Origin of the sequence: Caballeronia ptereochthonis (genome assembly GCF_001545075.1) — a bacterium.
Taxonomy (GTDB): domain Bacteria; phylum Pseudomonadota; class Gammaproteobacteria; order Burkholderiales; family Burkholderiaceae; genus Caballeronia; species Caballeronia ptereochthonis.
Map to the genome: position 1 here is coordinate 1 of NZ_FCOB02000033.1, position 54004 is coordinate 54004.

Sequence of the window (54004 nt, forward strand, 5' to 3'; positions counted from 1 at the left end):
TCGGCCTCCAACGTCCCGTTTCCAGACGTTAGATTACAAAATCGCCGGTCGCCATCCACGGAATTCTGCGAAGAACCTTTTTTATTCGGCCGCTTCCGCCGCCTTCTTCTTGTCGCCAATGCGGCTTTCCTTGCCCGCCAGCAGCTTCGAGATATTGGCGCGATGCCGCCAGATGAGGAGCAGGCTCATCGCCAGCACGGCGAGCGAAATGCGGCTCGGCCCGAACAGGAACACCTGATAGAACGGCGCGAACACCGCCGCGACGAGCGCCGCCAGCGACGAATAGCGGAAAAAGAACGCGATGATGAGCCAGGTCAGCAGTGTGGCGAGGCCGAGCGCCGGATGGATCGCGAGCAGCACGCCGGCCGCGGTCGCCACGCCCTTGCCGCCCTGGAACCTGAAGAACACCGGGTACAGGTGCCCGAGAAACACGGCGATGGCCGCGAGCGCGGTCGCCGTGTTGATCCCCGCCTGATCCCAGCCGAAGCTCGCGCCGAAATGCGCGACGGCCCAGACCGGCAGCCAGCCCTTGAACGCGTCGCCGATCAGCGTGAGGATCGCGGCCTTCTTGTTGCCCGTGCGCAGCACGTTGGTCGCGCCGGGATTGCCCGAGCCGTAGGAGCGTGGATCGGCGAGCCCCATCGCGTGGCTCACGACGACGGCGAATGAAATCGAGCCGATCAGATAGGACACGACGGCGACGATCAGATGAATCATGTTGTCTTTTCAGTTGTAGCGAGAGCGGAGTGCATTCTAATCGACGCTCGCGCACTGGACGGGCTTCGCATTCAGCAACCCGGTCAGCACCTTCGGATCGATGCTGATCAGATAGCCCCGCCGCCCGCCGTTCAGATAGATCATGTCGAGATCGAGAACGCTCGATTCGACGTACACCGGCATCGCCTTCCTGGTGCCGAACGGCGACGTGCCGCCCACCAGAAAGCCCGAATGCCGGTTCGCCACTTCCGGCTTGCACGGCTCGACGCGCTTCGCCCCGGTCTGCCGCGCGAGGTTCTTGGTGGACACGGTGCGGTCGCCGTGCATGAGGACGATGAGCGGCTTGGCGTGCTCGTCCTCCATCACGAGCGTCTTGATGACGCAATGCTCGTCCACGCCGAGCTGCCGCGCGGATTCTTCCGTGCCGCCGTGCTCGACATAATCGTAGGGATGCTCGCCGAACTCGACCCTGTGGCGGCGCAGGAATTGCGTCGCGGGCGTTTCGGAGACGTGTTTGTTTTTCGACATGGACGCATTGTAGCGGCGCGTTATCCGCCTCACCATTAGCCATTCGGCCGAGTGTGCGAAGGTGCGCGGCCGTGGCACGATCGTTCGCGAACGAAAGGAGATTCACAATGATCCGCGACGCCGAAATCCAGACCCTGCTCGAAGACACCATCCGCCGTTTCGTGCGCGAGCAGCTCGTGCCGCGCGAAAGTGAAGTCGACGAAACCGACGCCATCCCCCACGACCTGATCGACGCGATGCGCGAAATCGGCATGTTCGGCCTCACGATTCCGGAGGCCTACGGCGGCCTCGGCCTCACGATGGAAGAGGAAGTGCGTATCGCCGTCGAGCTCGGGCAGACCTCGCCCGCGTTTCGCTCGGTCATCGGCACGAACAACGGCATCGGCTCGATCGGCATTCTGCTCGACGGCACCGAGGCGCAGAAATCGCGCTATCTGCCGAAGCTCGCGGCGGGCGAGCTGATCGGCTCGTTCTGCCTGACGGAGCCGGACGCGGGCTCGGACGCAGCCTCGCTCAAAACGAGCGCGAAGAAGGACGGCGCCTTCTACGTGCTCAACGGCACCAAGCGCTTCATCACCAACGCGCCCGAGGCGGGCATCTACACCGTCATGGCGCGCACGAGCGAAGAGAAAGGCGCTAGCGGCATCTCGGCGTTCATCGTCGAGCGCGGCACGCCGGGGCTTTCCATCGGCAAGCCCGACCGCAAGATGGGCCAGCGCGGCGCGCATACGAGCGACGTGATCTTCGAGAACTGCCGCGTGCCGGCGAGCCAGCTGATCGGCGGCGTGGAAGGCGTCGGCTTCAGGACGGCCATGAAAACGCTCGACAAGGGCCGCATCCATATCGCGGCGATCGCCGTGGGCGCGGCCAAACGCATGCTGCGCGACGCGCTCGCCTACGCGAAGGAGCGCCGCCAGTTCGGCCAGCCGATCGCCGAATTCCAGCTCGTGCAGGCCATGCTCGCCGACAGCAAGGCCGAGCTCTACGCCGCGGAATGCATGGTGCTCGACGTGGCGCGCCGACGCGACGAAGGGCGCGACGTGTCGGTGGAAGCGTCGTGCGCGAAGTACTTCGCCACCGAAATGTGCGGGCGCGTCGCGGACCGCGCGGTGCAGGTGCACGGCGGCGCGGGCTATATCGCGGAGTACGGCATCGAGCGCTTCTATCGCGACGTGCGGCTGTTCAGGCTGTACGAAGGCACGTCGCAGATTCAGCAGGTGATCATCGCGCGCGGGCTGATGCGCGGCGCGGAGATATAGCCGGCGGCTTTTTCCGCATTCATCCGCGCGGATGATGCTCGCGATGCAGCTTCTGCAGGCGCTCGCGCGCGACGTGCGTGTAGATCTGCGTGGTCGAGATGTCCGAGTGGCCGAGCAGCAATTGCACGACGCGCAGGTCCGCGCCGTGGTTGAGCAGGTGCGTCGCGAACGCGTGACGCAGCGTGTGCGGCGAAAGGGGTGCGTGCACGCCGCCGTTCAGCGCATGACGCTTGATGATGTTCCAGAACTGCTGGCGAGTCATGCCTTCGCCGCGCGAGGTGACGAAGAGCGCATCGGCGGAACGCGCGCCGAGCAGCACCGGGCGCGATTCGCGCAGATAGCGTTCGAGCCAGTCGTGCGCCGTCTCGCCGAAGGGAATCAGGCGCTCCTTGGAGCCCTTGCCCATCACCCGCACGACGCCTTCGTTCAGGCCGAGCTCTACCGTCTTCAGCGTGACGAGCTCGGTCACGCGCAGGCCGCTCGCGTACATCAGCTCGAGCATCGTGCGGTCGCGCAGGCCGAGCGGCGTCTCGATGGCGGGGGCGCCGAGCAGCGCCTCGACCTGCGCCTCGTTGAGCGTGGAAGGAAAGCGCGGCGGCTGCTTGGCCGAGCGCAGCTTGAGCGTCGGATCGGCGGCAACGCGGTGCTCGCGCATGGCCCACGCGTAGTAGCGGCGGAATACCGATAAACGCCGGTTCGCGGACGTCGCCTTGTCGCCGCGGCGCGCGGCCATGTAGCCGTTCATGTCCGCCTCGGCGGCCGCGTCGATCGAGGCGCCGCGCGTCTTGCCGAGCCACTCGGCGAAGAGCTTCAGGTCGCGCCGGTACGCTTCGAGCGAGTTCTTGGCGAGCCCGTGCTCGAGCCAGAGGGCGTCGCAAAACAGATCGATCGAGTCCCGGCTCGCGGCCAGTCCGGGCGTCTGTATTTCGTCGGTCGTTGCGCTCGTCATGCGATCGATACACCTTCATGCGCCAGGAGCCAGCGCTTCACGTTGCGATAAAAGCCCTCGCCGGGATGATGCGCGAAGCCGCCGATCCCGCCCGACGCCACGACGCGATGGCACGGTATCACGATCGGCAGCGGATTGGAGCCGCACGCCTGTCCGACCGCGCGCGGCACGCTGCCGATCTCGAGCGCGAGCTGTCCGTAAGTCCAGACGTGCCCCGGCGCGATGCTTGAGATGCCCTGCCACACGCGCCGCTGAAAGGCCGTCCCGCCGATCGAGAGGGGAAGATCGAAGCGCGTCGACGGGGTGTCGAAGTAGCGGCGGATCTGCGCGGCGGCTTCCCGGGCGAGCGGCGTCCGTGGCTCGACACTTTCGACGTCGTCGGGCAGATAGACGATCTCGCGCACGGATTGCTCGTCGGCGCAAATGCCGACCTTGCCGAACGGCGCGTCGATGACGGCATCGAATGGCTTCATGTCTGTCTTCCTTGCGCAAGCGCCCAATGCACATGCTCGCGCACCAGCGCGGATGGATCGTCCGCACGCGCTTGCAGCGCCTCGACGATCGCCGCGCGCTCGCTCTCGCCGATGGACGCGCGCAACGCATTGCCCATCGCGACCGCGATATTGCGCAGCCATCGCTCATGCCCGATGCGCCGGATCGCGCTGCCCTGCATGCGCGCGTCGAAGTCCTCCGCGCTCCAGCCGAAGAGCTCGACGAGCGTCGCGCGATCCAGCCCGTGCCGCACGTCGAAATCCGCGACGGGCGCGGCCTGCGCGAACTTGTTCCACGGGCAGACGAGCTGGCAATCGTCGCATCCGTAGACGCGGTTGCCGATCAGCGGACGCAAGTCCTCCGGAATGCTGCCGTGCAGTTCGATCGTCAGATACGAGATGCAGCGCCGCGCGTCGACGCGATAAGGCGCGACGATCGCCCCCGTCGGACACGCGCCGATGCAGCGCGCGCACTGTCCGCAATGCGCGCCGTCCTGCTCGGGATGCGGATCGACGGGCAGCGGCACATCGACGAAGATTTCGCCGAGAAAGAAGAGCGATCCCGCGTCGCGATCGAGCAGCAGGGTGTGCTTGCCGCGCCAGCCGTTGCCGGCCTTCTGCGCGAGCGCGACTTCCAGCACCGGCGCGGAATCCGTGAACGCGCGATAGCCGAAAGACCCGATCTCGCCTTCGATGCGCTCCGCCAACTGCTGCAGCCGGTTGCGCATCACCTTGTGATAATCGCGGCCGCGCGCGTAGATGGAGACCATCGCTTGCGAAGGCTTCGCCAGCCGCGACCATTCGATCGCGCGCCAGTCGTTCTTCTGACCATCGGCTGTCGCGACACTTTCAGCGCCCTTTTTCGCGAGCGTTTCGGCGGGCAGATAGGCCATGCGCGCGGTGATGACCCGTCGCGTTCCGGCCACAAGCTCGGCCGGTCTCGCGCGTTTCATCCCATGTTTGGCCATATAATCCATTTCGCCGTGATAGCCTGCTTCGAGCCAATCAGCAAGGCCTTTCTCGGCATCCGTCAGGTCGATATCGCTGATGCCGACCGCACCGAATCCCAGCTCGCGCCCCCACGCCTTGATGCGTTGCGCGAGTTCCGCCAGCGCAGCCTCCTCTCCGTGAGTGAAGGCGCGAGACTCTGAGACGGACTCAGCGGCAGCGTCGCTGGACGCTGTCGTGATTTCAACGGAATGTTCCGGCAATCGGTTCATCACGACATTTTACGAGCAATGCCCGAAAGCCCCGCACGCACGACGCCCGATCTTCCTCCCGCGCTTCTCGAACGTCGTTTCGATCTGCGCGACGAAGCGGCGACGCTCGCTTTCGGGGAACGCTTCGCGCGCGCCATCGAGGCGACGCGAGCACACGCATCGTCTGAACGATTCGCGGGCTTGCAAGTCCAGTTGATCGGGGACCTGGGCGCGGGCAAGACCGCGCTCGTGCGCGCCACGTTGCGCGCGCTCGGCCACGAAGGCCGCGTGAAGAGCCCGACCTATACGCTCGTCGAGCCGTATTCGCTCGAGACCGCAAGCGGCCCGCTCGACGTTTACCACTTCGATCTCTATCGCTTCGTCGATCCGGCCGAATGGGCCGATGCCGGCTTTCGCGAATATTTCGACCGGGGCGCGGTGTGCCTCGTCGAGTGGCCGCAGCAAGCGGGCGGACTGCTCGGCGTGCCCGACCTCGTGTTCCAGCTATCGCTGCCGAACGGGCATGGCTCGCCAGGCGATTCGAACAAAGAAGAAGGCCGCGTGCTGACCGCGCGGGCGTTTAGCGAAACAGGAAAGTCATGTCTCGAAAGATGTTGATCAAGCCATTCCACTCGATCGAATCGGCTGCCCTCGCACCGCACAACTGGCGCCGCCGCCAGGTGCTGCGCGCCGGCGCCTCGACGCTGGTGCTCGCGCTCGTCGCGCCGAAGCTCGCGCATGCGAGCAGCGTGCTCGGCGTGCGCGTATGGCCCGCGCGCGATTACACCCGCGTGACGATCGAATCCGACCAGCCGCTTCAGAACACCAATCAGCTGCTGCAGGGGCCGGACCGGCTCGTCGTCGATCTCAACGGCATCGATCTCGATCAGGCGCTGAGGGATCTCGTCTCCAAGATCACGCCGAACGATCCGCAGATTCAGGCCGTGCGCATCGGGCAGTATCAGCCGCACGTCGTGCGCATGGTGTTCGATCTGAAAGGCACGGTGAAGCCGCAGGTGTTCACCTTGGGTCCCATCGGCAGCTACAAGTACCGGCTCGTGTTCGACCTGTACCCCGCCGTCGCGCCCGATCCGCTGATGGAGCTGCTCGCGCAAACCGAGCGCAAGCAGGAAGCGCTCGACCGCGCGAACCCGACTCCGTCGGCGCCGCCGCCCGCCACGCTTTCCGGCCCGACGACCGCCCAGAAGGGCACGTCCGATTCGACCGACGAGTTCTTCCAGAAGTACGCGCAGAACGACGCCCAGGCCGAAAGCGCTCCGGCCGCGCCGGCGCCGAAGCCTGCCGCGAAACCGCGCGTGCCGCCCCCGCCGCCGGTCATCGCCAAAAAGGACGACGACGATCAATACACGTTCTCCACGCCCAAGCAAGGCGCGGGCACGACACGCCTGCTCACCGTCGCGATCGATCCGGGCCACGGCGGCGAAGACCCCGGTGCGATCGGCGGCGCGGGCACATACGAGAAGCACATCGCGCTCGACATCGCGAAGAAGCTGCGCGCGAAGATCGACGCCCAGCCCAACATGCGCGCGATGATGACCCGTGACGCCGACTTCTTCGTGCCGCTCAACGTGCGCGTGCAGAAGGCGCAGCGCGTGGGCGCGGACCTGTTCGTGTCGATTCACGCGGATGCCTTCACCACGCCCGACGCGCGCGGCTCGTCGGTGTTCGCGCTTTCGGAGCATGGCGCGTCGAGCGCGGCCGCGCGCTGGATGGCGAACAAGGAGAACGCGTCGGACCAGATCGGCGGCATCAATGTGAAGTCGCAGGACGCGAGCGTGAGCCGCGCGCTGTTCGACATGTCGACGACCGCGCAGATCCGCGATTCGATGCGTTACGGCAGCTTCGTGCTCAACGAGATCGGCGGCATCAACAAGCTGCACAAGGGCTCGGTCGAGCAGGCCGGCTTCGCCGTGCTGAAGGCGCCGGACATTCCGTCGATCCTCGTGGAGACCGCGTTCATCAGCAACCCGGACGAGGAAGCGCGCCTGAACGACGAGGCCTATCGCGACAAGATGGCCAACGCGATCATGAAGGGCATCAAGCGCTACTTCGCGGCCAATCCGCCGCTCGCGAAGAGCCGCATGACGTAAGCAGGACGAACGCCTCGTTCAGCGCGCCGTCGGCAGAAGGCGCTGAACGAGGCGTCCGCCGAACACGTTCACTACGAGTCCCGCCATCACGAGCGCCGCGCCGGCGATTTGCGCGGAGCTCAGCCCCTCGCCGAGAAACACGGCCGCTGACACGAGCCCGATCACCGGGACGAGCAGCGAAAACGGCGCGACGCTCCCCGCCGGATAACGCGCGAGCAGCTTGCCCCACAGGCTGTAGCCGACGATCGTCGCGACGAACGCGAGATAGCAGACCGCGAGCACGGAGACGAGCGGAATGGCCGCGAGACTCGATTCGATGCGCGCCGGGCCCTCGAAGATCAGCGAGAGCGCGAGGAACGGCAGCGGCGGAATCAGGCTTCCCCACACGACGAGCGACAGCAGATCGACCTTGCCCATGCGCTTCGTGACGACATTGCCGAGCGCCCACATCGCGGAGGCCGCGAGTGTGAACAGAAAGCCGGTGACGGTCATCGCCTGGCCGCCCTGCATGCCGATCAGCGCGAGTCCCGCCGCGGCGATCAGGAGCCCGGCGACGTTCGCCGCGCGGATGCGTTCGCCGAGGAACATCGCCGCGAAGATGAGCGTGAAGAACGCCTGAGCCTGCAAAACGAGCGATGCGAGCCCGGCCGGCATGCCGACATACATGCCATAGAAGAGCAGCGCGAATTGCCCGAGGGAAATGGTGAGGCCGTAGGCGAAGAGCCAGCGCAGCGGGATCTGCGGCCGCCTGACGAAGAACGCCGGCACGGCGGCGAGCGCGAAGCGCAGCGCGCCGAGCAGCATCGGCGGCACGCCGTGCAGCCCCAGCTTGATGACGACGAAGTTCACGCCCCAGGCGAAAATGACCACCGTTGCGATCAGCAAATCCTTTGGCGACATCGCCCTTCCCCTCGTTCGTGCGCGTTATCGGTGAGGCAAGGAGTGTAACGGAGAGGGGCACGGCGGCCCCGTCAAAACGAGGACGCAAAAAGCGCCCGCGCCCGGGGGAACGGCGCGAGCGCCTTCTCACGCGTAAAACCGGCGCTTACTTGCTCTGTCCCGACTCCGCTGCCGGGTTATTGCCCGTTTCCGCCTCAGGCGTCTTCTTGCCCGCCGACGGATGCGCGGTGTGCTTTCTCGGCTTCTTGTGCTTCGTGGTGCCGGAAGACGTGCCGTCCTGCATCGGCGACGCGCTCGGCGCGTTGCCCGAGGTGTCCTGCGCGAACGCGCCCGTCGCCGCGGCGGCGGTGAACAGGCCCGCGGTGACGGCGACCAACAGCTTGTTCTTGCTCATTTTTCCAATCTCCTATCAAGGTTGCGTGGATTGCGCGAACCGGCGCGTAGGCTGAAAACGCGGCGGCACAAAACAAAGGGGCGTGGCAGTGCATCTGCGTCCTGCGGAATCGGCCGGTAGAATCGACGGTTCCAGGAGCGCCATTCCGGCGCCCGATCTGCCTTCGGGAACCCGCCATGCCCTCGACGATCCGCGCCCTGCTCAAGCCTCACGAACACGACGTCGGCGGCCTCATGGTGCGGCGGGTGCTGCCCGCGCTCGCCGCGCGCACCGTCGGACCCTTCATTTTTTTCGACCACATCGGTCCCGCAACGCTCGTGCCCGGCAAGGGGCTCGACGTGCGCCCGCATCCGCATATCGGGCTCGCAACCGTCACCTATCTGTTCGAAGGCGCGATCATGCATCGCGACAGCGTCGGCTCGGTGCAGAAGATCGTCCCGGGCGACGTCAACTGGATGACCGCCGGGCGCGGCATCGTCCATTCGGAGCGCACGCCCGATGAGGAGCGCGCGTCCGGCCAGGCGATACACGGCATCCAGACCTGGGTGGCGCTGCCGGTGGCGAGCGAGGACATCGAGCCCGCGTTCGAGCATCATGCGGCGGCCGCCTTGCCGCAGATCGGGCGTGACGGCGTCACGCTGCGCGTGATCGCGGGCACGGCGTTCGGCGCCAGGGCCCCGACGCGCACGTTTTCGCCGACGCTCTACGTCGCCGCGCAGTTCGCGGCCGGCGGCGAGATCACGCTCGACACCGAGCACGAGGAACGCGGCGTCTATCTCGTGAGCGGCGACCTGAGCATCGACGGCGAGCCCCTGCCCGAACAGCAGATGGCCGTGCTCACGTCCGGCGCCGACGTGCGGCTGGCGAGCGCGAACGGCGCCGTCGCGATGCTGCTGGGCGGCGCGCCGCTCGACGGCATGCGCTTCATCGAATGGAACTTCGTGTCGAGCTCGCGCGACAAGATCGAGGCGGCCAAGACCGCGTGGAGCGAGCAGCGCATGGGACACGTGCCCGGCGAAACCGAATTCATTCCGCTGCCGCCGCAGCGCCGCTAGACCCGCGCCCGAGGCATGCGTCGTGCCTCGGCGCTTGAGAGTTGCGCGGATCGTCCCCATCTCGTTGGGATAGACCGCAAGCATTAGGAGAGAACGCATGGATACGACCCTCGCCACCTTCGAGAACGACGTCATCAACGCGTCGATGCTCGCGCCCGTCCTGGTCGACTTCTGGGCGCCCTGGTGCGGCCCGTGCAAGACGCTCGGACCGATGCTGGAGAAGCTCGAAGCCGAAGCGGCGGGCAAATGGAAGCTCGTGAAGGTGAACGTCGACGAGAATCAGGAGCTCGCGGCGCATTTTCAGGTGCGCAGCATTCCGCACGTGGTCGCGTTCGCGGACGGCCGCCCGATCGATCAGTTCATCGGCGTGCTGCCGGAAGGCCAGTTGCGCGCGTTTCTCGACCGGCTCGTGCCCGACGGCGCCGAAGCGGAGCGCCGCGCCGCGCAGAACGCGTGGGCCGCGGGCAAGCGCAAGGAGGCGATCGACACGATCAAGGCCGCGCTCGCGCTCGATCCCGGCTACGACGACGCGCGCCTCGACCTGATCGAATGGCTGCTCGCGGAGCGCCGTTACGACGAAGCGAAGGAAGAGGACAAGCTCCTGTCGCCGAAGACGACGCAGGGCATCGACGCGCGCTACAACGCGCTGAAGACGGAGCTCGACGCCGCCGATGCCGTCGCCGACCTGCCGCCCGCCGACGCGCTGATCGAAGCGGTGAACGCGAATCCCGACGACCTCGAGGCGCGCTTCGCGCTCGCCAACCGCCTGATCGCGGGCCGCGATTACGCGGGAGCGCTGGAGCATCTGCTCGCGATCGTCGTGCGCGACCGCGCCTTCATGGACGACGTCGGCCGCAAGACAATGCTCTCCGTCTTCGAGCTCGCCGCGAATCAGCCGGATCTCGTGTCGCAATGGCGGCGCAAGCTGAGCGCGGCGATCAACTGATCATCGCTTCAAATGGAAACGGCCAGCTTCGACAAGCTGGCCGTTTTGCATTCTCAACGACGGAACCTAAGCCGCGCGCTTCGCCAGCGCCCTCAGGACATGCGCGGCCGCCGCGAAGCCGAAGCTCGCCGTCACGCACACGCTCGACCCGAAGCCGGCGCAGTTGAGCCCGACCGGGCCCGAATACCCCGCGCCCGTTTCCAGATGCTCCGCGCCCTCGCTGATATCGCACGCGGGCGCTTCGGGATAGATCAGCGGCTCGTCCGAATACACCGCGCTCACCTTGAAGCGCGCCTTCGGCCCGCGCGGAAAGCCGTGCAGCTTGCGCAACTGGCCGCGCACCTTCGAGAGCAGCGGATCCTGAATGGTCAGCGCGAGATCGTCGATGCGGATGCGCGTCGGGTCGAGCTGCCCGCCCGCGCCGCCGACCGTGATCAGGGCCTGCTTGCGCGCCACGCACCACGCGATGAGCGCGGTCTTGGTGCGCACGCTGTCGATCGCATCGACGATGTAGTCGAAGCCACCGCCCAAGGTCTCGTCGAAGTTGCCGGGCTCGACGAAGTCCTCGATCTGCCGCACGTCGCACGCGGGATCGATCAGGCGGATGCGCTCGGCCATCGCCGTGACTTTCGCCTTGCCATAGTTGCCGTCGAGCGCGTGAATCTGGCGATTCGTGTTGCTTTCGGCGACGTTGTCGAGATCGATCAGCGTCAGCTTGCCGACCGCGCTGCGCGCGAGCGCCTCGGCGACCCACGAGCCCACACCGCCGATACCGATCACCGCGACATGCGCCTTCTCGAATGCGGCGAGCGCGGGTGCGCCATACAGACGCGCGATGCCGCCGAAGCGGCGCTCGCGATCGGCGGCTTCGTCGGCGGGATGCGTGATGGCGGTGTCGGATGAGACGTTCATGTCGTGGGAGGTGCAAGCGTGGAGCGTTGAAAGCAAACTGGAAACCCGGAAAACGCGACAGGCCTTGTGCTGCGTCAATCAACGCTTACAAGCGGCTGTCGGTGTTGCAAACCTGGCTGTCCGATCATGCAAAATGCGGCCGAATTGCGTATTCTGCCTTATCGGAACCCCAGACGTGATAGCCGGCGCCCGTTGGCGCACCTGCTCGCGGAGCGTCTTCGGGTAATCAGGGCAAGATCGTTTCACCTTGGCTATACTGTCGCCACTGTAGCGCTTGCATAAAAATGACGACCCTCGCAGACCTTCGCAAAAATTATTCGCGCGGCGCTCTGGACGCCGCGGACGTCGATCCGAACCCGGTGCGTCAATTCGAGACCTGGTTCGCTCAAGCGGTCGATGCCAGGCTGCCCGAACCGAACGCCATGACCCTTGCGACCGTCGATACGCAGGGGCGTCCATCCGCCCGCATCGTGCTCATCAAGGGCGTCGACGAGCGCGGATTCGTTTTCTTTACCAACTACGAAAGCCGCAAGGGCCGCGAACTGGCCGCCAATTCCGCGGCGAGCCTGCTGTTCCATTGGATCGAGCTCGAGCGCCAGGTGCGCATCGAGGGCCGCGCCGAAAAGACGAGCGCCGAGGAAAGCGACGCGTATTACGCATCGCGTCCGCTCGGCTCGCGCATCGGCGCGTGGGCGTCGGATCAGAGCCAGCCGCTCGAAAGCCGTGAGGCGCTGGAAGCGCGCGAGCGCGAGATGATCGCCAGATACGGCGACGCGCCGCCACGCCCACCGCACTGGGGCGGCTATCGCGTCGTGCCCGATACCATCGAATTCTGGCAGGGACGCCCCTCGCGACTGCACGACCGCATCGTCTATACGCGTGAAAGCGCGGACGGTCCGTGGCGCATCGCGAGGCTCGCGCCGTAAGCCGGGCGCGCGCGTCACGGCAAAGCGACGAAGCGGCAAGCAGCACGAACATGGAGGCGCAAGCCTTCCCTTGATTTCATCTAGCACGGAGAAACAAGCATGTTCTGGGAGAAGAAGCTGACGCAGTGGGTTGAGGAAGTGCGCGACCGGGCCAATCTGCCCGCGCGACTCGTGCTGTGGGACGGACAGCAGCACGATTTCGGCCAGTTCGCGGCCCCTCAGGTGACGCTGCACGTGAAGAGCGCGACCGCGCTGCCCTATCTGCTCGAACCGAGCCTCGACAATCTCGGCGAAGCCTACGTGAAGGGCAAGATCGACATCGAGGGCAAGCTCAGCGACATCATCAACATCGGCTATTCGCTCGCCAAGAGCACGGTGACGAGCGCAAGCAAGCTCGCCCGCGTGCGCCGCTACTTCAATCACTCGAAGGCGTCGGACAAGAAAGCCATTCAGTACCACTATGACGTGTCGAACGAGTTCTATCAGCTCTGGCTCGACAAGAACATGGTGTACTCCTGCGCATATTTCGAGAACGGCGACGAGGACCTCGACACCGCGCAACTCAAGAAGATCGACCACATCCTCACCAAGATCCAGGTGCGGCCGGGCCATCGCCTGCTCGACATCGGCTGCGGCTGGGGCGCCCTCGTGATCCGCGCGGCGCAGAAGTTCGGTGCGAAGTGCGTCGGCGTGACACTCTCCGAAAACCAGTTCAAGCTCGCGACCGAGCGCGTGAAGGCAGCCGGCCTCGAAGATCAGATCGAGATCCGCCTGCAGGACTATCGCGACATTCCGGGGCAGTTCGACCGCATCACGAGCGTCGGCATGTTCGAGCACGTCGGGCGCAAGAATCTGCCGGAGTACTTTGCAAAGATCCGCGATCTGCTCGTCGATGACGGCGTCGCGATGAATCACGGCATCACCTCGTCGGATGCCGACAGCGGCGAGACCTCGTTCGGCGGTGGCGAGTTCATCGACAAGTACGTGTTCCCGGACGGCGAGCTGCCGCACATCAGCCTCGCGCTCGAAAGCATGCAGCGCGGCGGGCTGGAGGCGATCGACGTCGAGAGCCTGCGCCGTCATTACGCGCATACGCTCGACGTCTGGGCCGACAAGTTCGAAGAGCACGCCGAGGAAGCGAAGAAGCTCGTCGACGACGAGCACTTCCGCATCTGGCGCGTGTATCTGGCGGGCTGCGCGTACGCGTTCGAGAACGACGACGTGTCGATCTATCAGGTGATCTGCCGCAAGGCGGGACGCAGCGCGAAAACGCTGCCGTGGTCGCGGCGGTATATCTACGAGAAGGCGCTCTGAGCGATAGATTGATCGGCAGGCAATCAAGCGCGGCGCTCAGAGCGTCGCCGCGCCTGACTTGTAACGGACTACTCCGGCAAAAACTCGCTATCCATGATCTGCTCCATGGACCATGGGCAGATCTCCGGGAATGTTTCCAGACCAGTTTCGTTCGAGGCGGCTACGACCGCTTTCTCCCACACGAAACCGAGCCAATCCGAATCGCTGAATTTGCCTCGCAGGCTCGGCGCCTCGTCCAGCACATAAGCCACGTCCTTACGCTGCACCGCTATCGTGCGTCTCCAGCTGTTGCCGCGCCTTGCCGGCTGGTATTGCCACTTGAGCAAATGCGCCAGCAACACCGTCAGACGGCTCACCAACTCCCGCTGTTCGCTCTTGCCCACGTCCTCGATCTCCTCCGCGATATGCTCGATGTCTATTGCCGAGAGTTGCCCCGAGCGCAGCAACGCCACCTGCTCCTTCGCCCAGAGGACCACGTCCTGTTCGTAGCGCGTTCCCATTGCACACTCCTGTCTGACCCGGAAGCCCCTGTCCGGACACCTGGTTATTCTATCCGCTACACTGCAGCTTCTTCCGGGCGTCGTCGTCCATAGTCGTATCGATTCCTCTGAATTTCTGCTTGCCCTTGATGCACACTTGCAACCGTGTGGCCTTCGAATCCGTGAAGACCTCGTCCGAGGCGCATGACGCCACGCAATCGCGGAACGAAGCTCACGCCGAGCCGGAAGAGCAGTTCGATCTTTTCGGCGAGCCCGCGCCTGCTTCGACCGATGACGCGAAGCCCGTTCCCGCCGCAAAGCCCCCGAAGCAACCCCGACCTCGCGGCGTGCTGCCCGCGCCCTTGCAACCCGAACTCGAAGCCATCGCGAAGCGTCTGCCCGGCACGATCCACCTCGGCACATCGACATGGTCGTTTCCCGGCTGGCGCGGCATCGTCTACGGCGACGATTACTCGAACGCCAAGCTCTCCCGCGACGGGCTCACCGCCTACGGCGCGCATTCGCTTCTGCGCAGCGTGTCGATCGACCGCTCGTTCTACGCGCCGCTCTCGCTCGCGGAATACGCGCGTTACGCGTCGCAGGTGCCGGACCATTTCCGCTTCATCGTCAAGGCGCCCGCCTCGGTCACCGATGCCTTCGTGCGCGGTGAGCACGGTGCGCCGGACGCCGAAAATCCCGCATTCCTGAACGCGCAGATCGCCATCGACGAGTTCGTCACGCCTTGCATCGGCGGACTAGGCGCGAAAGCCGGCGCGCTCGTGTTCCAGTTCTCGCCGCTGCCCGATGCGATGATCGTCGAGCCGGCGCGCTTCATCGAGCGCCTGTCCGCGTTCCTGAACGCGCTGCCGCCGCTCGAAGGCGACGCGTGCTACGCGGTCGAGATACGCGACGCGGTGATGCTCACGCCGCGCTTCATCCGCGCGCTGCGCGAAGCGAACGTGCGTTACTGCATCGGCGTGCACGCGCGCATGCCGGACGTGCGCCGGCAGGCGAAGGCGCTCGCATTGCTGGATGAAGAAGAAATGGGACCGCTCGTCGTGCGCTGGAGCCTGCAAAGCGGCTTTCGCTACGAACAGGCGAAAGCGAAGTACGAGCCGTTCGACAAGATCGTCGACGAGGACCGCGAGACGCGCGAAGCGCTCGCCGAACTGGCCGCGCGTTATGCGATCGCGGGCCAGCCGGTGGTGATCGCGGTGAACAACAAGGCGGAAGGCTCCGCGCCGCTCACGTGCTTCGAGCTCGCGCGCGGCATCGCGGAGGAATGCGAGCGCGCGCGGCGCGGCTAGAACGGCCTGAAGGCGCGTCAGGCCTTCAGCCGATGCACGAACTTCTTGCGGAACTTCGCGACCTTCGGACCCACGACCGCCGCGCAATAGCCCTGGTTCGGATGCTGCGCGAAGTAGTTCTGGTGATACGCCTCGGCGGGATAGTAGTCGCCGGCGAGCGGCGTGACTTCGGTGACGATCTTGCCGCCGTAGACGTCCTCGCGCTGCAATTCGTCGATGACTTCGAGCGCGGTCTTACGCTGCTCGTCCGAATGCGTGAACACGACCGAGCGATACTGCGTGCCGACGTCGTTACCCTGCCGGTTGAGCTGAGTCGGATCGTGCGTCGCAAAGAAAATCTCGAGAATCTCGCGATAGCCGATGACGGACGGATCGAACACGACCTTCACCACTTCCGCGTGGCCGGTGTCGCCTTCGCACACCTGCTCGTATGACGGATTCAACACCTTGCCGCCCGCATAGCCGGATTCGACCGACTCCACGCCCTGCACTGCGAGAAACACGGCCTCGGTGCACCAGAAACAGCCGCCGCCGAGCGTTGCGGTCTCAAGTCTGGCCTGCTCGTTCTGCTGGGTCATGCGCAACTCCTCATCAAGTGCCTGCGGCCATGCCGCGGATCATGCATATGGATGCGCCCGGCCCGTTCTTCAATCTCCGCCGATGCGGGCGCGACGAGTCGAGCTTACTGGGTTTCGCGAAACCGCGCCGGAGCCCCTGAACCGCCAAAGCCGCGGGCTGGCTACTGTGATTTGGCGCCTGACGGCAGCCGGTTCCGATAGAATCGAAACAAATCTCCAGCTTTTACATGACTTCTGAAAAGGTCCTTCCGACTGAAGCGCGACGCGCGGCCGGCTCGGTAGCACACGACACATTCGACCGCCCATTTGCCTGCTCATCTGCCAAATGACACGCGCCAAAACCCCGAATTTCGATCCGTTAGAGTTTCGCGCCGCGCTCGGCCAGTTCGCGACCGGCGTCACGGTCATCACGACGCGCACCGCTTCCGGTCAGCCGATCGGCATCACCGCGAGTTCGTTCAACTCGGTTTCGCTCGATCCGCCGCTCGTGCTGTGGAGCCTCGCGACGAAATCGGCGTCGATGCCGGTTTTCCGCGCCAACAGCCACTATGTGGTGAACGTGCTCGCGGCGTCGCAGCTCGATCTGTGCCGCCGCTTCGCGACCATCAAGGGCGACCGCTTTGCGGGCGTCTCGCACGCGGCAGGCGACACCGGCATGCCGGTGCTGGACGGCGCGCTCGCGTGGTTCGAATGCCACAACCGCAGTCGCTACGACGAGGGCGATCACGTGATCTTCGTCGGCGAGGTGGAGCGTTGCGGCGTGCGCGAGGGCGCGGGACCGATCGCGCCGCTCGTCTTTCAGGCGGGCGGCTTCCATACGCTGGGGCCGCTGGAATGATCACTCAGGGCGTGTGGACACGCCCTGGTTGCTCGATCAGCGCGACCGGCACACCCGCATCGTCCTTCATCGTCTGAAGCACGATGTTCGAGCGGATGTCGATCACGCCGGGCGCCTTGTACAGCTTCGAGAGAATGAAATCGGAATAGTGCTTGAGGTTGTGCGCGAGCACCCGCAGCACATAATGCGTGTCGCCGGTGACGACGAACGCGCCGACCACTTCCGGCCATTCGCGCACGGCCGCCGCGAATTTCTCGTGCCAGTTTTCCTGGTCGTTGCGCATCGAGACGTGGACGAACGCCTCCAGTTCGATGCCGAGCCGCTCACGGTCGAGGCACGCGCGATAGCTCGCGATCACCCCTTCCTCCTCCAGCAGCCGCATTCGGCGCAGACACGCCGACGGCGAGAGCGAGATGCGCTCCGCCAGGTCCAGGTTACTGATCCGTCCATCTTCCTGCAGTACCGCCAGAATTCGGCAATCCGTTGCATCGAGCGTGAAGCCGGTCATTTTTGAGTCCCCTGTGCCCGTTTCATCGAATTATGTTCTAAGCGAGACACTTTTGGGTGGTTATTTTGCAAGCACCTTTCGAGATAACGCGACTATGATTTGACGCATCTCCACGCTTTCTGCTAGGGCGCGTCATGACGCTTCTGGATATCTCCCCACCGATCGGAACCGCCACGCCCGTCTGGCCGGGCGACACGCCCGTCGGCATCGAGCGCGTGTGGCGCATGGAGGCGGGCTCGCCCGTCAACGTCGCGCGCCTCACGCTCTCGCCGCACACCGGCGCCCACGCCGACGCGCCGCTTCACTACGACGAACACGGCGCGCCGATCGGCGCGGTCGCGCTCGACACCTACATCGGCGCGTGCCGGGTCGTGCACTGCGTCGGCGCCGCGCCGCGCGTGCTGCCGGAGCACGTCGCCGCCCATCTGCGCGATATCCCGGCGCGCATCCTGCTGCGCACCTACGCGAACGCGCCGCTCGACGCGTGGGACAGCGCCTTCAGCGCCGTCGCGCCCGAAACCGTCGATTTGCTGGCCGCGCACGGCGTCAAGCTCATCGGCATCGACACGCCCTCGCTCGACCCGCAAGACTCGAAGACCATGGATGCCCACAAGCGCATCCGCGCACACGGCATGGCGATCCTCGAAGGCCTCGTGCTCGACGCCGTCGCGCAGGGCGATTACGAGCTGATCGCCCTGCCGCTCAAATTCTCGACGCTCGATGCAAGCCCGGTTCGCGCCGTTCTGCGTCCGCTTTCCTGATTCATAGCCGATCATCTTCAAATATATGGACTTTTCGATGAAACATCGTGACGAAGCCGCGGCGCTCGACCGCGACGATCCGCTGCGCCCCCTGCGCGACCAGTTCGCGCTCGCGGACGGCGTGATCTATCTCGACGGCAACTCGCTCGGGGTGCCGCCCAAGGCCGCCGCCGCACGCGCCGCCGACGTGATCGGCGGCGAATGGGGCGAAGGCCTGATCCGCAGCTGGAACACGGCCGGCTGGTTCGCGCTGCCCAAGCGTCTCGGCAACAAGCTCGCACCGCTGATCGGCGCGGGCGAGGACGAGGTCGTCGTCACCGATACGATTTCCGCCAATCTCTTCAAGATCCTCTCGGCGGCGCTGAAGCTCGCGAACGCGCGCGATCCGAAGCGCCGCGTGATCGTCTCCGAACGTTCGAACTTTCCCACCGATCTGTACATCGCGCAGGGCCTGATCGAGCAGCTGGATCGCGGCTACGAGCTGCGCCTCGTCGACGATCCGGCGGAACTGCCCGCCGCCATCGACGAACACACCGCGCTCGCGATGATCACGCACGTCAACTACCGCACCGGCTACATGCACGACATGGCCGCGCTCACGGAGACGATTCACCGCGCGGGCGCGCTCGCCGTCTGGGATCTCGCGCATTCGGCGGGCGCGGTGCCGGTCGATCTGAACGGCGTCGGCGCGGACTACGCGGTCGGTTGCACCTACAAGTACCTGAATGGCGGACCGGGCTCGCCCGCGTTCGTGTGGGTGCCCAGGCGCCATCAGAACGCGTTCTCGCAGCCGCTTTCCGGCTGGTGGGGACACAGGAAGCCGTTCGAGATGAACCCGGTGTATCGCCCGGATGACGGCATCGGCCGCTTCCTGTGCGGCACGCAGCCGATCGTGTCGATGTCGCTCGTCGAATGCGGGCTCGACGTCTTTCTGCAGACCGACATGCAGACGCTCAGGCGCAAGTCGCTCGCGCTCGCTGACCTGTTCATCGCGCTGGTCGAGCAACGATGCGGTGAATTTCCGCTCACGCTGGCGACGCCCCGCGAACATGGGCAACGCGGCTCGCAGGTGAGCTTCGAGCACCCGAACGGCTATGAGGTGATGCAGGCGCTGATCGCGCGCGGCGTGATCGGCGATTATCGCGAGCCGCGCATTCTGCGCTTCGGCTTCACGCCGCTCTATACGCGCTTCGTCGATGTTTGGGACGCGGTCGAAACCTTGCGCGACGTGCTCGCGACCGAAAGCTGGCGCGCGCCCGAGTTCGCCGAGCGCGCATCCGTGACCTGAGAGGAGCGTCGGACATGAGCGAAACCAAAGGCTGCCCGTTCGGGCACGGCGCGCAAGCCGGGGAAAAAGGCTGGCACGACGCCAAGCTCGATTTCTCCGACTCGATGAGCTACGGCGATTATCTCGGCCTCGATTCGATCCTCAACGCGCAGCATCCGCTCTCGCCGGATCACAACGAGATGCTGTTCATCGTGCAGCATCAGACGAGCGAGCTCTGGATGAAGCTCGCGCTCTACGAGCTGCGCGCGGCGCTCGCGGCGGTGCGTCGCGACGAGCTGCCGCCCGCATTCAAGATGCTTGCGCGCGTGTCGCGCATCTTCGAGCAACTCGTGCAGGCGTGGAACGTCCTCGCGACGATGACGCCCTCCGAGTACACCGCCATGCGGCCGTATCTCGGCCAGTCGTCGGGGTTTCAGTCGCATCAGTACCGGCAGATCGAGTTCATGCTCGGCAACAAGAATTCGCAGATGCTGAAGCCGCACGAGCACCGGCCGGACATTCTCGAGCAGGTGCGCGAGACGCTCGAGGCGCCCTCTTTCTACGACGAAGTGATCCGCCTGCTCGCGCGACGCGGCTTCGAGATCAACCAGGAGCGCCTGAACCGCGACTGGACGCAGCCGACCACGCACGATGCGTCCGTCGAGGCTGCATGGCTCGCGGTGTACCGCGATCCGTCACACCATTGGGAGCTCTACGAGATGGCGGAAGAGCTCGTCGATCTGGAAGACGCGTTCCGGCAATGGCGCTTCCGGCACGTGACGACGGTGGAGCGCATCATCGGCTTCAAGGGCGGCACGGGCGGCACGGCGGGCGCGCCGTATCTGCGCAAGATGCTCGATGTCGTGCTGTTTCCGGAACTTTGGCACGTCCGGACGGTGCTTTGATCCTTCATGCGAGGCGCGCGGCCAGCGCCTTCAGCTTCGGGCCGATCGTCTCGCGGAAATACGCCTCGCCCATCGACGACGCCGGCCCGCTGCTGGAAAGCACCAGCCAGCGCCCGTTGCGCACGTCGCGGAAAGGCGCGGCGATGGCGTTGACGTCGTCGTGCCATTCGCGGAACGAATAGCAGCAGCCGTCGCGCGCGAAGTCGTCGATCGCGCGCCGCGCTGCTTCGACCAGCGCCGCGCCTTCGGTCTTGCCGAGTTCCTCGAACAACGTTTCGCGCGCCGCCGGTTCCTGCACGGCGAGATAGGCGCGGCCCATCGAGCTCGTGAGCATCGACAGACGCGAGCCGGGCGCGAGGCCGAGCGTCAGCGCCGTTTCGCTGCGGATGGTTTCCAGATAAATCATGTCGAGCCCGTCGCGGCAGCCGAGCGAGACCGCCGCGCCGATCTCCCGGGCGAGCGCGCGCATGTGCGGCCGCGCGAGCTCGAGCGTGTCCGCGCCCGCCAGCAGCGTGAAGCCGAGGGAGAGCACGCCGGTGTCGAGCGCGTACTTGCCCGCGGGCTCGTCGAAGCGCAGATAGCCGAGCGTCGTCAGCGTGTAGGCCAGACGGTTGACCGTCGCCTTCGGCAAGCCCGTGCGCTCGACGAAATCGCGATTGCCGAGCAGCGTCTCGCCGGGACGAAACGCGCGCAGCAGATCGAGCCCGCGCGCGAGCGCGACGACGAACTTGCGCTCGTCGATTTCATCGGACGAGATGTGGCGCATTGAAGGCGACATGGAATTTCGGTTGGAATCGGCTGGCATCGGGTGATAAACTCGGATCTGATTTGCAAAACATTGTTTCGCTTAGCGGAACTCATGTCAAGCGCCCCGTGCGCCGGCCGATCGTGGAGACCTATCGAAACCGATACGCCCCGGCGCTTTTCGATGAAATGAGGAGAATGCACATGGCCGACGCCGCCCGATTCAACTGGGAAGATCCGCTCTTGCTGGATCAGCAACTGACCGAAGACGAGCGCATGGTGCGCGACGCCGCGCGCGCCTACGCGCAAGACAAGCTGCAGCCGCGCGTGATGCAGGCGTTTCGCGAAGAAAAGACCGATCCGGCGATCTTCCGCGAGATGGGCGAACTGGGCCTGCTCGGACCGACGATACCCGAGCAGTACGGCGGGCCGGGCCTGAACTACGTGTGCTACGGCCTGATCGCGCGCGAAGTCGAGCGCGTGGATTCGGGCTACCGCTCGATGATGTCGGTGCAGTCGTCGCTCGTGATGGTGCCGATCAACACCTTCGGCAGCGACGCGCAGAAGGAAAAGTACTTGCCGAAGCTCGCGCGCGGCGAATGGATCGGCTGCTTCGGCCTCACCGAGCCGAACGCCGGCTCCGACCCGGCCAGCATGACGACGCGCGCAAAGAAAGTGCAGAACGGCTATTCGCTGTCCGGCACGAAGATGTGGATCTCGAACTCGCCGATCGCGGACGTGTTCGTCGTCTGGGCAAAGCTGGAGGAAGACGGCCGCGATGAAATCCGCGGCTTCATTCTCGAGAAAGGCTGGAAAGGACTGTCCGCGCCCGCGATTCACGGCAAGGTCGGACTGCGCGCGTCGATCACCGGCGAGGTCGTAATGGACGAGGTGTTCGTCCCCGAAGAGAACATCCTGCCGAACGTGCGCGGGCTGAAGGGACCCTTCACCTGCCTGAACTCGGCGCGCTACGGCATTTCCTGGGGCGCGCTCGGCGCCGCCGAAGCCTGCTGGCACACCGCGCGGCAATATACGCTGGATCGCAAGCAGTTCGGACGTCCGCTCGCGGCGAACCAGCTGATTCAGAAGAAACTCGCCGACATGCAGACGGAAATCACGCTCGGCCTGCAAGGCGTGCTGCGCCTCGGACGCATGAAGGACGAAGGCACGGCGGCCGTCGAGATCACGTCGATCATGAAGCGCAACTCGTGCGGCAAGGCGCTCGAGATCGCGCGGCTCGCGCGCGACATGCTCGGCGGCAACGGTATTTCGGATGAATTCGGCGTCGCGCGTCACCTCGTGAATCTCGAGGTGGTGAACACGTACGAAGGCACGCACGATATTCATGCGCTGATTCTCGGGCGCGCGCAGACGGGCATTCAGGCGTTTTTCTGAACACCCCGTTCAGATGCGAAAGGGCCGGCGCCTGGGCGCCGGCCCTTTGTCGTTTTCGAGCGACTATCGTCTCAGAGCAGATTCGCTCGACTGTTCGAATCGCGTTCTCCTTTGTAACTTTCGATAAGCGGCTGAAACTTTTACGGGTCAGATCGTATCAATCCGGACGATGCCGACGATATGACGAGCCCGCGCGCCACGTTGCGACCTCCCCGCCACTGGAACGAATTCTGCGTTGAACCGCATTGCAGCACGCAAGCCTTCTCGTCAGCGACCCCATCTTTGGTTACGATTCGCGTAGCCTTACCGATTGGAGCCTTTAATGTCAGAAATCAACAAGGAGCGATTCATGTCGGATATCAAAACCGTACTAGCTGACGCGGAAGACCTTTTGAAGCAAGCGGCTACCGCCACCGGTGAACGCGCCTCCGAACTGCGCGAGACTGCCCTTACCCGCCTCAAGCAGGCGAAAGAGAAAGCCGCCGACGCGCAAGTCGTCGTGATCGAGCGAGGCAAGAAGGCTGCGCGCGCCACCGACGATTACGTGCACGAGCATCCGTGGGCGTCCATCGGCATCGCGACGGGCATCGGCATGGTGATCGGGCTGCTGATCAACCGCAAATGAGCGGTTTTTCCGGCCGCACGTCTCGTCTCGCGCCAATGGCCCGCTGATTGCTGACGCGGTTTCTGTCGCGGTCTCCGTTGGACCGAAGCGCGAGCGCCTGCCCGGGCGCGCGGCGCGACACTCGTACCGGCCGGCTGCTTCACGGGCCGACCGGAACCATAAAAGCGACACCAACGCGCTTCTCGCACCCAAGCCATGACGACAGAACGGCCACCGCAGCACTCGTCCCCCGGACCATTGCGACGAATTCTGACCTCCGCCTTCGCCATCTTCGAGACGCGCCTTGAACTCATCGGCATCGAGCTTCAGGAGGAGAAGGAGCGGCTCATCGGCGTGCTCTTCCTCGGGCTCGCCGCCATGATGCTCGCGATGATGGCGCTCATCTCGCTGACGGTGCTGATCGCCATCTTCTTCTGGGACACGTATCGCTGGCAGGCGCTCGGCGGCATCACCGCGCTGTATGCGCTGATCGCCATCGTGTGCGGCCTGCGCGCGCGCAGCAACCTGCGCGACGCGCCGAACATGTTCGACGACACGCTCGCCGAATTCCGCAAGGACCGGGACACGTTCCGCTGATCTCGCGAACCACCATCTGCCATGAGCCAACACGACGACACCTTCAAGACGCCGAAGCACAGCAAGATGCAGAAGCTGCGCACGCCGCAGATGCGCGCGCTGCGCAAGGAGCTGCTGCTCGCCCGCGCGGATGTCGAGCGCATGGAACTGCGGCAGGCGACCTATGATCTGCGCGCGTCCGTCACGCACTTCAGTTTCCTGCGATTCCTGATTCCGGGTGGCGGCTCGCGCCGCTGGGGCAGGCGCGGTGCGTCGTCCGGCATTGCCGGCATGCTCGGGTCCCTGCTCGGCTCGGGCAACGTGGGCGCGCTGCTCAAGCCATATCCGATCATCGGCTCCGTTGCTTCTCTCGTGCTCACCCGGCCGGTGAGAACCAGGCTGCTGCGCAGCGCGAAGCCTCTGCTCAAATGGGGCGGTCTCGCGCTCGCCGGATGGGAAGGCTGGCGCATCTATCAGCAGATGAAATCCACCGCCACCGAGACTTCCAACGACGCCGTCGACCCGACGGTGTTCTGACTCAAGGCAGTTCCGCAGTTCAGCTTCTCCCCGCCCAGCAGGCAGCCGACCGCGCCGCGTCGAGCGGCGTGGTCGCGGCGGGTGCGTGGTTCCAGCGCAATCCGGTCGCTTCCATGACGAACGTGCCGCAGGCGTCGTCCTGCATCGCGCCGGAAACGACGGGCGCGGCTTCGATCGCGTAACCGCCGTTCGTCGACGATTCGGGCAGCACGGCAAGTCTGTAGACGGCCGCGCCGTTCGATGGCGCCTGATCCAGGCCGGTGCTCAACGCGCTCGCGTTGCCGTTTTCCGAGGCCTGCGCGAGACGCGCCGTCTCGACGAATTGAACCGCCCGAATGACGGCGGCCGCGGCGTCGAGGCGATGCGCCTTCGTCACATGCGCGCGATAGGCCGGAATCGCGAAAGTCGCGATGATCGCAACGACGCCCAGTGCGATCATCAATTCGAGCAGGCTGAACCCTGCTGCTCTTCTGCGTTCGTTCATGCTCGGTCCTCAGAACGGCTTGGCGACGACGCGTCGCCAGTGTTGCGTGCTCACGCCATCGGCGACATCGATTCGAAGCTGAAGCCACGCCTCCGAATCCGGCGTCGCGCCGAAACCGCGCGCGGTGATCAGATAGGACGCGCTCGCCGCTGCATCCGTCTGCGTCCACGACTCGATCAGGCACTGCGGCGCGCGATACGCGTAGGGCCACGCAGCGAAAGGCGAAATTGCAGCCGCCGCCGGTCCCTCGAACGATGTCTTCGAGCGCCAGCGCGAGGATTCGTCGCCCGGCGATCGGCTCACGCCGGAGAGCATGCGGCCGCAGCGGATCAGCGCGCTATCCGCCGCATGGAACGCCTGTACGCGCTCGCGCACCGCGACCGCCGAGCGCGCCGCCACGAGCGACGCCTGGAGCCAGGCGCTCGCCGTGACCAGCATCATCGCGGCGAGAAACAGGACGACCGGCAGCACGGCGCCGCGCGAAAGCGAACGCCGCTTCATGGCGCACCTCGTGCCGACAATGCCGGCGAATTGCGTAGCGCGACGCGCCGCCAGAACGCTTGCCGGGCGCGGCCATCGTCGGCGTGGGCGGACGAGCCTTCGCAATCGATGTAGTTCGTTCTCCGGCTGGCCTGCATCACGAAACCTCGCGCCAGCACGCAAATATCGGCGGCGTACGCGTCGCGCCAGCGCTCGCGCGTGATCGCCGAAGCATCGAGCGCCGCGGGCGCGCCCGTCAGCCAGTACATCGCGCGAATCCGCTCGATGCCTTCCACCATCGGCTGCGCCTGCCTGCCATTGCCTTCGCAATAGAGTTCGGGCTCGCTCGTGGACGCGCTGGCCTTCGCGTAGAAACGGTTGGTGACGAAGACGTCCTGGACCGCTTGCCCGAGACAATCGGTCGGCGCGCCGCCGGACGTCGGCCAGGTCGACACGGCATCCGCGGAATAGCGGATCTGCACGCCGTCCGAGCGGCCCGAGAGCGGCTCGCACGACGCCGCCGCGTCCGCGCCGACGACGCGTCCCTGCGCACAGCCGAAGAGCGACGCTTCGATGCTTGCGCTCGTGTCCTGGCCGGACGTGAACCCGGCCATCTGCATCTGCTGTCCGATCATGTCGAGCGCGACCGATCCGGCGTCGTGCATGCGCGCGGCGTCGGCGGCACGTTCGAACGCCGCACGCTGCGCGCGATAGAGCGACAGGCACGCGCTCACGATCAACATGCCGAGTGCGAGCGCGATCGTAAGTTCCAGCAGCGTATGGCCGCGCGCAGGCGATGAACGCGGATTCATCGCGCGAACGCCACGGCGATGCACGACGCAGACGGCGGCGCCTGCGGCTCGGGACACGGATCGGACCGATCCGCCTCGCGCCAGCTCACGACGGCGACCCGCACGCCGTCCGCCCGGTCGAACAGGGCGACATCGCCGGCGGGAAGCACCGATGCTGCTCTCGCCCGCCATTGCGACACGATGAGCGCGCGGTCCGCATCGCCGCGAACGCCTTCCGTGACCGAATCCGCGATGAGCGCCGCGCGTTCCCGCAGCAGCGCCATCCGCTCGCCGCGGGCGAGCGCGCTCTGCACCGCGACGAGTCCGAGGGCCGTGACCGCCGTGAGCGACAACGCGATCATCACTTCGATCAGCGAATCGCCGCCTTGAACGCATCTGGAAATCCGTGCGCGCCTCATGCCGATGCTCCGCAGCCGCCCTGCGTCATGCGCGCGCGTCCGCCTGCCGCGATCCGGATGCAGCGCCGGGCGGCCGCGCTCGTGACGGATTCGCCGCCGCGCGGAGCGAAATCGAAACTGCGAAATCCGCCGATCACCTGGCCGGAGGGCGGCGTGAATGACAGTTCGGTCGATGTTCCTGCGATCGAAACGGACGTCATGGCCGGCTGCACGCGCAAGAGCGTCGGCACGCCGTCACGATCGACGAACAGGCCCCAGCCGCACGACCAGTCGGTGACTCCGTTGTCGCAGCTTCGCCCGGCCGCGAGGCAATGCCGGGACGCGTCGATCCGGCACAGCGTGACGCGCGCGCCGCGTCGCGCCGCCTCGGCGCGGGCGAGCGAAAGCGTCGCAAAGAGCGAGCGCGCACGCGCATCGACCTGGTCGCGCGTCTGCCACGCGACGAACGATGGCGCCGCGAACGTCGCGAGAATCGCCATCACGGCGAGCACGACGCATAGTTCGACGAGCGCGAAACCTGGATGTGAAGCGCGGATCATCTGCATGCCTTATCGATCGAATCGAGCCGAAAAGCTCAATCTAGCGATAACGAGCGCGCGCCGCCATTAGCCGAATGGCCGAGTGTTCACGCCGCCCGAGACCCGGCACACTGCGCAGGCGAACGGCGAGAAACAGGCTTGGGAGGGAAGAATGCGGAAAGAATCAGCGCTTGCGCGAACTCGATTTCTTCGGCGCCGAGCGCCGGAATTCATCGAGCACGTCTTCGAATTCGGAGACGTCTTCGAAGCGCTTGTAGACGGAAGCGAAACGCACGTAGGCGATGGTATCGAGCTGGCGCAGCTCGTTCATGACGAGTTCGCCGAGGCGCTCGCTCTGCACTTCGCGCTCGCCACTGCCGAGCAGTTGGTACTCGATGCGCGCGACCGCGGCATCGACTGCATCGGCGGAAACGGAACGCTTTCTGAGCGCGAGCTGCATGCTCGCAACGATCTTGCGACGGTCGAACTCCACGCGGCTGCCATCCTTCTTGACGACGGACGGCAGCGCGAGCTCGACGCGTTCATACGTGGTAAAGCGCTTGTCGCAGGAAGGACAGCGCCGCCGCCGCCGGATGGCCGCGCCGTCCTCCGACACGCGAGAATCCACGACCTGGGTGTCTTCGTGTCGGCAGAACGGGCAGCGCATCGGGGCTTGGCTCGGAGATTAACGGTAGACCGGGAAACGCTTGGTCAGATCGGCCACTTGCGCGCGCACGCGCTCGATGGTCGCCTGATCCTCCGGATTGTCCAGCACATCGGCGATGAGATTGCCGACCTGCTCCGCTTCCTTCGCGCCGAAGCCGCGCGTGGTCATCGCGGGCGAACCGAGGCGGATGCCGCTCGTGACGAACGGCTTTTCCGGATCGTTCGGAATCGCGTTCTTGTTGACCGTGATGTGCGCGGCGCCGAGCACGGCTTCAGCCGCCTTGCCGGTGATCTTCTTCGCACGCAGATCGACGAGCATCACGTGGCTTTCCGTGCGGCCCGAAACGATGCGCAGACCGCGCTTCACCAGCGTTTCGGCCAGCACGCGCGCGTTCTCGACCACGGCCTGCTGATACGCCTTGAACTCCGGCGACAGCGCTTCCTTGAACGCGACGGCCTTCGCGGCGATCACGTGCATGAGCGGACCGCCCTGAATGCCCGGGAAGATCGCCGAGTTGATCTGCTTCTCAAATTCGGCCTTCATCAGGATCACGCCGCCGCGCGGGCCGCGCAGGCTCTTGTGCGTGGTCGTGGTGACGAAGTCCGCGTGCGGCACCGGGTTCGGATACACGCCCGCGGCGATGAGGCCCGCGTAATGGGCCATGTCGACCATGAAGTAGGCGCCGACGCTCTTGGCGATCTTCGAAAGACGCTCGAAGTCGATGCGCAGCGCGAACGCCGACGCGCCCGCCACGATCAGCTTCGGCTTGTGCTCTTTCGCGAGCGCTTCGGTCTTGTCGTAGTCGATGTCTTCGGCTTCGTTCAGGCCATAGCTCACGACGTTGAACCACTTGCCCGACATGTTGACCGGCGAGCCGTGCGTCAGGTGACCGCCTTCGGCGAGGCTCATGCCCATGATCGTGTCGCCCGGCTTGAGCACGGCGAAGAACACGCCCTGATTGGCCTGCGAGCCGGAGTTCGGCTGCACGTTCGCGGCTTCCGCACCGAACAGCTGCTTCACGCGGTCGATCGCGAGCTGCTCGACGATGTCCACGTACTCGCAGCCGCCGTAATAGCGCTTGCCGGGGTAGCCTTCGGCGTATTTGTTCGTGAGTTGCGAACCTTGCGCCGCCATCACGGCCGGCGAAGTGTAGTTTTCCGACGCGATCAGCTCGATGTGATCTTCCTGACGACGGTTTTCCTGCTCGATTGCCTTGAGCAATTCGGGATCGACGTTGGCGAGGGTACTTTCGGCTCTGTCAAACATACGTTTTCCGTGAGATCTAAACAGGTTGACCGGATCGCGCGTGCGCCACGTTCGAAGCAGACGCAAAAGACGCTGGAAACCGATGGAGTCCAGGCGCGACGGATGAAGGATGAATCCGGTTTCGCGGAACGGACAGCCACCGGCAACGCAGCGACGGCGTGCGGATCTCAGCTGCCCAGGCGAACGGCAAAACGACGCTCCGCGCTTCCTGGTGGGTCGCTCCACCTTGAATCCGAAGATTCTATCGCCAGTCACGCGGGGTTTGAGCGTTGTAGTGTAATGGGCGGCCATGCTTTAGGCAACCGGCTTTCCGGGCAATCCGACGCCCACGCGAACACCGATAAAGCACGATCGTTCGCACCCGCGATTGCTTGCCGCGGCGCATCAATGGAAGTACCCTTTGCGCCGTTGCCGAACGCGCGCGCCTGCGCGTTCCGGCTATGCCTCTCCCATTCCATCCGGAGCCCGCTCATGATCGTCTTCGTCACCGGCGCTTCCGCCGGTTTCGGCGCCGCCATCGCCCGCACTTTCGTCAAGGGCGGCCATCGCGTGATCGCCGCCGCGCGCCGCAAGGAGCGCCTCGTCGCGCTCTCGAAGGAGCTCGGCGACGCGCTCTTGCCGCTCGAACTCGACGTCCGCGACGAAAACGCCGTCAGGAACGCCGTCGCCTCGCTGCCCGAGGCATTCGCCCAGATCGACGTGCTCGTGAACAACGCCGGCCTCGCGCTCGGCCTCGAGCCCGCGCAGCGCGCGAACCTCGACGACTGGAAGAACATGATCGACACGAACTGCACGGGCCTCGTGACCGTCACGCACGCGATCCTGCCCGGCATGGTCGAGCGCAATCGCGGCCACGTGTTCAACATGGGCTCGGTCGCGGGCACGTATCCGTACGCGGGCGGCAACGTGTACGGCGCGACCAAGGCGTTCGTGCGGCAGTTCAGCCTCAACCTGCGCGCCGACGTCGCGGGCACCGCGCTGCGCGTGACCGATATCGAGCCGGGGCTGGTGGGCGGCACGGAGTTCTCCAGCGTGCGCTTCAAGGGCGACGACGCCAAGGCGGGGACTGTATATAAGGACACGCAGCCGCTCACGCCCGAGGATATCGCCGACGCGATCTACTGGATCGCCACACGCCCGGCGCACGTGAACGTCAACGCGATCGAACTCATGCCGATCGCGCAGACGTTCGCACCGTTGCAAATTCACCGCGATTGACTTCGCAATCTGCCTAAGGATTTGGCGGTGGTGCTTCCGCTTCCGGTAAAATGCCGCCGATGAATATCCGTCAAAAAGCGAGCCGGAGCGGGCTGACGAGCCTCCGCGCGAGCGGAGCAGCGCAAAGGTGAGTGATCCGTTGACTTTCGAGTGGCCGATTCGGGTGTATTACGAAGACACCGACGCCGGCGGCATCGTCTTCTATGCGAACTACCTGAAGTTCTTCGAGCGGGCGCGCACCGAATGGCTGCGCGCATGCGGCATCGATCAACAGCGTCTCGCCGAGTCGGACGGCATCGTGTTCGTCGTGAGGCGCACGTCCGTCGATTATTCGTCGCCTGCGCGTCTGGACGACGTCATTCGCGTCGTGAGCCGCGTCGAGCGGCTCGGGCGCGCGTCGGTGGATTTTCATCAGGAAGCGTGGCGCGATGGCGTGCTGCTCGCGAGCGGCGACATTCGCGTCGCCTCGGTGGATCGCGCGTCGATTCGTCCGGCCGGCATTCCCGATGCGGTGCTCGACGGACTGAGGCGCGGACCGCACGCCGCGGGCAGCGGCTCAAACCCGGACCGAGTCTGACCGATGAACTCATCGCACCTGACGCGAATCAGGTTTCGGACAACAGAGGAAGCACTACCGAGCACGAGCCGGTCTCGGCGCGGCTTTCGTTTGATTCACATTCATTTCACGAAAGCATGACGCCATAACCGGACGCCCCTTTCGGGACGTAATAGCGGACCTTTATGAACAATACACAAGACCTGTCGATCGTTTCTCTCGTCATTCACGCGAGCCTGCTCGCGCAGGCGGTGATGGCGCTGCTTCTGCTGCTGTCGCTGCTGTCGTGGACCTTCATTTTCCGCAAGTGGTTTGCCATTCGCCGCGCGCGCGCGCAAACCGAGCGCTTCGAGCGCGATTTCTGGTCGGGCGGCGACCTGCAGGCGCTCTATCAGAGCGCGGCGAACAACCGCCACACCATCGGCGCCCTGGAGCGTATCTTTGAATCCGGCATGCGCGAATTCCTGAAGGGCAAGGAGCGTCGCATCACCGATCCGGGCGCGATTCTCGACGGCTCCCGCCGCGCGATGCGCGCCGCCTTCCAGCGCGAAATGGACGTGCTCGAGGCGAACCTCGCGTTTCTCGCGTCGGTCGGCTCGGTGAGCCCGTATATCGGTCTCTTCGGCACGGTCTGGGGCATCATGAACTCGTTCCGCGGTCTCGCCAACGTGCAGCAGGCGACGCTCGCGAACGTGGCGCCCGGCATCGCCGAGGCGCTCGTCGCGACCGCGATCGGCCTGTTCGCCGCGATTCCGGCGGTGGTCGCGTACAACCGCTACGCGCATGACATCGATCGCCTGGCGATCCGCTTCGAGACCTTCATCGAAGAGTTCTCGAACATCCTGCAGCGTCAGGCGCACTAAGAAAGGAGTCCGCGATGGCAGGCCCGATTCGTTCCAGCATGCGCGGCAGCTCACGCCGCGCGATGGCCGACATCAACGTCGTGCCGTACATCGACGTGATGCTCGTGCTGCTCGTCATCTTCATGGTGACGGCGCCGCTCGTTTCGCCTTCGATCATCAACCTGCCGACCGTCGGCAACGCGCAGCCGCAGGAGCAGCAGCCGCCGCTCGTCATCAACATCAAGGCGGACGGCAGCATGAACGTGCGCTACAAGGAAGACGGCGGCGCGACGCAAGAGCAGAAAATGACCAAGGACGACCTCAACAGCTTCGTGCTGAACCGGCAGGAGTCGCATCCGGATCAGCCCGTCGTGATCGCCGCCGACAAGACGGTGAAGTACGAGGTCGTCATGAACGTGATGTCCGATATGAAGGCGCGCGGCGTGAAGCGCGTCGGATTGCTCGTCAAATCGCAATGATCGGTTCGCAGAACAAGCACGGCCACGCGCGCGGCGCGTCCGCGCGACCCATCCGCCCGCCGCGCGAGCGCGGGACGGGCAAGGCGTTCGCGCTCGCCGCGCTGATGCATGTGCTGCTCATTTGGCTGCTGTACCACGGCATCAACTGGCAGAACAACACGCCCGCGGGCGCCGAGGCGGAAATCTGGACCGAAGTTCCGGACATGTCCACGCCGACGCCTCGCCCCGCTCCGCCGCCGCCCGCGCCGGTGAAGGTGCAGCCCGCGCCGCCGCCCGCGAAGGACGAGGACGCGGACATCGCGTTGCAGGAAAAGAAGCGCAAGCAGCAGGAAGCCGCCGCGCGCGAGGCGCAACTGGCCGAGCAGCGCCGCCAGCAGGAGCAGGCTCAGCAGGAAGCGGAGGCGAAGCGCCAGCAGCAGTTGGCCGCGCAGGCCGCCCAGCAGAAGGCGATGCAGGAAAAGCAGAAGCAGATCGAGCAGCAGCGTCAGGCCGAACTGCAGAAGCAGCAGCAACTGAAGGCGCAGCAGGACAAGCAACGTCAGCAACAGCAAGCCGAAGCGCAAAAGCAGGAGCAGTTGAAGGAACAACAGAAGGAGCAGCAGGAAGCCAAGGCGAAGGCCGACGCGCAGGCCAAGGCCAAGGCTGAAGCCGACGCCAAGGCGAAGGCGGCGGCGCAGGCGAAAGCCAAGGCCGATGCGGAAGCCAAGGCCAGGCTCGATGCCGAGCGCAAGACGCGTCTCGCGCAACTGCAAGGTCAGTTGGGCGGCGGTACGGGGTCGAGCGGCGAGGGTCTCGCCAAGAGCGGCACCGGCAAGGGCGCGGGCGGCAATGCCACATCGCCGGGATATGCCGAGAAGGTGCAGCGACGCGTGCGGCCGAATATCGTGTGGGCGGGCGAAACCGCCGGGCTGGAGACCGTCGTGTCGGTCCGCTGCTCGCCGTCGGGCACGCTGCTGTCGGCGAATATCACCCGCTCGAGCGGCAACGAGCAGTGGGATCAGGCGGCCTTGCGCGCGGTGCAGCGCTCGGATCCGATGCCCGTCGACGTCGACGGCAAGGCGCCGGATCACTTCACGATCACGCTGCGTCCGGCGGGAGGCTGATCGCGCGAAAGCGCGCCCGAATGCGCAGTGGGAACGAATTGTGCGACCGCGGGTCTGTTCTGCAGTCCGCGGACACTTGAAAACGCTTTTATCTGGAACCTATACAGCATGAGTTTGATGACGAAGCTTGGCCTGAGAACGCTGGTCGCGTCCTGCCTGATTGCAGCCGGCACCGCCGCACACGCCCAGTTGAACGTACTCGTGACCGGCGTCGGTTCGACCCAGTTCCCGATCGCGACGGCCAATTTCGCCAATGAAGCGAGTTCGCCGCAGCAAGTCAGCGCGATCATTCGCCAGGATCTGCAACGCAGCGGCAAGTTCACGAATATCGACGCGGGCGGCACGCCCGTTTCGGAGACGGATTCGGTCGACCTCGGCGCCTGGAAGGCAAAGGGCGCGGATGCATTCGTGTCCGGCAGCGTGAACAAGCTGCCGAACGGCCAGTACGAAGTGCGCTTCCGTCTGTATGACACGGTCAAGCAGCAGAATCTCGGCGGCCTGTCGCTCGTGAGCGCCGAAAGCGGCCTGCGCATGAGCGCGCACAAGATCGCTGACTACATCTATGCGAAGCTGCTCGGCGGTCGCGGCGTGTTTGCGACGCGTCTGTCCTACGTCATTCAGACGGGCGGCCGCTATCAATTGCAGATTTCGGATTCGGACGGGCAGGACGCGAAGATCGCCCTCTCCAGCCCCGAGCCGATCATCTCGCCGGCGTGGTCGCCGGACGGCACGAAGGTCGCGTACGTGTCGTTCGAGCGCAAGAAGCCGGTGGTCTATATTCACGATCTGCCGACGGGACGTCGCGTGGTCGTGTCGAATCAGAAGGGCAACAACAGTGCCCCGGCGTGGTCGCCTGACGGCCGCAAGATCGCGGTCGCGCTCTCGCGCACCGGCAACACGCAAATCTTCGAGGTCAACGCAGACGGCTCCGGCCTGCGCCGTCTGACGCAAGGCAGTTCCATCGACACCGAGCCGTTCTACTCTCCCGATGGCAACTGGATTTATTTCACGAGCGATCGCGGCGGCCAACCGCAGATCTACAAGATGCCGGCGGCGGGTGAAAGCGCCGGCGCGGCCCAGCGGGTCACGTTCACGGGCTCGTACAACACGAGCCCGCGCGTGAGCCCGGACGGCAAGCAACTCGCGTACATTTCGCGCACTGGCGGCGGCTTCAAGCTGTACCTGCAGGACCTCTCGTCCGGCACGGCAACGGGGCTGACCGACACGACGCATGACGAATCGCCGAGCTTCGCGGCGAATGGTCAGTACATCCTCTACGCCACCCAAGTGAACGGACGTGGCGTGTTGGCAGCCGTTTCGACCGATGGTCGCACGCGGCAAGTCTTGTCAGTACAGGGCGGTGTGGTGCGCGAGCCGTCCTGGGGTCCGTTCATGCAATAAGTCCAGCAATAACGTTCACAAACAACGTTCAGCTACAACACAAGGAGAGGTACCATGATGTCGAAACTTCGTATCGGCCTGGCAGTTGCGATGGTCGGCGCATTGGCGGCGTGTCACTCGGGCGTGAAGCTCGATGAAGGCGCGAACAAGGGCGCGGTCGGCACGCAGCCGAACCCGACGGACGTGAAGCAGGTCAACATCGACCCGCTCAACGACCCGAACAGCCCGCTCGCGAAGCGCAGCATCTATTTCGACTTCGACAGCTATGCCGTGAAGGACGACTATCAGCCGCTGCTGCAACAACACTCGTCGTACCTGAAGACCCATCCGGAGCGTCACGTCCTGATCCAGGGCAACACCGACGAGCGCGGCACGAGCGAGTACAACCTGGCGCTCGGCCAGAAGCGTGCGGAAGCCGTGCGTCGCGCGATGTCGCTGATGGGCGTCGCCGATACGCAGATGGAAGCCGTGAGCCTCGGCAAGGAAAAGCCGATGGCGACGGGTCACGACGAATCGTCGTGGGCGCAGAACCGCCGCGCGGATCTCGTCTATCAACAGTAACGTAACCAGTCACGGGTGAGTCGCCCTATGTTGTATCGCTTTCCCTTGCTGCGCGTGGCCGCAGCCGCGTGCGTGGTGGGCTCGGTGATGTCGGGCGTGCCCGCGCACGCCGGCGTCTTCGACGACAACGAAGCGCGCAAAGCCGTGCTCGACCTGCGCACGAAGACTGATAGCCTGTCCAATCAGTTGCAGGCCGCGCAACGCACGATCCTCGATCAGTCGAACCGTCTCGACCAGCTCAACCAGCAGGTCGCCACGCTTCGCGGCCAGAACGAGGATCTGACCAACCAGGTCACGACGCTGCAGAAGCAGCAGAAGGACTATTACGCCGATCTCGACGCGCGCTTGAAGAAGTTCGAGCCGCAACAAGAGACGGTCGACGGCATGACCGGTTCGGTGCAGCCCGGCGAGACGGAAGCGTTCAACGCAGCGTCGACTCAATTCCGCAACGGTGACTACAAGAACGCCGCGGCGTCCTTCAAGGCGTTCGTGGCGAAGTACCCGCAGAGCCCGTATCAGCCGACGGCGCAGTACTGGCTCGGCAATGCGCTGTACGCTCAGCGCGACTACAAGGGATCGACTGCGATCTGGCAGAACCTGGTGAAGAGCTACCCGACGCATCCGCGAGCGCCCGAAGCGTTGCTCGCGATCGCGAACAACCAGATCGAGCAAGGTCAGAAAGCTGCTGCGAAGCAGACGCTTCAGCAGATCATCTCGCAGTACTCCGGTACGGAAGTCGCGCAGACCGCGCAGAGCAAGCTGTCACAGGTGAAGTAAGCGAAGCTTCCGACGCTTCTTTTGAGCTTCGCGCCTCTCGAGGGGAATGCCCGCGGGCCGTGATGCCGCGGGCGTTTTTCTGGCGCTTCGGATTGAATTTCCGGCTCATCCGTTGACAAAATCGGATGCTGCCAATTATAATTTTGCCTCTTTCGGGTCGTTAGCTCAGCTGGTAGAGCAGCGGACTTTTAATCCGTTGGTCACTGGTTCGAATCCAGTACGGCCTACCAAAAGATTCAAGCAAAAAGCCCAGTCATTGCGACTGGGCTTTTTCTTTTCGCGCACGCGCCACACGCCCCCGATCCCTCGGTCACTGCTCCAGCAACTTCAGGCGCGGCGTCAGTTCCAGCTCGGCGACGGCCTCGAACATCTCATTCGCTTCGTTAAACGAACGATCCGCCTCGGCCTTGCGTTTCCTGTAGTTCAGATGCTTGCCCAGCGCCGCGATGTACACGATTGCGCCGGCCAATGCCCAAGGCCAGGCGACATACGCCATGAACACCAGGATCGTCCCCCAGAAGGCATAGGGCCACAGCTTCGGCTTGCGTGGCGCCGAACGCAAGGCCACGCCGATTCTCGCAAGCGCCGTTTCCATTCCTTCGACGGCGCCCTCCCGCTCTTGGAGTCGCGCTTCGATCTCGTAGACGGCGCGCATCGTCTTTTCCTTCGATGGCAGCGACAACGATCCGATATCGGTCAGCAAACCGATCGCCTCGTTGATTTGCGCGAACGACGGCGCAAGCGCCACAAAAAGCTGCTCATGCTCCGGCAGCCGCATCGCCTTGCGGACGTCCGGGCGGCTCACGCACACCCCGTGCGAGAAAAAATATCGCTGAATCGCGCGCGATGTCCGGCTCCTGAGTTTTTCCAGGAATTCCTCGTTGGCCTGTTCTCGTTTGCTCATGGTTTTCGCTCCTCGCTCCTCGACATACCCCGACGCCTCACCGATCGGGCGCGGCTATTCTTTCCGCTTCTGTCGGACAACGTCACCAGAACAATCTGAAACCCCGGCTTCTCCTGCCGCCGAATCAAGACACAATCTGTCCCGATCCTCCCTATAATCGAAACCGACACTCTCCTCACCCGGCTCCCATGACCTCCAGCCTCGACGAAGCCATCCTCCGCGTGCTGCCCACCGAAAGGGACGCGACCGCCTGGCTCTCCACGCCCGAGATCCGCCAGCGTCTCGAAGAGCGTGGTCATCGCGTGGGCTACACGAAGAAAGTGCAGCGTCACCTCACGGCGCTCGAAGCCGACGCGCGCGTCGTCTCGATGATCAACGGCCGCGAGCTTCTCTGGCAGCGCAAGCCCTGGCTGCACGGCTTGCAGGAAGGCGTCGGACTGATGAGCGCATCGGAAGCGGTCGCCTTCCACATCCTTCAGCGCTTCGCGGGCAACAAGCTGCCGAACGCCGTGACGCGCGACATCGATCCGCTCTTCAAGGCGGCCGAGTCGCGGCTGTCGCAGGAGAAGGCCGACAGCCGCATCTATCGCGCATGGGCGGACAAGATCGATTCCGTCGATGGTGCCTTCACGCTGATTCGCCCGAAGCTGCGCCCCGAGATCTTCCAGGCCGTCGCGACCGCGACGTTCTTCGAGCGCGAACTGCTCGTGCAATACCGCCCCGCCTACAAGGGCGAACAGGGCGACGATCCGAAGACGAAAACCCTCTGGCCGCTCGCGCTCGTCGAATCGGCCGGCGTGATGTACATGGTCGCGCAGGACCCCAACCGCGCGCCGCGCCCCGAAAAAGGCGAAAAGGAATGGATGCGCACGCTCTACCGGCTCGATCGCGTCCGCTCGGTGACGGAGTCGGGCGCGTCCTTCACGTACCCGGAGGACTTCAAGCTGCGCAAATACATCGAGACACAGCAGGTGTTCGACTTCCTGCCCGAGCCGCCGGTGCGCCTCGAACTCGCCTTCGATGGCAACGCGGGCAATCAGCTGCGCGAGTCGCCGATGTCGAAGGATCAGCAGATCGACGCGCTTCCCGACGGCCGCATGAAGGTCTCCGGCACCGTGACGCCGAGTCTAAAGTTGCGCTGGTGGCTGCGCGCACTGGGCGCGGGCGTCGAAATTCTCGCGCCGCAAGCCTTGCGCGACGAATTCGCCGAGGACTATCGAAAGCTCGCGAATCGCTATCGCGAAGGGAACCCGCAATGAGCGACGAAGCGACTCTCGCGCAGGCAGCCGAATGGCTCCGCGATGCCGACGCCCTGCTGATCACCGCGGGCGCGGGCATGGGCGTCGACTCCGGATTGCCGGATTTTCGCGGCCCGGAAGGCTTCTGGCGCGCCTATCCGGCGCTGCGGCAGCACGGATTTTCGTTCGAGGAGATGGCCAACCCGGAAGGCTTCGTGCGTCATCCGAAGCTCGCGTGGGGTTTTTACGGGCATCGGCTCGCACTGTATCGCGCGACCGAACCGCACGAGGGCTTTCACGTGCTGAGGCGCTGGGCGGCGCGCATGCGGCATGGCGCGTTCGTCTTCACGAGCAATGTCGACGGACAGTTCCAGCGCGCCGGCTTCGCGCCCGAGCGCGTCGCCGAATGTCACGGCGCGATCGACGCGCTGCAATGCATCGACGCCTGCACGAACGACATCTGGTCCGCGGACGGCTTCACTCCGATCGTCGACGCGAAGCGATGCGAGCTCGTCAACGCGCCGCCGCGCTGCCCGCACTGCCATGCGCTCGCGCGTCCGAACATCCTCATGTTCGGCGACTGGAACTGGATCGACACGCGCTCCGCGCAGCAGGAGCGAAGGCTCGCCGCGTGGCTGCATGGCGTCGAAAATCTGGTGGTCGTCGAGCTCGGCGCGGGGCGTGCGCTGCCCACCGTGAGGCGCTTCAGCGAGCGCAACGGGCCGCGCGTCGTGCGCATCAATCCGCGCGAGCATGCCATTGCGCCGAGCGTCGGGGTCGGCATCGCGGGCGGCGCGCGGGAATCGCTGCTGCGCCTCGATGCCGTGCTGCATGCCTGAAGCGCGTCAGCCCATATAGCGCACGTTGACCTGCGGCCCGAACACTTCGCGCACGATATCGACCAGGTGATCGTGGTGGCTCAGAAAGATCACCTGCGTGCGCTTCGCGATGTGCGCGAGCACGCGCAGGCCGGCGCGCGCGCGGCCGTCGTCGAAGTTGATGAAGAGATCGTCGGCCACGAACGGCAGCGACGAAGCCTTCTCGCCGTGCTCCTCCAGCGCCGCGAGCCGCAGCGCGAGATACAGCTGATCGCGCGTGCCTTCGCTCATCCCGGCGATCTCCACGTGCTCGCCGCTCGCGCGGATCGCCGAGAGCGCCATCGGCTGACGGTCGTAATCGACGACGAGGCGCGAGAAGTTGCCGAGCGTGAGTTCCGCGAAGATCGTGCTCGCGCGCGACAGCATCGGCCCCTGCCGGCGCTCGCGGTAGCGGTCGATCGCCCACTTGAGCAGCGTCGAGGCCGTCTCGACCTTCACGAAGCGCTCGGCGGCATCGGCCATCGCGGCAAGCGCTTCCTGGCGCTTCGCTTCGGCGCGCGCGGCGTTGGCTTCGCCGGAAATGGCCGCGAGCTCGCGGCGCGCGGCATCGAGCCCGGTCGCGATCTCGCTCGCCGTTTTCACCGAATCCGTCAGCGCCGCGCCGATCCGCGAAAGCTCGGCCTCGACGATCGGCATGTCCGCGCCCTCCACTTCCTCGACGAGTTCGTCGAGCGTCAGGCCGTCGCCGCCCTTGATGAGTGCGGCGCGCGCATCGTCCACGGCGGCAAGCAGCGCGCGTTTCTTCTGCGATTGACCGATCAGCACCGCGAGCACGTCCGGCGTGTCGACGCCCGCCAGCTCATAGAGCGGCCGCAGTGCCGCTTTCGCTTCCTCGACCTCGGCCTTCGCGCGGCTCACCTGTTCGGTCGCCAACGCGTGCTCTTCTTTCAGGCGCTCCAGTTCGGCATGCGCGGCGCTCGCGCGATCGAGCCGTGCCGACAGCTCCGTCGCGATTCGCTGCGCGCCGAGCGCGGCGAGCGGTTCATCGAGTTCGCGCGCGAGTTGCGACGCGTCGGCTTCGAGCGCGGCGAGCGCCGCGCGCATCACATCGATCTGGCCGGTGCGAATGGCCTCGACCTGAGCCAGTTGCTCGCCGATCTTCTTCGCGATGCCGATCGCCGCTTCGGCCGCCGCCTGCGAATCCGCGGCTGACGCAAGGCCCGCCTTCGCAATCGCCGACGACCAATCGCCTTGCCAGCGTTCGAAGGCCTCGCGCGCAGCCTTCGCCGCGCCCTGCCGCGCGATGCGTTCGGCTTGCGCTTCGTCGAGCTGCGCGCCCATCGTGCGTCGCGTGACCGTCGCCTCGTCGATGGCGGCGATGTGCGCTTCGGCACGGTCGCACAGCGTGTCGAAGCTGGCTTGCGCGCCGATCGCGGCGCCTGCTTCCGCGAGATGCCGCGCGAGTTCGTCGCGCCGCGCGGCGGCCTCGGCGGATTCGCGCGCGAGTTCGCCGGTACGCGCGTCGAGCGATTGCGCCGCTGCCAGCACCTTCTCGCGCGACGCGATCCACGACGGCGCGTCGTCGAGCGGCATGCCTTCGATCCGCGACTGCGCGGCGAGCGAGCGCCAGGCTTCGTCGAATTCGGTCAACGCCGCTTCGGCTTCGCGCACGCGCTCGTCGCGCCGCGCGACGGCCGACTCCTCGTTCGCGACGCGCCGTTTGAGTGCCGCGAGCTGCGTCGCCCGACCGACCGAGCCGAGCTGACGATCGGCCAGCCCGTCGGCCGCGTGCATGGCGGTTTCGAAACCGGAAGCGCCGTCAGCCAGCGCGACGTCGCCGGTCCTGATCGCGCTCCATGCGGCGTCTCGCGCGGCGCGTGCATCGCGCACCTGATCGCCCGTCACGACATCGTGCGTTTGAACCAAATCGTCGAGTTCGGTTTGCGCCGTGCGCAGATCGTCTTTGGCTTCTCTCGCCCGATCGGCCGCGAGCGTCACCCGCGACGACAGTTCCTGCCGTTCGGCGCGCAGCGCGGCGATGCGCTCGGCTGCGGGAAGCGTCATCGCCTTCAATTCGGCGACCGGCCGGGTCCATTGCCCGAGCGATGCCAATCCCGCTTCGAGCGCCTGTTCCGCATCACGCTTCGCGTCTTCGAGGCGCCGCTGCTCCACACTCGTATCGCGATACTTCTGCGCTGCACGCAACGCCGTGCGCAGACCCGGCGGAACGTCGCCGACGGCGATCGCCGCGAGCCTTGCCTTCAGCGCATCGACCTGCGCGACGCATTCGTCGGCCGCCTGCTCCGCATTGCGGGCCGCGAGCTCCAGTTCGCCACGTTCGAGCATCAGGCTCGTGACGGTCTGGAGCGCGAGCGCCCCCGGCAGCGCGCGGCGCGCGCCCGCCTCGTCCTGCGGCCAGCCGAGTTGCGCGCCGTCCTGCGCGACCTGCCGCAGGCGCACGGCGACTTCCTGTTCGAGCCGCGCGATATCGCTCGCGTGGTTCGCGCACCGCTGCCGCGCGGCTTCGAGCGCACGAATGCGCGCCTGCGCCGCCAGCACCGCATGATCGATCCGGACCGCGCTCGCGTCCGACTGCAAGCGCTCTGCCTTCTCCGCATGCAGGTCGAGCGCGCGTTGAGCGGACGCAAGCCGCGTCAGCGCGCTTTGCAGCGTCGCTTCGGCGTTCGCGGGCAGATCGACGACATCGCCCAGTTCGCGCAATTCGGCCGCCTTCTCGCGCCACACGTTCAGATATGGCGCCACGCGCCTCACGCGTTCGAGCTTGCCGCGCCGCGCTTCCAGCTCCGCGCGGCGCAGGTCCTGCTCGCGGCTCCGCTCCTCGGCTTCTTCCACGGCGCCGTGCGCGCGACGCCACTGCGCCGTCCTCACGCTCGCCGTCTTCAGTTCGGCGGTGGCGTCGTCGTACTGCCTGAGACCGATGTAGTACGCGCGATCGCCCGATTTGCGCTTCGACCACAGCCGATCGGCTTCGTCCGCGAGACGCTGGCGCACGTCGCCGAGGCTCGCGATGCCCGCCGCCGACTGAAACAGCACCTGCCCGACATCGCTCGATGCATCCAGAATGCTCTGGCCGCCGCGAATCAGCGCGGTGTGATCGAGGCAGTACATCTGCTCGAAGAAGCTCTTGTCGGCCGCGCCGAGAAACGGTGCGAGCGCGTCGGCGGGAAGCGCGTCGCCATTCGGCGCGGACAACGACGACTTGCGGCTCTTCGTGCGATGGAACGCGAGCGTCTCGCTGTCTTTTTCGATCGATGCGCCGAGCCGCAAGTCGCTCTGCGGATGCACGAACGCGAGCGGCGAGCTATGCGGCATGCCGAAGAGCAGTTCGGAGATCGCGTTCCTGATGGTCGACTTGCCGGCCTCGTTCGGACCGACGACGAAGTGAAAGTCATGCTCCGCCGCGGGAAACTCGACCGCGTGATCGGTGAATTTGCCGTACCGGATGAGTTCCAGCTTGCCGATGCGCATTGCTTACTCCGCGTCCGCCAGTTGCGCGATCAGACCGGAGCGCACTTCGCTCACCAGTTTCGCGAGTTCCCCGTTGCGCACGTGCTCGAGCTCGGGCACCGACTTCTGCAACTCGCTCGGCGCCTGCGTCGCCAGCGCGATCAGTCTTTCCTTCAGCATGCTCAGAAACTCCGGGTCGGACTCGGCTTCGATCAAAAGGCCATGCAGATCGGCGAGTGCGTCCGTGCGGCCGGATGCGGGCTCGCTGTGCGCGAGCGGCTCCGTCGCGATCCTCACTTTTTCGAGCCAGAGCCGGTCGTGGCTGATGGCCGCGATCTGCGCGAGCACTTCCGCGCGCAGTTGCGCTTCCAGCCCGAACAGCTCGCCGTGCGCCTGCGTCGCGCCGGTGATCGTCACGCGCACGGCGTGCGGCACGGGCGACGCCGCCGCGTCGACGAGCGCTTCGAGCGCGCGCCCGACGGCAAGCGCGACGTCATCGAGCGTGCTCGCCTGCGATGCGTCCACCGTTACGGATTCCCAGCGCAACACGTCGATGAAAAGGCGCTCGACGCTCACCGCTTCCGTGTCGGACACCGTCACGATCACCGCGCCGCGCCTGCCCGTCTCGCGGATGTTGCGCCCTTGCAGATTGCCCGGAAACACGATGGTCGACGCTTCCTGCCAGATCGCGTAGTCGTGCACATGGCCGAGCGCCCAGTACTGGTATTCCTTCGCGTGCAGCTCCGCGACGGAGCAAGGCGCGTAGCTCGCGTGCATCGAGCCGCCTTCGAGCGCGGTATGCAGCACGCCGATGTTGAAATAGCCCGCGACCGGCGGCGGATACGCGGTGACGAGATTCGTCGTGACGGCCTTCTCCTTGAAGCTGTGGCCATGCAACGCGACCTTGAGCCCGTCGATGCGAAAGGTCTGCGGCTTTCTCGCCGAGAACGTGTGGACGTTGTCCGGCAACTGCAGCTGGCTCGTCATTTCGCTTTCGGCGTCGTGGTTGCCGAACAGCACGTAGACCGGAATGCCCGCGCGGCGCAGGCGTCCCATTTCGCGGCAGAAGAAGATGCCCGTGTTGTGGTCGCGCCAGGTGCCGTCGTAGAGATCGCCCGCGATCACCATGAAATCGACCTGCTCGTCCTCCGCGACGGAAACGAGCCTCGAGAACGCTTCGCGCGAGGCGTTGCGCAGCATGTCGGCGGGCGCGTCCGCGTAGGCGGCAAGGCCGTGCAAGGGGCTGTCCAGATGGATGTCCGCCGCGTGAATGAAGCGCATGCGCTGTCTCCGTTGAGGTGTCCTGCTGCCCCGCATCGACGGGGACGACGATCATAGCAGCCGACCCGGGCACATCGTGTCTCAATCGACGATGCGCATTCGGGACGCGATATGTCCCGCGCCGCTCGCAGAATCGGTCATCCGGATTCAACGCGACACGAGGACGACGATGAACGAAACACTCGAGCGAGACGCCACGATCACGAGCCCTTATACCGCGAGAAACGTCGATGCCGCGATCAGGCATCTGGAGCGTGTCCTGTCGGCGGAAGGGGCGAATTCGATGTTCGGCCAGACCTACTGGCGCACGCGCGTGCGCCAGGTGAGTGCGACGCGCGGCCTGCAGCGCGAGCAGCGCGCGAGACTGGAACGGTTGATGAAATTGCTCGCGGAAGTCGGCTGCGCTCAGCCTTGCGAGCGCTGAACCGCCTGCGCGAGTGCGACGAATTCCGCGACCGGCACTTCCTCCGCGCGGCGCGCCAGATCGAAGCCGAGCGCATCGAAATCGATCCTGTCGCGGTACGCGCTCAGATTGTTGCGCAGCACCTTGCGACGCTGCGCGAACGCGGCCTTCACGACGTCCGACAGCACGGTTTCGTCGACTTCCGGCAGCTCGTGCGGTGCGAACGGAATCATGCGCACGATCGCGGAGTTCACCTTCGGCGGCGGCTGGAACGACTCGGGCGGCACGTCGATCAGCTTGTCCATCACGTAGCGGTATTGCAGCATCACCGACAAACGACCGTAGTCCTTGCTCGCGGGCTCGGCGATCATGCGCTCGACCACTTCGTCCTGCAGCATGAAGTGCTGGTCGATCACCTTGGGCGCGAACGTCGTCAGGTGAAAGAGCAGCGGGCTCGAAATGTTGTACGGCAGATTGCCGACGATGCGCAGGGTCGGCTTGTCTCCTTCGAGCGCGAGCGCGCCGAAATCGAAGTCGAGCGCATCGGCGGAATGCACGACGAGCAGTTCGCCGAAGCGCTTTTCCAGCCGCCCGATCAGGTCGCGGTCCAGTTCGACCGCATGCAGCGGCGATTCGGGCGTGGCCACGCGCCCGATCAGCGGCTCGGTGAGCGCCGCGAGCCCCGGCCCGATCTCGACCATGCGCTCGCCGCGCTTCGGCGCGATCGCATCGACGATCGAATCGATCACGCCCTGATCGACGAGAAAATTCTGCCCGAAGCGCTTGCGCGCGAAATGGCCTTGATGTTTGGTCGGCATACTCGTTTGAATGAAGCGGTCGCGGCGGCGATTCACGCCGCGCGCTTGTGGCGCGCCATCGTGACGGCAGCGTCGATCGCGGCGATCATGCTGCCCGGGTCGGCACGGCCGGTGCCCGCGAGATCGAGCGCCGTGCCGTGATCGACCGACGTGCGGATGATCGGCAAGCCGAGCGTCACGTTGATGCCCTCGCCGAAAGTCGCGTATTTCAGCACCGGCAGGCCCTGATCGTGGAACATCGCGAGCACGCAGTCGGCGTCTTTCAGATAGCGCGGCTGGAAGAGCGTATCGGCAGGATACGGACCCGGCGCGTCGATGCCGAGCGCGCGGGCGCGTTCGAGCGCCGGTGTGATGACGTCGATTTCCTCGCGGCCCAGATAGCCGTTTTCGCCCGCGTGCGGATTGAGCCCGGTCACGAGAATGCGCGGCCCGGACAGGCCGAAATGCGCGCGTAGATCGTGATCGATGATGGTGAGCGTTTCGACGAGGCCGTCGACGGTGAGCGCGGCGGAAACGTCCTTGAGCGGCAGATGCGTGGTCGCGAGCGCGACGCGCAACGGCTTCTCGCTCGAACCCGCGAGCATCATGACGACGCGCGGCGTGTTCGTGCGCTCCGCGAGATATTCGGTGTGGCCGGTGAAAGGCACGCCGGCGTCGTTGATCGTGCTCTTCTGCAGCGGCGCGGTGACGATGGCGTCGAAGCGGCCGGAAACGGCGCCGTCGATGGCGGCATCGAGCAGGCCGAGCACGTAGCGCCCGTTGGCGGCATCGAGCTTGCCCGGCACGGCGGGAACGGCCAGCGCGTGATGTTCGATCTCGATGGAACCGCCCACCTCAGGCCAGCCCGCGCCGGCGCGCGCTTCGAGCAGGGAACGGTCGCCGAGCACGGTGAAGTGCGCGGACGGCCAGCGCTCGCGCGCGTGCCGGAGCGCCGCCGCCGTCAGTTCCGGACCGACGCCGGCCGGCTCGCCAGTCGTGATGGCGATGGCGAGCGGTCGGGCGTCGGCGGTGTTCATGAGCGTGCGGCGGAGCTTACTGCGACTGGGCAGCGATGCCCTTGTACTGCACGTACGCGGTGTCGCGCAGTTCGCGCAGCCAGTCGGAATAGGCCTGCTCGGCCTTGCGCTGACCGATCGCCTGACGCGCGATGTCGAGCTGCTGCGTAGCCGACCCTTCCGCGTCGCGGCGGCCCAGCACCTGAATCAGGTGATAGCCGTACTCGCTTCGCACCGGATCGCTGACGGCGCCGTCCTGAAGATTGTTCATCGCGCGCTCGAACTCGGGCACGGTTTCGCCCGGGCTGATCCAGCCGAGATCGCCGCCCTGCGACGCCGAGCCGTCCTGCGAATAGGTGCGCGCGAAATTGGCGAAGTCGCCGCCCGCGAGCACTTGCTGCTTGATGTCGAGCAGCTTCTGGCGCGCGGCCTGCTCCGACATGCCGTCCGAGACGCGCAGCAGAATGTGGCGCACGTGCGTCTGCACGAGCTTGGGCGCGTCGGCCGGCGTACCCTGGCTCGCGCGGCGATCCACGAGCTTGACGATCTCGAAGCCGCCGCTCGTGCGCAGCAAAGTAGGCGCGACCTGGCCCGGACGCAGCGTCGAGACCGCGGTCACGATGCCCGACGGCAGCGAGCCCGGCGTGCGAAAGCCCAGATCGCCGCCCTTGCCTGCGTCGGTATCCTGGGAGTTGTCTTTCGCGAGCTTCGTGAAGTCGTCGCCGTTCAGCGCCTGCTTGAGCACGGCGTCGGCCTTGCCCTGCACCGCCGCCACCTCGGACTGGGGCGCGTCCTGCGCGACCTTGAACATGATGTGCTGCAGACGCAGATCGCTCGTATTGCGCGCGCCCGGCCCGCGCTGGCTGGCGATGTAGTTCGCCACCTCGCCGTCCGACACGGTGATCTTGCTGTCGACTTCCTTCTCGCGCAGCTTCGAGAGCGTGAGTTCGGTGCGGGCGTCGCGCATGAAGGTGGACCAGGGTACGCCCTGCGCCTCGATGCGCGAGCGGTAGACGTCGAGCGTCATCTGGTTCTGCTGCGCGAGACGTGCGAGCGTGCGGTTCACGGTGGCGTCGTCGATGTTGATGCCGTCATCCTTCGCCTTCTGGAGCTGGATGCGCTCGAGCACCATCTGATCGAGCACCTGCCGCTGCATCTGGTCCGCGGGCGGCACCGGCGCCTTCTGCTGCTGAAGGCGCTTGACGATCAGCGCCGTGCGGTCCTCCAGTTCGCGCTGGGTGATGACACCATCGTTCACCACGGCGACGACGGAATCGGCGACCTGCGCATTGCGGCTCGACAACGCCTGCGCGCCGGCGGGCGTATTCAGTATCAACACGGCAGCGAGCGCGCCCGCTGCGATTGCCGTCGATCGAAACAATTTCACGTTTGCCACAGATACTCCATCAAATACCAGCTTCACCCGTTCGTGTGCTGCGTGTGTGTGCTACCTGAGCGCGGCGATCAGCGCCGCCGTTCACTACGTGTTCTTCGATGCCGCGCCGGAACGTCCGTTCCGGCTTCACTCGTAATCGCTGAAGCGGGCGAGCGGCGGCGCCGGCGGCGGCGGCGACTGATACCCCTGGACACTCGCGCGGAACGCGCTGACGAGGCCGTTGTCGACGTTCGACAAGCCCTTGAAGGTCAGCTGCGCGAGCACGCGCGTGCCCGACGAAGGCTGGCCGCTGGTATTCACGCCGTTGGCGTAACGCTGCATGCCGAAGCCGAACGCCCAGCAGTCCGCATCGTACTGGAAGCCCACGAGCCCGTCGACGAGACGATGGCTCGCGAGATCATAATTGACGCGGCCGACGGCGTAGAGGCGGTTCGTGAGCGGCCATTCGCCGGACACCAGAATCTGGTTGATCGGCTCGTTCACCAGAGTGGTCTGGTTCGAGCGCGTGTACCGGTAGCCGACGTTGATCACCTTGCGTTCGGCGGGGCTGAACGCGAAACCGACGCTCGAGCGCACGAGCTGGTTATTGTCCACATTATATTGGAACGCCGTTTCCGAGGCGAAACCAGCGCCCAGCTTGATCGCCGCGCCCGCGATCAGATCCGAGTGCTTCGCCTGGCTGATCGGCTGGTCCGGCGAGATGGTGACGCGCTGGCTCTGGAAATAATACTGTTGCGCGATGACGAAACGCGCACGCTCGTCGCCCGTCGCCGGGTTGATGAAGCGCGTCGTGAGGCCGGCGGTCAGGCGGTTCGCGTCGGCGATCCGGTCGTTGCCGACGAAGGTGTTCGGCGTGTAGATCTCGGCGAGGCCGAAGTCGGCTTCGGCGGTATCGAAGATCGGCGCGAAGTCCTGATTGTGGTACGGCGTGTAGACGTAGTAGAGCCGCGGCTCCAGCGTCTGGATGTAGTCCTGGCCGAAGAGCCGCACCGAGCGGTCGAACACGAGCCCCGTGTCGAAGCTGATGGTCGGAATCGACTCGGTGAAGTTCTTGGGCTGCCCCGTCACGGGCGGCGACGAACCCGCGACCTGACTGGTGGCGATGTGGCTCAGGTCGTACGACGCGAAGTGCCATTGCACCTTCGGCGTGACGAAATAGCCCGGCGCATTGATCCCGTAGCTGAGGTAGGGATTGAAGTACAGCCGGTTGCCGTCGGTCGCGCCTTCGGTGGTGATCGTGAAGCGCGTGGCGTCCAGTTCCGCGCCGTAGTCGAAGCCGCCGACGTTGTACTTGTTGTACTGAACGTTCACCTGCGGCTCGCGCGCGTACGGCGGAACCGACGGCTGCAGCGTCTGCCAGCGCTGCTCGCGGGCGAGCACCGACCACGGGCCGTTGTTGTACGTGAGCCCGGCCTCCTGCTGATACAGGAGCTGCGTGCCGTTCAGGAACTGGTTCGACGCGTTGCCCAGGTCTTCCGGATACTGATCGTCCGAAACCTTGTTGTAATTGACGTAACCGCCGAAGCCGTTGCCGAAGTTCTGGCGATGCTGCCAGAAGATCGCATAGCGGTTCGTGTGCGTCTCGCGGTCGTTCGGCAGGAAGTCGCCGGTGAACGAGCCCGAATACGTCGGCGACAGGTAGCGGTACGTCGCTTCCCCGAGCACGCCGCGCCGCGTCATGATGCGCGGCGTGACCGTCAGATCGCGGTTCGGCGCGATATTGAAGTAGTACGGGATCGTCGCTTCGAAGCCGGTCGTCGAGCTGAGCGAGAACGTCGGCGGCAGGAGGCCGCTGCGGCGGTCGCCCGTCAGCGGAAACGACAGCCACGGACTCCCGAACACCGGCACGCCCTGGAAGAACAGCACGCCGTTGTGCGCGACGCCTTCCTCGGCGCCCGTATCGAAATCGAACGACGAGCCCTTGATGTACCACGCCGGATCGGTCTCGCACTGACAGGCCGTGTACGTGCCGTGATCGACGCGCGCGCGCTCGTTGTCGATCATGTCGACACGTTCGGCGCTGCCCGAGCCGCCCGTCAGGTTGAAGTGGTACTTCGGGTTCGTCATGAACCCTTCGTTCGCCTCCACTTTCAGGTGCGCTTCCGGACCGATGAACGATACGCCGTTGTTGATCAGCCTGACATTGCCGAAAGCATCGGCCATGTCCGTGTCCTGATCGTAGTGCAGCGCGTCGGCCTTGATGACCGTCACCGTGCGCCGCACCTCGGCCGAGCCCTTGGCCGCCATGTCCTCATCGGACGTGCCGGTGGCCTTGTCGCTCAGCAGGAACGTCGAGGGCTGCTGGCCGCCCTGCAACGGGCGCTCCTCGAGCTGGGGCGCGAAACGAAGGCTTTCGGGGCCGTCGAGCGGCGCGACGCTGGACGCGGCACCGACGAGCTGCGCATGCGCGAGAGCGGGCATCAGGCCCGGAACGGATAGGAGCGCGACGACGAGCCGCCGCCTGCGTGGCTGAGCGTCGCCTTGGATTTTCGATACTGGAAACTGTCGTGGCGGCATGTATGGGTGGCGGTTCGATCCCGTTCGCATCCCACGCGCTCGATGCCGCCGGGCAGGCGGCCGCGCCCTTGCCGCAGTCGAACTTGACGGTCCGTTGCTAAGCAGGGACGACACTCGATCGAACGGTAACGCTCACAGTCGTCGGGGCCTGGCGCCAGGCGTGAAACGGATCGCTTAAAAAAGTCGTGGGGTATTATATGGCAAGATGTTTCGCCCCTCGAATTTATGACGCACATTCCTTCCGACGCCCGCCTGGATCAGCTCCGCACGTGGCTTCAAACCTTCGCCGGGCGCTACCGCCTGGACGTCGCCAGTCTCGCCCCCGCCTCCGCCGACGCAAGCTTTCGCCGCTATTTCCGGCTGGAGGGCGATTCGGAGTTCGGTAGAACGCTCATCGCCGTCGATGCGCCGCCGCCGGAAAAATGCCGCGAATTCGTGCAGGTCGCCGGGCTGCTGGAGGCGGCGAACGTGCACGTGCCGAAGATTCTGGAAACCGATTTCGACGCCGGTTTCATGCTCGTGACCGATCTCGGCACGACCACTTACATTTCCGTGCTCGACGAGAAAAACGCGCGGCCGCTGATGCGCGCAGCCGTCGACTCCTTGATCCGCTTCCAGCAAACCGCGCGCGAAGGCGTCCTGCCGCCGTTCGACGAGGCGTTCCTGCGCCGCGAGATGGAACTGCTGCCCGAGTGGTTCATCGGCCGCCATCTGGGCCGCGACGTCACCGCCGAGGAGCGCAAGACCCTCGACGAGACCTTCACGCTGCTCGTCCGGAGCGCGCTCGCGCAGCCGCAGACCTTCATGCTGCGCGATTACATGCCGCGCAATCTGATGGTATGCGAGCCGAATCCCGGCGTGCTCGACTTTCAGGACGCGGTGTACGGCCCGATCACCTACGACATGGCGTCGCTGATGCGCGACGCGTTCATCAGCTGGGAAGAAGAATTTCAGCTCGACTGCATCGCGTACTACTGGGAGCGTGCCAGGAAAGCGGGACTACCCGTCGATGCGGATTTCGGCGAGTTCTACCGCCAGCTCGAATGGATGGGCCTGCAGCGGCACATCAAGGTGCTCGGGCTGTTCGCGCGCATCCACTATCGCGACGGCAAGCCGCGCTATCTGGCCGATCTGCCGCGCTTCATCGGCTATGCGCGCAAGGTCGCGGAGCGCTACGCGCCGCTGTGGCCGTTCGCGCGCCTGCTCGATTCGCTGGAAGGCCGGGCGGTCGAAGTCGGCTACACGTTCTGATCGTCCGGTACCGCATGACTCACTCAATCAAGACGGCGATGATCTTCGCCGCCGGTCGCGGCGAACGCATGCGCCCGCTCACCGATACGTGCCCGAAACCGTTGCTCGAAGTGGGCGGAAAGCCGCTCATCGTCTGGCAGATCGAGCGCCTCGCGGCGGCGGGCGTCGCGACGATCGTCATCAATCACGCGTGGCTCGGCGAGCAGATCGAAGCCGCGCTCGGCGACGGCGCGCGCTGGGGCGTCGCCCTGCGCTACTCGCCCGAAACCGAGGCGCTGGAAACCGCGGGCGGCATTGCGCAGGCGCTGCATCTGATCGGGGATGGCGTGTTCATCGCGGTGAGCGGCGACGTCTTCTGCGATTTCGACTACGCCGCGTTGCGCGAGCGCGCCGCCGCGCTCGCCTCGCGTGATCTGCCCGGCATGCATCTCGTGATGGTGCCGAATCCGCCGTTTCATCCCAGAGGCGATTTCGCGCTCGAGAACGGCGCGCTCGCACTCGACGGCGCGCCGCGGTTCACCTTCGGCAACATCGGCCTCTACGACACGCGCATGTTCCGCAATCTCGCCCCCGGCACGCGCCGCGCGCTCACGCCCTACTACCGCGAGACCATCGCGGCCGGGCGCGCGAGCGGCGAACTCTACGAGGGCCGCTGGGAAAACGTCGGCACGCCTGCGCAGCTTCAGGCCCTCGACGAAGAACTGCGCACGGCCTGAGCGCCCGGGATTGGGACGCATCCGATGGTAAAATGCGCGGTTCTCCCGCCTTTTCCAGCCGCAAGCCGCAGCCGATACCGCCATCATGTCCGATACCCGTCCCGATACCCTCTTTGCGCTCACCGCGCTCTCGCCGCTCGACGGCCGCTACGCCGCCAAGACCGAAGCCCTGCGCGACTGGCTCTCCGAAGCCGCGTTCATGCGCCATCGCGTGACGGTCGAGATTCACTGGCTGATCGCGCTGTCGCGCGCGGGCTTCGCCGAAGTGCCGCGCTTCTCCGAAGCATCCGAGCAGTTCCTGCTGAGCCTCGCCGAGCGCTTCACCGCGCATGACGCGGCGCGCATCAAGGAGATCGAGCGCGTCACGAACCACGACGTGAAGGCCGTCGAATACTGGCTCAAGGAATCGGTGAAGGGCCAGACCGAACTGGAGCGCGCGAGCGAGTTCATCCACTTCGCCTGCACGTCTGAGGATATCAACAACACGTCGCACGGCCTGATGCTCGCCGGCGCCCGCGCGCACGTGATCCTGCCCGCGCTGCGCTCGGTGCACGAGCGGCTCGTCAAGCTCGCGCACGCGCACGCCGAACAGCCGATGCTCTCGCGCACGCACGGCCAGCCCGCCAGCCCGACCACGCTCGGCAAGGAAATCGCCAACGTCGCGGCGCGCCTGTCGCGCGCGATCGAGCGCATCGCCCACGTGCCGCTGCTCGGCAAGATGAACGGCGCGGTGGGCAACTACAACGCGCATCTGTCGGCGTATCCGGAGTTCGACTGGGAAGCGTTCTCGAAGGACGTCGTCGAGAATCGCCTGAAGCTCACGTTCAACCCGTACACGATCCAGATCGAGCCGCACGACTACATGGCCGAACTGTTCGACGCCGTCGCGCGCGCCAACACGATCCTGCTCGACCTCGACCGCGACGTGTGGGGCTACATCTCGCTCGGCTACTTCAAGCAGAGGACGAAGGCGGGCGAAATCGGCTCGTCGACGATGCCGCACAAGGTCAACCCGATCGACTTCGAGAACTCCGAAGGCAACCTGGGCCTCGCGAACGCGACGCTGCGCCATCTCGCCGACAAGCTGCCCGTCTCGCGCTGGCAGCGCGACCTGACCGATTCGACCGTGCTGCGCAACATCGGCGTGGCGTTCGGCTATTCGCTGCTCGCCTACGACGCGCTCATCCGCGGCCTCGACAAGCTCGAAGTCAACGCGGCGCGCCTGAACGAAGACCTCGACAACTGCTGGGAAGTGCTCGCCGAGCCGGTGCAGACGGTGATGCGCCGTTACGGCATCGAGAATCCGTACGAGCAATTGAAAGAGCTGACGCGGGGCAAGGGCATCACGCGCGAGGCGCTGCAGACGTTCATCGGCGGCCTGGCGATTCCCGCCGACGCGAAGAAGCTGCTGCTGGAGATGACGCCGGCCTCGTACATCGGCAAGGCCGTGGAGCTCGCGAAGCGCATCGCCTGACGCTCCGTGTCGCCGCAATGACAAAGGCCCACGTCGCAAGACGTGGGCCTTTGTTTTACTGAAGCTCGCGAATTCAGCGCGTCTTCAGTTTCTCGATCACGATTTCGACGATTTCCTCGGGCGTATGCTCGATGCTCACGGTGATCGCCTCGTCCGCACCCGGCGGCTCGAGCGTGTCGAGCTGGCTCTGCAGCAGCGACGGATCGAAGAAATGGCCGCTACGCGTCGCGAGACGCTCGTGCAGGACTTCGAACGTGCCCTCCAGATAGACGAAGCACACGTCCTTGTCGCCGCCGCGCAGCACGTCGCGATAGGAGCGCTTGAGCGACGAGCAGGTGAACACCGCCTGCTCGCCCGCGCGCTGCCGCTCCTCGATCGCGGCGCGAATCGTCTTGAGCCACGGCCAGCGGTCCTCGTCCGTCAGAGGGATGCCCTTGTGCATCTTCTCCTTGTTCGCGGCGCTGTGAAACGCGTCGCCGTCGGTGAACGAGCAATGCAGGCGTTCCGCCAGCATCTCGCCGATGCGGGTCTTGCCGGCGCCCGACACGCCCATCGCGATCAGAATCATCGAAGTCTCCTTACACGACCGCCGCAAGCGCGAAGGTCAAACCGAGTCCCATCAGGGAAATGATGGTTTCGAGCAACGACCAGGTCTTGAACGTCTGTCCGACCGTCATCCCGAAATACTCTTTGATCAGCCAGAAGCCGCCATCGTTCACATGCGAGAAGATCAGCGAGCCGGAGCCGGTGGCGAGCACCAGCAATTCCGGGCTCGTGTGGCCGCCCGCAGCGGCGGCGATCGGCGCGACGATGCCGCACGCGGTCGTCATCGCGACGGTGGCCGAGCCGGTGGCCAGGCGAATCAGCGCGGCGACGAACCAGCCGAGCAGAAGCGGCGACAGATTCGCGGACGATGCGGTCGCGACGATCTGCTGCGAAATGCCGCTGTCGCGCAGAACCTGG

Annotated in this window: 58 protein-coding genes, 1 tRNA gene and 1 riboswitch (1 of these 60 cut by a window edge); of the genes, 31 read left to right on the plus strand and 28 right to left on the minus strand. The window is 65.5% G+C overall.

All coding sequences use genetic code 11. The annotated features are described in order from the left end of the window. Positions 1-81 precede the first annotated feature (81 nt). Together plsY and ybaK are read right to left on the minus strand one after the other, a co-directional pair. Complete coding sequence (gene plsY, locus AWB83_RS28170) at positions 82-717, minus strand: glycerol-3-phosphate 1-O-acyltransferase PlsY (protein ID WP_087048911.1); 636 nt, start codon at positions 715-717, stop codon at positions 82-84. Between the two features lie 36 nt (positions 718-753). After that, positions 754-1245 (minus strand): Cys-tRNA(Pro) deacylase, encoded by a 492-nt coding sequence (ybaK, locus tag AWB83_RS28175; protein ID WP_087048988.1) that lies wholly within the window; start codon positions 1243-1245, stop codon positions 754-756. 107 nt (positions 1246-1352) lie between these two features. Between ybaK and AWB83_RS28180 the strand changes: the two genes are divergently transcribed. Then, positions 1353-2504, plus strand: a complete 1152-nt coding sequence (locus AWB83_RS28180; protein ID WP_087048912.1) for an acyl-CoA dehydrogenase family protein — start codon at positions 1353-1355, stop codon at positions 2502-2504. 19 nt (positions 2505-2523) lie between these two features. Here the strand turns inward: AWB83_RS28180 and xerD are convergent, their stop codons facing one another. From xerD to queG, 3 genes are read right to left on the minus strand one after another with little or no spacing between them, the layout of a single operon-like run. Continuing rightward, on the minus strand, positions 2524-3453 hold the full coding sequence (gene xerD / locus AWB83_RS28185; RefSeq protein ID WP_087048913.1) for a site-specific tyrosine recombinase XerD: 930 nt from the start codon (positions 3451-3453) through the stop codon (positions 2524-2526). After that, complete coding sequence (locus AWB83_RS28190) at positions 3450-3926, minus strand: methylated-DNA--[protein]-cysteine S-methyltransferase (RefSeq protein WP_087048914.1); 477 nt, start codon at positions 3924-3926, stop codon at positions 3450-3452. The genes xerD and AWB83_RS28190 overlap by 4 nt, the downstream gene beginning before the upstream one ends. Continuing rightward, positions 3923-5164, minus strand: a complete 1242-nt coding sequence (queG, locus tag AWB83_RS28195) for a tRNA epoxyqueuosine(34) reductase QueG (RefSeq protein ID WP_087048915.1) — start codon at positions 5162-5164, stop codon at positions 3923-3925. The genes AWB83_RS28190 and queG overlap by 4 nt, the downstream gene beginning before the upstream one ends. An 18-nt stretch (positions 5165-5182) precedes the next feature. On the opposite strand from queG, the gene tsaE reads away from it, so the two are divergent. Then, positions 5183-5761, plus strand: coding sequence for a tRNA (adenosine(37)-N6)-threonylcarbamoyltransferase complex ATPase subunit type 1 TsaE (gene tsaE, locus AWB83_RS28200; protein ID WP_087048916.1), 579 nt, complete (start codon positions 5183-5185; stop codon positions 5759-5761). Further along, positions 5743-7254, plus strand: a complete 1512-nt coding sequence (locus AWB83_RS28205; protein ID WP_087048917.1) for an N-acetylmuramoyl-L-alanine amidase — start codon at positions 5743-5745, stop codon at positions 7252-7254. The genes tsaE and AWB83_RS28205 overlap by 19 nt, the downstream gene beginning before the upstream one ends. 18 nt (positions 7255-7272) lie before the next feature. Here the strand turns inward: AWB83_RS28205 and AWB83_RS28210 are convergent, their stop codons facing one another. Together AWB83_RS28210 and AWB83_RS28215 are read right to left on the minus strand one after the other, a co-directional pair. After that, the gene (locus AWB83_RS28210; protein WP_087048918.1) at positions 7273-8154 is read right to left on the minus strand and encodes an EamA family transporter; all 882 of its coding nucleotides are present in this window, start codon (positions 8152-8154) and stop codon (positions 7273-7275) included. A 145-nt stretch (positions 8155-8299) separates the two neighbouring features. Further along, the gene (locus AWB83_RS28215) at positions 8300-8548 is read right to left on the minus strand and encodes a hypothetical protein (RefSeq protein WP_087048919.1); all 249 of its coding nucleotides are present in this window, start codon (positions 8546-8548) and stop codon (positions 8300-8302) included. Positions 8549-8724: 176 nt separating this feature from the next. Here AWB83_RS28215 and AWB83_RS28220 point away from each other — a divergent pair, with 176 nt between their 5' ends. Beyond that, the gene (locus AWB83_RS28220) at positions 8725-9603 is read left to right on the plus strand and encodes a pirin family protein (protein ID WP_087048920.1); all 879 of its coding nucleotides are present in this window, start codon (positions 8725-8727) and stop codon (positions 9601-9603) included. Between the two features lie 97 nt (positions 9604-9700). Beyond that, a complete protein-coding gene (gene trxA, locus AWB83_RS28225) occupies positions 9701-10549 on the plus strand; it encodes a thioredoxin (RefSeq protein WP_087048921.1) in 849 nt (282 codons plus the stop codon). Positions 10550-10615: 66 nt separating this feature from the next. On the opposite strand, the gene AWB83_RS28230 is transcribed toward trxA, so the two are convergent. Then, complete coding sequence (locus tag AWB83_RS28230; RefSeq protein ID WP_087048922.1) at positions 10616-11461, minus strand: tRNA threonylcarbamoyladenosine dehydratase; 846 nt, start codon at positions 11459-11461, stop codon at positions 10616-10618. Positions 11462-11745: 284 nt separating this feature from the next. On the opposite strand from AWB83_RS28230, the gene pdxH reads away from it, so the two are divergent. Next, the gene (pdxH, locus tag AWB83_RS28235) at positions 11746-12387 is read left to right on the plus strand and encodes a pyridoxamine 5'-phosphate oxidase (RefSeq protein ID WP_087048923.1); all 642 of its coding nucleotides are present in this window, start codon (positions 11746-11748) and stop codon (positions 12385-12387) included. 99 nt (positions 12388-12486) lie between these two features. Beyond that, positions 12487-13701: a class I SAM-dependent methyltransferase gene (locus AWB83_RS28240; RefSeq protein ID WP_087048924.1), complete on the plus strand. Its 1215-nt coding sequence runs from the start codon at positions 12487-12489 to the stop codon at positions 13699-13701. A 68-nt stretch (positions 13702-13769) separates the two neighbouring features. On the opposite strand, the gene AWB83_RS28245 is transcribed toward AWB83_RS28240, so the two are convergent. Next, complete coding sequence (locus AWB83_RS28245; RefSeq protein WP_087048925.1) at positions 13770-14201, minus strand: DUF29 domain-containing protein; 432 nt, start codon at positions 14199-14201, stop codon at positions 13770-13772. A gap of 161 nt (positions 14202-14362) precedes the next feature. On the opposite strand from AWB83_RS28245, the gene AWB83_RS28250 reads away from it, so the two are divergent. Next, the gene (locus tag AWB83_RS28250) at positions 14363-15487 is read left to right on the plus strand and encodes a DUF72 domain-containing protein (RefSeq protein WP_374729147.1); all 1125 of its coding nucleotides are present in this window, start codon (positions 14363-14365) and stop codon (positions 15485-15487) included. Positions 15488-15504: 17 nt separating this feature from the next. Here AWB83_RS28250 and msrA read toward each other — a convergent pair whose 3' ends face one another. Continuing rightward, positions 15505-16065: a peptide-methionine (S)-S-oxide reductase MsrA gene (gene msrA / locus AWB83_RS28255; protein ID WP_087048927.1), complete on the minus strand. Its 561-nt coding sequence runs from the start codon at positions 16063-16065 to the stop codon at positions 15505-15507. A gap of 325 nt (positions 16066-16390) precedes the next feature. Between msrA and AWB83_RS28260 the strand changes: the two genes are divergently transcribed. Further along, on the plus strand, positions 16391-16903 hold the full coding sequence (locus AWB83_RS28260; RefSeq protein WP_087048928.1) for a flavin reductase family protein: 513 nt from the start codon (positions 16391-16393) through the stop codon (positions 16901-16903). Between the two features lie 4 nt (positions 16904-16907). Here the strand turns inward: AWB83_RS28260 and AWB83_RS28265 are convergent, their stop codons facing one another. Continuing rightward, on the minus strand, positions 16908-17411 hold the full coding sequence (locus AWB83_RS28265) for an Lrp/AsnC family transcriptional regulator (protein WP_087048929.1): 504 nt from the start codon (positions 17409-17411) through the stop codon (positions 16908-16910). Positions 17412-17545: 134 nt separating this feature from the next. Here AWB83_RS28265 and kynB point away from each other — a divergent pair, with 134 nt between their 5' ends. From kynB to kynA, 3 genes are read left to right on the plus strand one after another with little or no spacing between them, the layout of a single operon-like run. Beyond that, entirely contained in the window at positions 17546-18172 is a 627-nt protein-coding gene (gene kynB / locus AWB83_RS28270; protein ID WP_087048930.1) for an arylformamidase, read from the plus strand. Between the two features lie 37 nt (positions 18173-18209). Continuing rightward, positions 18210-19460 carry a kynureninase gene (kynU, locus tag AWB83_RS28275; RefSeq protein WP_087048989.1) on the plus strand — a complete coding sequence of 417 codons (1251 nt, stop codon included), beginning with the start codon at positions 18210-18212 and terminating at the stop codon, positions 19458-19460. Positions 19461-19474: 14 nt separating this feature from the next. Continuing rightward, on the plus strand, positions 19475-20344 hold the full coding sequence (gene kynA / locus AWB83_RS28280; protein WP_087048931.1) for a tryptophan 2,3-dioxygenase: 870 nt from the start codon (positions 19475-19477) through the stop codon (positions 20342-20344). A gap of 4 nt (positions 20345-20348) precedes the next feature. On the opposite strand, the gene AWB83_RS28285 is transcribed toward kynA, so the two are convergent. Further along, positions 20349-21149 carry an IclR family transcriptional regulator gene (locus AWB83_RS28285; RefSeq protein ID WP_087048932.1) on the minus strand — a complete coding sequence of 267 codons (801 nt, stop codon included), beginning with the start codon at positions 21147-21149 and terminating at the stop codon, positions 20349-20351. Positions 21150-21292: 143 nt separating this feature from the next. On the opposite strand from AWB83_RS28285, the gene AWB83_RS28290 reads away from it, so the two are divergent. The 4 genes from AWB83_RS28290 to AWB83_RS28305 all read left to right on the plus strand — a co-directional run bounded on the left by AWB83_RS28290 (position 21293) and on the right by AWB83_RS28305 (position 24200). Beyond that, positions 21293-22483 (plus strand): acyl-CoA dehydrogenase, encoded by a 1191-nt coding sequence (locus AWB83_RS28290; RefSeq protein ID WP_087048933.1) that lies wholly within the window; start codon positions 21293-21295, stop codon positions 22481-22483. A gap of 322 nt (positions 22484-22805) precedes the next feature. Next, on the plus strand, positions 22806-23108 hold the full coding sequence (locus tag AWB83_RS28295) for an ElaB/YgaM/YqjD family protein (RefSeq protein ID WP_087048934.1): 303 nt from the start codon (positions 22806-22808) through the stop codon (positions 23106-23108). Between the two features lie 195 nt (positions 23109-23303). Next, a complete protein-coding gene (locus AWB83_RS28300; RefSeq protein ID WP_087048935.1) occupies positions 23304-23684 on the plus strand; it encodes a phage holin family protein in 381 nt (126 codons plus the stop codon). Positions 23685-23705: 21 nt separating this feature from the next. Further along, positions 23706-24200, plus strand: a complete 495-nt coding sequence (locus AWB83_RS28305; RefSeq protein ID WP_087048936.1) for a DUF3318 domain-containing protein — start codon at positions 23706-23708, stop codon at positions 24198-24200. 19 nt (positions 24201-24219) lie between these two features. Here the strand turns inward: AWB83_RS28305 and AWB83_RS28310 are convergent, their stop codons facing one another. The 7 genes from AWB83_RS28310 to glyA form a co-directional block, all read right to left on the minus strand. Then, positions 24220-24684 carry a type IV pilin protein gene (locus AWB83_RS28310; protein WP_087048937.1) on the minus strand — a complete coding sequence of 155 codons (465 nt, stop codon included), beginning with the start codon at positions 24682-24684 and terminating at the stop codon, positions 24220-24222. A 9-nt stretch (positions 24685-24693) separates the two neighbouring features. Beyond that, complete coding sequence (locus AWB83_RS28315; RefSeq protein WP_087048938.1) at positions 24694-25185, minus strand: pilus assembly PilX family protein; 492 nt, start codon at positions 25183-25185, stop codon at positions 24694-24696. Then, on the minus strand, positions 25182-25976 hold the full coding sequence (locus AWB83_RS28320) for a PilW family protein (RefSeq protein WP_087048939.1): 795 nt from the start codon (positions 25974-25976) through the stop codon (positions 25182-25184). The genes AWB83_RS28315 and AWB83_RS28320 overlap by 4 nt, the downstream gene beginning before the upstream one ends. Beyond that, positions 25973-26374, minus strand: coding sequence for a type IV pilus modification PilV family protein (locus AWB83_RS28325; protein WP_087048940.1), 402 nt, complete (start codon positions 26372-26374; stop codon positions 25973-25975). Before AWB83_RS28325 ends, AWB83_RS28320 begins: the two co-directional genes overlap by 4 nt. Next, positions 26371-26919, minus strand: coding sequence for a pilus assembly FimT family protein (locus AWB83_RS28330; protein WP_087048941.1), 549 nt, complete (start codon positions 26917-26919; stop codon positions 26371-26373). The genes AWB83_RS28325 and AWB83_RS28330 overlap by 4 nt, the downstream gene beginning before the upstream one ends. 157 nt (positions 26920-27076) lie before the next feature. Beyond that, on the minus strand, positions 27077-27559 hold the full coding sequence (gene nrdR, locus AWB83_RS28335; protein WP_087048942.1) for a transcriptional regulator NrdR: 483 nt from the start codon (positions 27557-27559) through the stop codon (positions 27077-27079). 18 nt (positions 27560-27577) lie between these two features. Next, entirely contained in the window at positions 27578-28825 is a 1248-nt protein-coding gene (glyA, locus tag AWB83_RS28340; protein WP_087048943.1) for a serine hydroxymethyltransferase, read from the minus strand. 166 nt (positions 28826-28991) lie between these two features. Beyond that, positions 28992-29090, minus strand: a riboswitch (ZMP/ZTP riboswitch). Between the two features lie 206 nt (positions 29091-29296). Between glyA and ydfG the strand changes: the two genes are divergently transcribed. The 9 genes from ydfG (at position 29297) to AWB83_RS28385 (ending at position 35992) form a co-directional block, all read left to right on the plus strand. Further along, entirely contained in the window at positions 29297-30043 is a 747-nt protein-coding gene (gene ydfG, locus AWB83_RS28345) for a bifunctional NADP-dependent 3-hydroxy acid dehydrogenase/3-hydroxypropionate dehydrogenase YdfG (protein ID WP_087048944.1), read from the plus strand. 127 nt (positions 30044-30170) lie between these two features. Then, positions 30171-30620, plus strand: a complete 450-nt coding sequence (gene ybgC, locus AWB83_RS28350) for a tol-pal system-associated acyl-CoA thioesterase (RefSeq protein WP_087048945.1) — start codon at positions 30171-30173, stop codon at positions 30618-30620. A gap of 164 nt (positions 30621-30784) precedes the next feature. After that, a complete protein-coding gene (gene tolQ, locus AWB83_RS28355; protein WP_016346195.1) occupies positions 30785-31462 on the plus strand; it encodes a protein TolQ in 678 nt (225 codons plus the stop codon). Positions 31463-31476: 14 nt separating this feature from the next. After that, complete coding sequence (tolR, locus tag AWB83_RS28360) at positions 31477-31920, plus strand: protein TolR (protein ID WP_087048946.1); 444 nt, start codon at positions 31477-31479, stop codon at positions 31918-31920. Continuing rightward, positions 31917-33023 (plus strand): cell envelope integrity protein TolA, encoded by a 1107-nt coding sequence (gene tolA / locus AWB83_RS28365; RefSeq protein WP_087048947.1) that lies wholly within the window; start codon positions 31917-31919, stop codon positions 33021-33023. The genes tolR and tolA overlap by 4 nt, the downstream gene beginning before the upstream one ends. A 108-nt stretch (positions 33024-33131) precedes the next feature. Beyond that, entirely contained in the window at positions 33132-34424 is a 1293-nt protein-coding gene (tolB, locus tag AWB83_RS28370) for a Tol-Pal system beta propeller repeat protein TolB (RefSeq protein WP_087048948.1), read from the plus strand. A gap of 54 nt (positions 34425-34478) precedes the next feature. Then, the gene (gene pal / locus AWB83_RS28375; RefSeq protein WP_087048949.1) at positions 34479-34985 is read left to right on the plus strand and encodes a peptidoglycan-associated lipoprotein Pal; all 507 of its coding nucleotides are present in this window, start codon (positions 34479-34481) and stop codon (positions 34983-34985) included. A 27-nt stretch (positions 34986-35012) separates the two neighbouring features. After that, entirely contained in the window at positions 35013-35762 is a 750-nt protein-coding gene (ybgF, locus tag AWB83_RS28380; protein WP_087048950.1) for a tol-pal system protein YbgF, read from the plus strand. A gap of 154 nt (positions 35763-35916) precedes the next feature. Next, positions 35917-35992: transfer RNA gene (locus AWB83_RS28385), tRNA-Lys, on the plus strand. Between the two features lie 80 nt (positions 35993-36072). Here AWB83_RS28385 and AWB83_RS28390 read toward each other — a convergent pair. Further along, the gene (locus tag AWB83_RS28390) at positions 36073-36666 is read right to left on the minus strand and encodes a hypothetical protein (RefSeq protein WP_143750120.1); all 594 of its coding nucleotides are present in this window, start codon (positions 36664-36666) and stop codon (positions 36073-36075) included. A gap of 188 nt (positions 36667-36854) precedes the next feature. On the opposite strand from AWB83_RS28390, the gene AWB83_RS28395 reads away from it, so the two are divergent. Further along, on the plus strand, positions 36855-37925 hold the full coding sequence (locus AWB83_RS28395; protein ID WP_087048952.1) for a helix-turn-helix transcriptional regulator: 1071 nt from the start codon (positions 36855-36857) through the stop codon (positions 37923-37925). Beyond that, entirely contained in the window at positions 37922-38743 is an 822-nt protein-coding gene (locus tag AWB83_RS28400) for an SIR2 family NAD-dependent protein deacylase (protein WP_244197919.1), read from the plus strand. The genes AWB83_RS28395 and AWB83_RS28400 overlap by 4 nt, the downstream gene beginning before the upstream one ends. A 6-nt stretch (positions 38744-38749) precedes the next feature. Here the strand turns inward: AWB83_RS28400 and AWB83_RS28405 are convergent, their stop codons facing one another. After that, complete coding sequence (locus AWB83_RS28405) at positions 38750-42211, minus strand: ATP-binding protein (protein ID WP_087048953.1); 3462 nt, start codon at positions 42209-42211, stop codon at positions 38750-38752. Positions 42212-42214: 3 nt separating this feature from the next. Then, positions 42215-43471, minus strand: a complete 1257-nt coding sequence (locus AWB83_RS28410) for a metallophosphoesterase family protein (protein WP_087048954.1) — start codon at positions 43469-43471, stop codon at positions 42215-42217. A gap of 169 nt (positions 43472-43640) precedes the next feature. On the opposite strand from AWB83_RS28410, the gene AWB83_RS28415 reads away from it, so the two are divergent. Further along, the gene (locus tag AWB83_RS28415; protein WP_087048991.1) at positions 43641-43895 is read left to right on the plus strand and encodes a hypothetical protein; all 255 of its coding nucleotides are present in this window, start codon (positions 43641-43643) and stop codon (positions 43893-43895) included. Here AWB83_RS28415 and rsmA read toward each other — a convergent pair. From rsmA to AWB83_RS28435, 4 genes are all read right to left on the minus strand, one after another. After that, positions 43877-44692: a 16S rRNA (adenine(1518)-N(6)/adenine(1519)-N(6))-dimethyltransferase RsmA gene (gene rsmA / locus AWB83_RS28420; RefSeq protein ID WP_087048955.1), complete on the minus strand. Its 816-nt coding sequence runs from the start codon at positions 44690-44692 to the stop codon at positions 43877-43879. The genes AWB83_RS28415 and rsmA overlap by 19 nt on opposite strands. 32 nt (positions 44693-44724) lie before the next feature. Beyond that, positions 44725-45708: a 4-hydroxythreonine-4-phosphate dehydrogenase PdxA gene (gene pdxA / locus AWB83_RS28425; protein WP_087048956.1), complete on the minus strand. Its 984-nt coding sequence runs from the start codon at positions 45706-45708 to the stop codon at positions 44725-44727. Between the two features lie 16 nt (positions 45709-45724). After that, positions 45725-47068, minus strand: a complete 1344-nt coding sequence (locus AWB83_RS28430) for a peptidylprolyl isomerase (RefSeq protein WP_374729148.1) — start codon at positions 47066-47068, stop codon at positions 45725-45727. 141 nt (positions 47069-47209) lie between these two features. Beyond that, the gene (locus AWB83_RS28435; RefSeq protein ID WP_087048958.1) at positions 47210-49600 is read right to left on the minus strand and encodes an LPS-assembly protein LptD; all 2391 of its coding nucleotides are present in this window, start codon (positions 49598-49600) and stop codon (positions 47210-47212) included. A 225-nt stretch (positions 49601-49825) separates the two neighbouring features. On the opposite strand from AWB83_RS28435, the gene AWB83_RS28440 reads away from it, so the two are divergent. From AWB83_RS28440 to purB, 3 genes are all read left to right on the plus strand, one after another. Continuing rightward, positions 49826-50851, plus strand: a complete 1026-nt coding sequence (locus AWB83_RS28440; protein ID WP_087048959.1) for an aminoglycoside phosphotransferase family protein — start codon at positions 49826-49828, stop codon at positions 50849-50851. Between the two features lie 14 nt (positions 50852-50865). Continuing rightward, positions 50866-51567, plus strand: coding sequence for an N-acetylmuramate alpha-1-phosphate uridylyltransferase MurU (gene murU, locus AWB83_RS28445; protein WP_087048960.1), 702 nt, complete (start codon positions 50866-50868; stop codon positions 51565-51567). Between the two features lie 85 nt (positions 51568-51652). Next, a complete protein-coding gene (gene purB, locus AWB83_RS28450; RefSeq protein WP_087048961.1) occupies positions 51653-53041 on the plus strand; it encodes an adenylosuccinate lyase in 1389 nt (462 codons plus the stop codon). A gap of 73 nt (positions 53042-53114) precedes the next feature. Here purB and AWB83_RS28455 read toward each other — a convergent pair whose 3' ends face one another. Continuing rightward, positions 53115-53609 carry a gluconokinase gene (locus tag AWB83_RS28455; RefSeq protein WP_087048962.1) on the minus strand — a complete coding sequence of 165 codons (495 nt, stop codon included), beginning with the start codon at positions 53607-53609 and terminating at the stop codon, positions 53115-53117. Between the two features lie 10 nt (positions 53610-53619). Next, positions 53620-54004: the 3' portion of a GntP family permease gene (locus tag AWB83_RS28460; RefSeq protein WP_087048963.1), read on the minus strand. It continues 980 nt past the right edge of the window; 385 of the gene's 1365 nt are visible here — the last part of the coding sequence; its start codon lies beyond the right edge, outside the window; the stop codon is at positions 53620-53622.

Excerpts from the sequence above, each read along its gene's own strand:
- plsY (WP_087048911.1), bottom strand. The coding sequence starts at position 717 with ATGATTCATCTGATCGTCGCCGTCGTGTCCTATCTGATCGGCTCGATT.
- ybaK (WP_087048988.1), bottom strand. The coding sequence starts at position 1,245 with ATGTCGAAAAACAAACACGTCTCCGAAACGCCCGCGACGCAATTCCTG.
- AWB83_RS28180 (WP_087048912.1), top strand. The coding sequence starts at position 1,353 with ATGATCCGCGACGCCGAAATCCAGACCCTGCTCGAAGACACCATCCGC.
- xerD (WP_087048913.1), bottom strand. The coding sequence starts at position 3,453 with ATGACGAGCGCAACGACCGACGAAATACAGACGCCCGGACTGGCCGCG.
- AWB83_RS28190 (WP_087048914.1), bottom strand. The coding sequence starts at position 3,926 with ATGAAGCCATTCGATGCCGTCATCGACGCGCCGTTCGGCAAGGTCGGC.
- queG (WP_087048915.1), bottom strand. The coding sequence starts at position 5,164 with ATGAACCGATTGCCGGAACATTCCGTTGAAATCACGACAGCGTCCAGC.
- tsaE (WP_087048916.1), top strand. The coding sequence starts at position 5,183 with ATGCCCGAAAGCCCCGCACGCACGACGCCCGATCTTCCTCCCGCGCTT.
- AWB83_RS28205 (WP_087048917.1), top strand. The coding sequence starts at position 5,743 with ATGTCTCGAAAGATGTTGATCAAGCCATTCCACTCGATCGAATCGGCT.
- AWB83_RS28210 (WP_087048918.1), bottom strand. The coding sequence starts at position 8,154 with ATGTCGCCAAAGGATTTGCTGATCGCAACGGTGGTCATTTTCGCCTGG.
- AWB83_RS28215 (WP_087048919.1), bottom strand. The coding sequence starts at position 8,548 with ATGAGCAAGAACAAGCTGTTGGTCGCCGTCACCGCGGGCCTGTTCACC.
- AWB83_RS28220 (WP_087048920.1), top strand. The coding sequence starts at position 8,725 with ATGCCCTCGACGATCCGCGCCCTGCTCAAGCCTCACGAACACGACGTC.
- trxA (WP_087048921.1), top strand. The coding sequence starts at position 9,701 with ATGGATACGACCCTCGCCACCTTCGAGAACGACGTCATCAACGCGTCG.
- AWB83_RS28230 (WP_087048922.1), bottom strand. The coding sequence starts at position 11,461 with ATGAACGTCTCATCCGACACCGCCATCACGCATCCCGCCGACGAAGCC.
- pdxH (WP_087048923.1), top strand. The coding sequence starts at position 11,746 with ATGACGACCCTCGCAGACCTTCGCAAAAATTATTCGCGCGGCGCTCTG.
- AWB83_RS28240 (WP_087048924.1), top strand. The coding sequence starts at position 12,487 with ATGTTCTGGGAGAAGAAGCTGACGCAGTGGGTTGAGGAAGTGCGCGAC.
- AWB83_RS28245 (WP_087048925.1), bottom strand. The coding sequence starts at position 14,201 with ATGGGAACGCGCTACGAACAGGACGTGGTCCTCTGGGCGAAGGAGCAG.
- msrA (WP_087048927.1), bottom strand. The coding sequence starts at position 16,065 with ATGACCCAGCAGAACGAGCAGGCCAGACTTGAGACCGCAACGCTCGGC.
- AWB83_RS28260 (WP_087048928.1), top strand. The coding sequence starts at position 16,391 with ATGACACGCGCCAAAACCCCGAATTTCGATCCGTTAGAGTTTCGCGCC.
- AWB83_RS28265 (WP_087048929.1), bottom strand. The coding sequence starts at position 17,411 with ATGACCGGCTTCACGCTCGATGCAACGGATTGCCGAATTCTGGCGGTA.
- kynB (WP_087048930.1), top strand. The coding sequence starts at position 17,546 with ATGACGCTTCTGGATATCTCCCCACCGATCGGAACCGCCACGCCCGTC.
- kynU (WP_087048989.1), top strand. The coding sequence starts at position 18,210 with ATGAAACATCGTGACGAAGCCGCGGCGCTCGACCGCGACGATCCGCTG.
- kynA (WP_087048931.1), top strand. The coding sequence starts at position 19,475 with ATGAGCGAAACCAAAGGCTGCCCGTTCGGGCACGGCGCGCAAGCCGGG.
- AWB83_RS28285 (WP_087048932.1), bottom strand. The coding sequence starts at position 21,149 with ATGCCAGCCGATTCCAACCGAAATTCCATGTCGCCTTCAATGCGCCAC.
- AWB83_RS28290 (WP_087048933.1), top strand. The coding sequence starts at position 21,293 with ATGGCCGACGCCGCCCGATTCAACTGGGAAGATCCGCTCTTGCTGGAT.
- AWB83_RS28295 (WP_087048934.1), top strand. The coding sequence starts at position 22,806 with ATGTCAGAAATCAACAAGGAGCGATTCATGTCGGATATCAAAACCGTA.
- AWB83_RS28300 (WP_087048935.1), top strand. The coding sequence starts at position 23,304 with ATGACGACAGAACGGCCACCGCAGCACTCGTCCCCCGGACCATTGCGA.
- AWB83_RS28305 (WP_087048936.1), top strand. The coding sequence starts at position 23,706 with ATGAGCCAACACGACGACACCTTCAAGACGCCGAAGCACAGCAAGATG.
- AWB83_RS28310 (WP_087048937.1), bottom strand. The coding sequence starts at position 24,684 with ATGAACGAACGCAGAAGAGCAGCAGGGTTCAGCCTGCTCGAATTGATG.
- AWB83_RS28315 (WP_087048938.1), bottom strand. The coding sequence starts at position 25,185 with ATGAAGCGGCGTTCGCTTTCGCGCGGCGCCGTGCTGCCGGTCGTCCTG.
- AWB83_RS28320 (WP_087048939.1), bottom strand. The coding sequence starts at position 25,976 with ATGAATCCGCGTTCATCGCCTGCGCGCGGCCATACGCTGCTGGAACTT.
- AWB83_RS28325 (WP_087048940.1), bottom strand. The coding sequence starts at position 26,374 with ATGAGGCGCGCACGGATTTCCAGATGCGTTCAAGGCGGCGATTCGCTG.
- AWB83_RS28330 (WP_087048941.1), bottom strand. The coding sequence starts at position 26,919 with ATGCAGATGATCCGCGCTTCACATCCAGGTTTCGCGCTCGTCGAACTA.
- nrdR (WP_087048942.1), bottom strand. The coding sequence starts at position 27,559 with ATGCGCTGCCCGTTCTGCCGACACGAAGACACCCAGGTCGTGGATTCT.
- glyA (WP_087048943.1), bottom strand. The coding sequence starts at position 28,825 with ATGTTTGACAGAGCCGAAAGTACCCTCGCCAACGTCGATCCCGAATTG.
- ydfG (WP_087048944.1), top strand. The coding sequence starts at position 29,297 with ATGATCGTCTTCGTCACCGGCGCTTCCGCCGGTTTCGGCGCCGCCATC.
- tolQ (WP_016346195.1), top strand. The coding sequence starts at position 30,785 with ATGAACAATACACAAGACCTGTCGATCGTTTCTCTCGTCATTCACGCG.
- tolR (WP_087048946.1), top strand. The coding sequence starts at position 31,477 with ATGGCAGGCCCGATTCGTTCCAGCATGCGCGGCAGCTCACGCCGCGCG.
- tolA (WP_087048947.1), top strand. The coding sequence starts at position 31,917 with ATGATCGGTTCGCAGAACAAGCACGGCCACGCGCGCGGCGCGTCCGCG.
- tolB (WP_087048948.1), top strand. The coding sequence starts at position 33,132 with ATGAGTTTGATGACGAAGCTTGGCCTGAGAACGCTGGTCGCGTCCTGC.
- pal (WP_087048949.1), top strand. The coding sequence starts at position 34,479 with ATGATGTCGAAACTTCGTATCGGCCTGGCAGTTGCGATGGTCGGCGCA.
- ybgF (WP_087048950.1), top strand. The coding sequence starts at position 35,013 with ATGTTGTATCGCTTTCCCTTGCTGCGCGTGGCCGCAGCCGCGTGCGTG.
- AWB83_RS28390 (WP_143750120.1), bottom strand. The coding sequence starts at position 36,666 with ATGAGCAAACGAGAACAGGCCAACGAGGAATTCCTGGAAAAACTCAGG.
- AWB83_RS28395 (WP_087048952.1), top strand. The coding sequence starts at position 36,855 with ATGACCTCCAGCCTCGACGAAGCCATCCTCCGCGTGCTGCCCACCGAA.
- AWB83_RS28400 (WP_244197919.1), top strand. The coding sequence starts at position 37,922 with ATGAGCGACGAAGCGACTCTCGCGCAGGCAGCCGAATGGCTCCGCGAT.
- AWB83_RS28405 (WP_087048953.1), bottom strand. The coding sequence starts at position 42,211 with ATGCGCATCGGCAAGCTGGAACTCATCCGGTACGGCAAATTCACCGAT.
- AWB83_RS28410 (WP_087048954.1), bottom strand. The coding sequence starts at position 43,471 with ATGCGCTTCATTCACGCGGCGGACATCCATCTGGACAGCCCCTTGCAC.
- AWB83_RS28415 (WP_087048991.1), top strand. The coding sequence starts at position 43,641 with ATGAACGAAACACTCGAGCGAGACGCCACGATCACGAGCCCTTATACC.
- rsmA (WP_087048955.1), bottom strand. The coding sequence starts at position 44,692 with ATGCCGACCAAACATCAAGGCCATTTCGCGCGCAAGCGCTTCGGGCAG.
- pdxA (WP_087048956.1), bottom strand. The coding sequence starts at position 45,708 with ATGAACACCGCCGACGCCCGACCGCTCGCCATCGCCATCACGACTGGC.
- AWB83_RS28435 (WP_087048958.1), bottom strand. The coding sequence starts at position 49,600 with ATGCCGCCACGACAGTTTCCAGTATCGAAAATCCAAGGCGACGCTCAG.
- AWB83_RS28440 (WP_087048959.1), top strand. The coding sequence starts at position 49,826 with ATGACGCACATTCCTTCCGACGCCCGCCTGGATCAGCTCCGCACGTGG.
- murU (WP_087048960.1), top strand. The coding sequence starts at position 50,866 with ATGACTCACTCAATCAAGACGGCGATGATCTTCGCCGCCGGTCGCGGC.
- purB (WP_087048961.1), top strand. The coding sequence starts at position 51,653 with ATGTCCGATACCCGTCCCGATACCCTCTTTGCGCTCACCGCGCTCTCG.
- AWB83_RS28455 (WP_087048962.1), bottom strand. The coding sequence starts at position 53,609 with ATGATTCTGATCGCGATGGGCGTGTCGGGCGCCGGCAAGACCCGCATC.